The sequence below is a fragment of the Sutcliffiella horikoshii genome (assembly GCF_020524325.1).
Taxonomy (GTDB): domain Bacteria; phylum Bacillota; class Bacilli; order Bacillales; family Bacillaceae_I; genus Sutcliffiella_A; species Sutcliffiella_A horikoshii_D.
The window spans coordinates 1-57,671 of record NZ_JAIVKY010000008.1 but is presented as its reverse complement, the minus strand read 5'-3'; the positions used below and the strand labels follow the sequence as shown (position 1 = coordinate 57,671).

Below are 57,671 nucleotides of genomic sequence, written 5' to 3'. Positions count from 1 at the left end.
AAGCGATGTTAAACACCTTTTCATCTTCCTCAACGAAATGAGAGCCACCAATGATATTCACGTTATATTTTACAGCAAGGTCTGTAAACAGCTGGATGTACTGTTCTGTAAACTCCGTTAAGCGCTGAACTGCTTTGCTAGGTACCTTTTCATGGAGAAAGCTCATCAACTGAGTCGTAAATATCTCTGGGAATACAGCAAAATCAGCACCAGCATCCGAAGCAACATCGGTGTAATACTCGACCTGGGTAGCAAACTCTTCAAAGGAACTGATGGATTTCATCATATATTGAACCACACAGATCCTTACAGGGAAAGAAGTTTTGAAATGACGCTTAGTCTGCGGGATGTACTCCACATTGTTCCATTCCATCAAGGTCGCGTATTTATTGGAGGCTACATCATCTGGAAGGTATCCCGGGTTAATACGCATTAAAGTAAATTCATTTAACAATTGGAAGGAAAGCACTGGATCATAAATTTTATGACGCATTACTTGTCTAACATACTCACGTGGAGTCATTTCTTCCGCATATTTATGGTAGTTAGGAATGCGGCCACCAATGATGATACTTTTCAAATTAAGCCTGCGGGCAAGATCTTTTCTTGCTTCATATAGCCTGTGCCCAACCTTCATACGGCGGTAGCCCGGATGCACCATTACTTCAATTCCATATAAGTTATAACCATCTGGATTGTGGTTGGTAATATACCCTTCATCTGTTATGTCATCCCAAGTATGACGATCATCATATTCATCAAAGTTAATCAACAAACTTGAGCACGAACCGATTATTTCCCCATCATATTCCGCGCAAAGCTGTCCATCTGGGAACATATTTAAATGACTTTCGAGATGTTCAGGCTTCCATGGCTGCATGCCTGGAAAACATAAGTGCTGCAGTGCAATAATATCATCTATGTCTTTCATTTCTATGTTTCTGATAATCATTTTTTTCTCAAATTTAGATAAATCGATTTTTGACAATGCCATCATCTCCTATCCTTATGTACAAACAATTAAAAATGGGCCCTTTCTAATGTAAAACGGAGAATTGCCCAATATTACTTATTCCCCAATTTTATCATAATGAAACACAAAATAATAAAGGACAGGCTCCCTGCCCACAAAAGTGGGTCAAGAGACCTGTCCTACACCATCAAACCTTATACACTCGTGCCTCCCAAGGGCGCAAATCAAATGTATTTTCTTTCTTTTCAGCTGTGTCATAGTTACTAATAAGTAGTTCTGCATTATTTAGGTCAATGGTACTGTCGAACGCATGGTTATTTCCCGAGAAATTTGTCACAACAAGTAAAGTTTCGTCCCCTAGAGTACGGGTGTAGGCAAAGATTTCTTCATGCTCCTCATACAACATCTCGAATGAACCATACACAATTACTTCATATTGCTTACGAAGTTGGATTAATTTACGGTAGTAATGGAAAGTAGAATCTTTATCTGCCAGTGCCTTTTCAGCATTGATTTCCTGATAATTTTCATTCACCTTAATCCACGGAGTCCCTGTGGTAAACCCTGCATTTTCAGAGCTATTCCACTGAACAGGAGTTCTAGCGTTATCACGGCCTTTTGTATAGATAGATTGCATGATTTCCTGTGGATTTTCTCCATTCTCAATTACCCGTTCATTGTACATGTTCAAAGTTTCAATATCTTTGTAATCCTTAATCGAGTCGAACTTGATATTGGTCATCCCAAGCTCTTCCCCTTGGTAAATATACGGCGTCCCTTTCATCATATGCAGACATGTTGCCAACATTTTTGCAGAAGTGACACGGTATTCCTTGTCATCTCCCCATCTAGACACAATACGAGGCTGATCATGGTTGTTCCAATACAAGCTGTTCCATCCACCATCTTCTAGCTCGGACTGCCATTTGCCAAGAGATTTCTTTAAATCTCGCAAGTCTAATGGTTTTAAGTGCCATTTATTTTTTCCTGGCTGCGTATCAAGGTCCATATGTTCAAATTGAAAGACCATGTTTAGTTCCTTCCGCTCTTCTCCTGTATAGAGTTTTCCTTCTTCTGGAGATACTCCTGGCATTTCGCCTACCGTCATGACATTGTATTCTGACAAAACTTTCTCATTCATTTCTTGTAGAAATTCATGAATACGAGGTCCATTCATGAAGTACTGATGACCGGAAACATATTTCTTCCCTTCGACCTTTTCTCCATCTGGCAACCCGTCCACTTTGGATATGAAGTTAATGACATCCATTCTGAATCCGTCAATGCCCTTATCTAACCAGAACTTCATCATGTCATATACTTCTTGTCGCAGCTTAGGGTTCTCCCAATTCAAATCTGGTTGTTTTTTAGAAAATAAATGAAGGAAATACTCATCCGTCTGCTCATCATACTCCCAAACAGATCCGCCAAAAGTAGCCTCCCAGTTGTTTGGCTCAGCCCCATCCTTCCCTGACCTCCAGACATAATAATCACGATATGGGTTATCTTTTGATTTACGAGACTCTTTAAACCATTCATGTTCATCCGAACTATGGTTTACAACAAGGTCCATAATTAATTTGATACCCCTCTTATGCATTTCAGCAAGCATTTCTTCCCAATCTGCCATGGTACCGAACTCATCCATAATGTTGCGATAGTCACTGATGTCATATCCATTATCATCATTTGGAGATTTATAGACAGGAGAAAGCCAGACAACATCCACACCAAGTTCTTTTAAATAATCAAGTTTTTCAATGATTCCTTTAATATCGCCTACTCCATCGCCATTTGAATCATTGAAGCTTCGAGGATAGATTTGATAAACTACTGCTTCTTTCCACCATTTTTTTGTTGTCATGTTAGTTCCTCTCCTAATCGCTTGTTTATAAAAATTATTTTATCTAATCTTGTAAATGAAATCGATTCCATAACCATTGTACAAGATAGACCCCTTAGTTGGAAACCGCTTTCTTTCTGAAAGTCAAAAAAAATTCACATTTGTAGTAAAGGATAATTTTGCATTAATGAAAAGTAACGACTATAATTTTAGGAAAAGTATCTTGAATTCAAAAGAGGAGAGTAACCGTGGATTATTCTAAAAAAATAGAAAACCTATTGCTTGCCTCAGCAATCATTGCCCTTGTTGCTTCACTTGGCAGCTTATATTTTTCAGAAGTATTATTGTATATACCTTGTGAGCTTTGCTGGTATCAGCGGATATTAATGTATCCTTTAGTTATTTTACTCGGGATTGCTGCGGTTAAAAAAGATGCTGGTATTGCTACATACGTCCTTCCTCTTTCAATCATCGGGGGAAGCATTTCCATCTATCATTACATGATTCAAAAAGTAGCGTTTTTGGGCGAGAACTCCGTTTCCTGTGGAGTTGTACCTTGTACTGGTCAGTATATCAATTGGCTAGGCTTTATCACTATTCCATTTTTAGCACTTATCGGTTTTATATCCATTACGGTTATATTGTTTTATGTAAAAAAACTTTCAAAGAAAGCAGGTAACTGACCTTGAAAAAACTCATTATTATAATGGCGGTCATTATGGCCATCTTTATAGCACTTGTCGTTGTCACTAATATTCAACAAAAGCAAAACGTGGAAGGTAATCCTTTTGGTAAAGACAAGCTTCATACAGAAACACAAAAGCAACTGGATGATCCATTGTACCAAAACATTATCACTCCTGATCAATTGAAAGAAGAATTGGATGCAGGGGAAACGAAAACCATTTACTTCTACAGCTCCACTTGCCCAGCATGTAAGCAGACAAGTCCTGTTGTCGTACCAATGGCAGAAGAGATGGGGATAGATATGGAATTATACAATCTACAGGAATTCGAACAAGGCTGGGACGATTACCGCATTAAATCCACTCCAACCTTCATCCATTTCGTAGGTGGGCAAGAAGTAGAACGCTTAGAGAACTATCACCAAGACAGCAGCGTCTACACCGAATGGTTCGAAAAAGTAAAAGAAACTCCTAGCGAATAGTCGCCAGGAGTTTTCTTTTCGTTTCTTTAAATCAAGAAATGATTGGAAGGTCGAATAAATTTACTGAAAATATTCGGTTTGCTTGGTTTTTGTACAAATTGGTCAATTGAAAATGGGAAAGAAAACCCGTATTCTCTTAACATAATGACATTCCTTTTAAATATTTCACGGTGTTTTGTAAGTACGTCCTCTTCTTGGATTGTTTCAATTACCGCAATAATTGCTTGAAGGCATGATATGATATGAAATGCTTCTTTCAATGTTCCATTATAATCGGAAAAAGTATCATGGACTTCTCCAGTGTGAAGGGATAATTGTTGTGCAAGGTTTTCTATCTCTTTATCTGTGAAATAATAAGGAAGAATGTTCGTTAAGAGGTGTTGGACCAGTTCCCCGATATGGTCCTCTTGCTCTGGAGTTGAAGCGTATACTACTTTCACGAATTAAAACCACCCTTGTAACTTCTCTATAACAAAAGAGTAACATAAATGCATCTTTATTTGGGTAGGTAGTTAATGGAATCCATAGACTCATTACGACAACATAATATGATAATCAGAAGAACATTGACAGAGAAATAGTTGAATAAAAGGAGAATATGATGAACGACCAAATGCTAACATTCTACGTAACAAATAATATGTCCCTCCCATTACAAAATTACCTAAAAGATGTGATTGGTGTTCCTAAAGGACATCTACATGAACTAAGGATGTCTAAACAAGTTTTGGTAAATGGTGAGGTTCCTAATTGGACAAAGCCACTTAAGGAAGGCGACAAAGTAATTGTCCCTATTTTACCAGAAGAAATTTCTCCTATTGCAACCGAAATAGATATCGAAATCATTTACGAGACCGAACATCTATTGGTTATTAATAAGGAAGCAGGAATGGCGACACACCCCTCTTCCGATCATGACTTCCGCTCTCTTTCCAACGGAGTGGCACATTATTTTAAACATAACGGAATTACTTCTAAAGTCCGTCATGTTCATCGTTTAGATCAAGACACAAGTGGCGCCATCCTGTTTGCAAAACATGCCATTAGCGGCGCTATTTTAGATAGAATGCTCGATGAACGGAAAGTCAAACGAACATATTTGGCACTTGTTGAAGGAATCCTGAGCACGCAACACGGAACTCTAGATAAACCTATTGGAAAAGACCGCCATCACGCTTCAAGAAGGCGAATCTCTCCTAATGGACAAGAGGCTATTACACATTTTAAAGTTGTTAAGACTTTTCAAAAAGAACAACTAACACTAGTAGAATTAACACTAGATACTGGTAGGACGCATCAGATCAGGGTACATATGAGCAGCATCGGTCATCCTATATATGGTGATAAGCTCTATGGATCGAAAAGAAAACATCATCGCCACAGCCTGCATGCATGGAAGTTAACTGTTCCACACCCGTTTAAAGAAGAAATCGCAACAGTTCATGCTCCTGTTCCAACAAGTTTTGGACCTTCCTTTTTAAAACTAGAAGAGCTGTAGCATCCATGCTACAGCTCTTTTCTAAATACATAACTAGCTTTATCATAACCCATTTTCTTCTCATAAAATCTATGAGCATCTACTCTTAGTAAGCCTGAGGACAACGTTACTTTCTCGCAACCTCTTTCTTTTCCTAATCCTTCTATGTACGCAAGCAATTTCTCCCCGTAGCCTTTTGATCTGACTGTACTTTTAGTCACTAGATCATATACATAAATATGACGCCCATCATAAAAATTAGTTAACATGATTATTCCCGTAACAGCTACTATCTCATCTTCTTCAACATACGCAAGTAATTCGTAGCCTTCTTTGTGCATGGTTTCATATATTTCTAGAAAAGCATCTTCTGTTAGGTGTGGTCTTAATTCCTTTATTACTTGAAAACCTTCTAGTAATTCAACTTTTGTTTGTAAATGCTTTATCAACTTCAACCACTCCCTATGTATAGTTCCATGCATTTATGGTCATTACCTATATCATACTATCTTTGTTCACAAGATTGATCTTTTTGATGAAATTTCTCGTTAGGATACTAGTTATAATAAAACCATTGAGCGAGAGGAGTGTTCTTTTTGAAAAAATTAATTTTACTTATCAGCATGCTTTCATTAATGATGTTGGCAGCTTGCGGATCAACTAATAACAATGAACATACAAATGGAAGCAATGATGAAGTGCCCAGCATGGTGGAAGTAGAGATCAAGCTCCCTGAAGCAGTGGAACCGAATGAAAAGATAAAAATAGAAGCCCTAGTCACGCAAGGTGAAGAAAATGTGGATGATGCCCATGAAGTAAAGTTTGAAGTATGGAAGCAAGGTCAGGAAGCTGATCATGAAATGGTCGAAGCAGCGAATGACGGTTCCGGAATCTATTCCTTCACGAAAACCTTCGAAGAGGAAGGCTTTTACTATGTAGTCGCGCACACAACGGCTAGAGATATGCATGTTATGCCACGTGTAGAACTAACGGTTGGAAACCCAGATCCCGCAGAGAAAGAAGAAGAGCATGAACATGAAGAAGAAGGTCACAATCATGATCATGGAACACATGAACAAACAAATCATGATGATCACCATGGCCATGAGAGCAGCTTGAATATGACATTACAACCGACAAACGCTGTAAAAGCGAATAAAGAAACTACGTTATCCACAGAAATCACGCAAGAAGATGCTGCTTTAACAGGTGCGACTGTTCGTTTCGAAATATGGCATGAAAATTCAGAGAAACATGAATTCGTGGATGCAAAAGAAGTTAGTGATGGTGTCTATGAAGCAATAGCGGCCATGAAAGAAACTGGTCTACATTATGTTCAGATACACGTGGAAAAAGATGAATTACACGAACACCAGCAAGAAGAATTAGAAGTTCAATAGGAAAAAACAGGAAGTGTTAAACATTAGTAATTGGTTAGTCGCCGCTGTTCCTTTCCGCAAATGGCTTCGCTTTCCTAGGGGCGCTGCTGGAGCCTCCTCGGCTACGCCTGTAGGGTCTCCACCTAGCGCTATCTCCCTCAGGAGTCTTCGCCATTTGCTACAATCCACAGCTAGAAATTACGTTAAAGAAATGTTTATTTACTTCAGCAATATGTTTGGGTAGCTTTTTTGACTAAGGTGAATAATATCACCCAGTTGATTGGAGTGGAAGGCGCGCAGACGCCCGCGGGAGGAAGGGACAGGTGAGACCCCACAGGCTGGAAGCCCATGAGGCTCACGGACCGCCCGCAGGCAAGCGAAGCGCCTAGAACGGAGATCAACAGATTCTCCTACTTTCTCATTTAAAAAGGTGCAGAGCGACTACTAAGCTCTGCACCTTTTCTGATATATTAAAAATCAAAATTATCCGGATCTGGACCTACACGTTGGTCTTCGTTCAATGCATGAATCCTCTGCATTTCATCTTCTGACAACTCAAAGTCGAAAATATCCGCATTTTCTTTAATACGGTGCTCTTTCACTGATTTTGGAATGGTTACAACACCATTTTGAAGATCCCAGCGAAGAATCACCTGCGCAACGGACTTATTATGAGCATCCGCGATTTCTTTTAAAACATCATTGTCCAGAAGCTGCCCTTGCATCAGCGGGGACCACGCTTCCATTTGGATGCCATTTTCTTTACAGAAATTTAATAGCTCCACCTGGGAAAGCTTTGGATGGTACTCTACCTGATTAACCATTGGTTTTACCTCCGCCACATCCAGAATATCCTGAAGGTGGTGAATTTGGAAGTTGCTCACCCCAATAGCACGGACTCTTCCGTCCTTATATAGCTTTTCTAGTGCTTTCCATGTCTCTACATACTTTCCTTTTACAGGCCAATGTACGAGATATAAGTCCAAATATTCTAGGCCTAGCTTTTCCATGCTCTCATCAAAAGCTTTTAATGTAGATTCATAACCTTGATCTGCATTCCATACTTTAGTCGTAATGAAAAGCTCTTCACGAGGGACATCGGACTCTCTAATCCCTTTCCCTACACCTTCTTCATTTTTGTAAATGGCTGCTGTATCAATACTTTTATAACCTGCATTGATGGCCATCTTTACAGAAGATTCTACTTCCTGCCCTTCTTCCACTTTAAATACACCAAGACCAAACCACGGCATCTCGACGCCATTATGTAGGGCTGTTGTAGACGCTAAACTTTTCATTTTAATCCACCTTCCTATTTTTAAACATACTTTTATTATGTCCCATTACTCCGATTATGCAAATATTTTGCCTAGGTAATCACCTATGAATTTGTCCTGCAATATAATAGAAAAAAGGAGTTTGGTGATGGAGATGTATGACTATATTATGCTCTTGAATTTATTGGCCATTGTTTCCACGACACTTGTGAGTTATGTGTATGTCTCTCAAATGGTGATGCGTAAAGGGGCATTTTTTTTCCATACCGCAATTAGTCTTTCCTTTATCCTCCTCACATGGTTTGTCACTACGACAATTTGGTACTTTCTTACCCTTAAGGTCGATGGACTCCTTTATATCGGGGGAATGCTTTTTAATATGATGGTAGCGATATTTTGTTCCACTGTATTCCTTGCTTACTTGTTCGTTCAACGGGCCTATTTTATTAAAAAATATAAAAGAAATAAACAGACAGTCCCAAAGGATTAGTGTACTTTTTAGTTGTTTGGTTAAACGGCGCTTGAGCCTCCTCTCAACGCTTCAGGGGTCTCTCAAGCTACCGTTACTGCCCCGCTGGAGTCTACGCCATTTGCTCCAATGCACAGCTAGAAATTGTGTAAAAGTAATGTTATTGGTTTAAAAGTAATTCGTTAGGTAACTTATTTAGCTTTAAGTTGAATAAAGTCACCTTGTTGATTGGAGTAGACGCCCGCGGGAGGAAGGGACAGGTGACCCCGAAAAGCGAAGCCGAAGCCACTGAAAAACTGAAATCTCATGTACTTAAATGATTTCTAGCTGGTGATTGGAGAAAAAGGCGGAGACTCCTGAGGGAGATAGCGCTAGGTGGAGACCCCACAGGCGTAGCCGAGGAGGCTCCAGCAGCGCCCCTAGGAAAGCGAAGCCTTTTTCGGAAATCAACAGCGGTGTCTATACAACATCTTAATTCACAGGCATTTTTAGTGGCGTCGGCGAAGCCTGAGGAGGCTCACGGACCGCCCTCAGGCAAGCGAAGCGCCTAGAACGGAAATCAACCGTTTTATAGACTTTCTTATTCTTATAGAAAATACCCACCACAAAAGTGATGGGTATTTTGTTTTATTCTATTGCATACCGTTTTTGATGGCACTGGCGATTTGGAGAGTCCGTTGTGTCTGATGTTTGACTGCTGCAGCTACGTCCTCTTTCCAATTACCATCCTGATCAGCTGTAACACTTGTACCATATGGATTTCCGCCTGCTTCAAAAATGGAGTTGTCTGTGTACCCAGGTGCTGCAATAATTACTCCCCAATGGTATAAGGTGGTGTAAAGATTCAGGATGGTCTGTTCTTGACCTCCATGAGGGTTGCTTGCAGATGTCATGGCACTTGCGACCTTGTTTGCAAGTTTACCTTCTGCCCACAGTCCACCTGTTGTATCGAGGAATTGTTTCATCTGTGCAGGAGCCGTTCCATATCTTGTTGGAACACTGAATATATAAGCATCCGCCCATGTAAGGTCATCTAAGCTTACTTCAGGAACGTCTTTTGTTTCCTCTAGGTGTTTTTTCCAAGTTGGATTAGAATCAATTGCTTGCTGTGGGGCAAGCTCTGGAACTTTTACCAACTTCACTTCTGCACCATTTGCCTTTGCTTCCTCTTCTGCTGTTTTCGCTAACTTATAGTTCGTACCTGTAGAACTGTAATAGATTATTGCCAATTTTACATTTGTAGCCATTGCCAAACACTCCTTTTACAAGTTTTGAAAGGTTTGCACTATGAGGATACTATTACCTTCTAACTTATCTTGTACCCATATATCTCGAATTAAAACTATCAAATATGTTTTTATATAAAAAATAGACCCCACTCCATTGAGTGAGGCCAGTAAAATATCATCATCCTTCCGGAATAGGATCCGGATGCATATCTTTTGAAGCTAATAGTATTTCCTGCTTTACATCCACCTCTGCCTCTTGAAACTCTATAGCGCCACCGAATAGTAAGAAAACCCCCATCACCACTAAAACCAATTGTTTTTTCATATGGCCCATCTCCTCCTTAAAGAAAAGTTTGTTTCTTAAGTTCCTTGTATCCAAGAGAATAGTAATAACTTGCTTTTTTATATTTATAACTGGCTTCAAAATATTTAGCCAGTCGTTCTGCATAAATGATAAGAGGCTCCTTAAGATCCTTTTGCTGAAAATATGGCAACGCTTGCTCCTGAAATATCTGGTCGAATTTTTCATAGTTGCCTTCAAGAATACTTTCGTGAATCGAAAAATAATAATGGTATTCCATTGCATCTGCTGGATTCGTTAATAGTTCCTGACCAAGTTTCAGCCATTTTCGGCACTCCGTGTAATTTTGAAGTTGATCATACTCAAGCAATATACAATAAATAGATGTCAACTTACTAAGCGGTCTATCTTGCTGTTTTAGAAAATAACTTTTTTCATATTCCTTAATTGCTTCTTCATGATGGCCCTTTATGGAATAAAGTTTCCCCAGGTTGTGATAGATCAGGGACTGAAGATACATATTATTAAGAGATTCTGAGAGTTTTTGGGCGAGTAGGTAACTTTTTTCTGAGCGGTCATATTCTCCTATTCTACGGTAGCAGATGCCTAATAACACTTGGCACTCTGCACTTCTTTTGAAATCATAGATGGATTGGAATTCTTGGAGTGCTTTAGTGGTATAAGTGATGCTCAGTGGTTCCTTCATCGTTTGACTGTAGGTAAGGCCGAAGAGATAGTAAAGGTCGGCCTCTTCTGATTTTTCAAGATTGGAATTCCTTTGCAGTAATTGCTCAGCTATCTTTAAATGTTCAAGCGCCTGAACAAAGTTATTTAATCTATATTCATATATGGAATAGAATTTTTGGAAATAGTAATGCATGTGTATATCAAAAATATCCAGAAATTGTTGCAACTTTTCAATAAGTATTCTGGATTGATCCATGTTCTTTAGGTAAAGGTGGTAACGTAATTCAAACAGTACAAAATACATATATGTCTTCGTATTTATGGATTGGATTTTTTTTGAAAGGCTTTCATACCTGCGCTTAATTTCTTTAGTTTCACTTGTTGTCATCAACTTATACCAGGACATAAGCTCTTGAAAAATCGTATCATCCTGCTGTTCAATCAGACTGACTTCAAGCCGCTCACACAAAAGCCTTAAAACTTCCTCACTAGGCGACGTAAGGTTATTTTCAATTTTTGATAGGTAGGATACTGATATTATTCCTCTTGCAAGGTCATCCTGTTTTAATCCTTTTTGTATGCGAAAAAATTTAATCTTACTTCCAATATCCATTTTTGTTGTCTTAGCGATTGGTTGTTCGAGATTTATCATATGGATCATTCCTTCGCTTGGTTTTCTATTTTAAATATTCAGATTACTATAAGTAAACGACTTCGTCAAAGCGTCTAAACCCTGTCTTCCTATTATAAAAGGATATTATTTTTTTCGTAACCTCTTTTTATAGTTATCTAGGCATATTTCAATAGGAAATTTTTCCTTTATTTGCAGACAAAAGATATGCTATTGCTAGATTTTAACTATTTTTGCCGAACAACCACTACTTTTGTCTACCCTGGAGGAAGTAGCTTATGAATGTGGAAATACATTAATAAAGGGAGGGAGTTTGAATGGAATTAAAGACACATGAAGTTGCAAAAGAACTAGGAATGGCACCAAGAACGGTACGTAAGTGGGTCCAAAAATACGAAATCCCTTGTCGCAAAAATGATTATGGCCATTATGTTTACGATGAAGAGGCATTGGCACGTCTTGAAACCCTTAAAGCAAGCTCAGAGGTAGCAGGTGCAGTGGACGTTACCTTTGACACAGAGATGAAAGAAGTACATTTTGAGAACATGGGTGAAAGAACTGAAGATGGTAGTGCATTGGAACATCGGCTTCAGACATTGACTGAGAGAGTATCCAGAACAGAGCAAATGGTCCAGCAGAAGGCTGATGAGGTGGTATCCTATCAACTGCTGCAGCAAAGAAAAGAAATAGAGGAACTTACAAAGAAAGTGGACAGACTTGAAAAGCTGTTAGACCAAATGCAAACACCAGTCAAAAAAATGGAACCCCCTCTTATCTTTGATCAACCTCCACAACAAAAGCGCCGCAATGTATTTCGTTCTATATTTGGATTATAGATGAAGCTGCCATAATGCTTGAATGGTCAGCTTTCTTTTTTTATTTCATCCAATACATTAGTAAACTCTTTAATAAGCATTACTTGCTCTGTCTCGTTTAATTTCGACTCAACTATTCGCTTAACAGCTAAATAATATTTTTCCATCGGTTGCTTTCTAGTTCTTGGGTGTGTCAGTTCGTCCTTTAATTCCCTTCTTATCGCCTGTTGTAATACTTCCTTTTGATCATAAGCTTCTATGTACTCCAAAGAGCGGTTGTTCCATAGGACTTTGTACAGTTCTAATAATCGGTTCTCTTCTTGCATTGCCTTTCCTCCTTGTTTCTACATTTTTCTTGAATTTTATAGAATTTTCTTTCAATTTATGGTACTTTGAAATTGAATAACAGTACATAATGCATCCAGGTAAGGGGTCTCGTAATGAACTTTTTGAAAGATATATTATTACAACTGTTCTTTTTGGTCGTCCCTCTTTTTCTATACTACACTTTAGTACATAAACGAACCGGTAAGCCTTCGGAGTTTATCCGTCAACTTGCAGCCTTTTTTTATTGTACCATTTCAGCACTTATGTGTTCGACATTTCCTATCCTTATAGCAAATGACACTTCTTTTTACTTAAGTGGCATCCCAGTTATCATGTCCATATTATATGGTGGATACTTGGCTGGAATTTTGACCGTCATTGCATTATTTATCTATCCCTTGATTTTCCCGTCTCCGATTAATTTTTTGCATGCTTATTTTCTTATCCCATTTCTATCTGTCTTGCCATTATTGGTAAAGGCGAAATGGAGGGTGTATCCAAACCCTATTAAATTCTTATTAATATCAACCATTGCCTTGATTGGAGCCATATTTCATTCCATTATTTTTGTAATTTTAGACATAGAAATAATGAGTACAATTAGCACAAGTCTAGTGTTTGTTGGCACAACCCTACTAATATTCTTCTTAGTTGAGTATTTTTGTGGATTAGATCAGTTACAAAATCAATATAAAAAAATGAAAAAACTTTACCATATCAACACTATTGCTGACGAAGTTGCAAGAGAGTTTCAACAACCGATAACCATGGTGAAAGGATTTACACAATTGCTTGGAGCAGAACACAACAGGGCCAACAAGGAATATGTTCCTATCATTTTGACTGAGTTGAATCGCGCTGAAAAGATCATTGATTCCTATATTAAACTATCTAAGACAGAAACCTTCACTTCAAAGGCACTATCTTCGAAAGAATTACTTGACCTGATCTCAGCAGACATTCAAATGTATGCAAACAGTCATCTCATGTATTTTAAGATTAACAGTGACCGTAACTTAAGAATCAATGGAAACTTGAATTTACTTGCAGAAGCTATCTCAACCATAATAAAATTTTGCATTGATTCACATGACGGTTCGATGAAAAGTCTCGAGCTTAATCACTACCTGCAACGAACAGAAGTAATCTTCGAGTTAGTTATGAAAGACGGTAGAGCTGAGAAAGATCCAATAAAAACCTTACTTCAGTTACAAGAAATCCGTACAAATGAAGAACATACTTCGCTCTATTCCGCTTATACGATCTTACTTGCTCATGGGGGAGATCTTCATTATAAGAATCAATTGTTTAAAAAATCCCTTGTTCTCACATTACCTGCACAAGTAAAAAAAAGTAACCTTGTCACCCGAAATGTTATCCGTACAAACTAGAAAAGGAAAACTCGTTAAGCTGAAACGAGTTTTCCTTTTTAACTTATATAATAACCTATTAGAAATCCCATAACAGAGCCGCAGATACTTATACCTAGATAGAATAAGACGTGTTGATACTTTTTATCCATGACTAACTGAATAGCTTCCACGCTAAATGTAGAAAAAGTCGTAAATGCGCCAAAGAAACCCAACCCAAGAGAAACAAACAGAGCATCGTTATAAAAATACTCTTTGTCTATGTTTCCATATAATAATCCTAAGCCAAAGGAACCTAAAATATTTACAACAATCATTGCGACAGGGATGCGCGGGGCAGGAAACTTTTTCATAACAGCTAACCCACACAAATATCTGCACAGGGCACCACACCCTCCACCAACTGCGAGTAAAAAAATCAAGGCAGCCTCACTCATACTAACCTCCCTAACTTTTTAAGCCAGTAGCTAAATGTTTTTTAGAAAATGAATGGCCTATTATAAGTCCCAGGAAAGCAAATAAAAGTCCACCAACTATGGATGAGAATAAATAGATAGTAGTAATTACAAGGGTAGACTGTGTCTGTAAGATGAATACATCAGCGGCCAAAGTAGACATCGTCGTAAAACCTCCACACAATCCAGTGCCAAATCCAACCTTCATATATTCTTTTACTTTTCTACGCATAAGCCATCCAGTAAAAGCCCCCAATACAAAACTTCCAACAAGATTTACAAAAAGTGTCCCGAATGGAAAAGCAATATCACCAGTGGCTAAAGTAATCGCATATCTTAGTAATGTGCCTATTGCCCCTCCAAAAATAACTGCTAAAATATTTTTAATCAAACTATTCTCACCTGCTTAATTCTCCCTCCTCGTAAAGGGAGAGATCGTATGTAAATAAAGCTGTGTCCCACTTATTATAAACAAAAAAGAAGTGGAAGCCTATACAACGGCCACCACTCCTTACTTGAAGCAATTATATTTCCACTTTTTCCTTTTCTGGTTCGAAATAGGCGCTAATAATAATTTCCAATATCTCTTTAGTCATATTCAAATGTGAAATAGGACTATTTTTTAACAGTTTTTGTGTATTGCGATCCGCAAATGAAATACTGCGATCAAGATATGGACCAAAAACATCAATCAAACTATTTAACTGCATCTCCACTGGTGTTAAGGAAAAGCTTGTACCTTTCTCATAGATACCAAGTGAACTGAAATTCAGGTGTTCCTTTATCGTCTCTAGTATTTCCCTGTTAGTCGGGGGTGATGGGTTAGTGACATTGTAGATTGTGTTCTTTTCAGCTTTTTGGGCTGCAATCGTTAAAATATCTGCTACATAATCAACAGGTACCAGATTGGATGTACCGTCTTTGGAACCGACAAGGTGAACCTGTTCCTCATAACTCTTACGTTCCAGTTTACGTTTAAAAACCTCCAGGCCCCTCATAAAACCATATAGAGTAAAGTTGGAGTCCGCTTCCCCAGTCTTAGAATCTCCTACAATAATGGCAGGTCTGAAAATGGAAACGTCCATCTCACCCTTATATTTCATTACTTCATGTTCTGCAAGGGCCTTGCTTTCCTCGTAAGGATTGTTGAAGTCCTGTTGTAGATCATAAAGTTCTTCTTTACCTAGATTGGATATTCCCACTGTATAAGCAGTGCTCACATGGATAAATTTCTTTACTCCAATTGAGGCAGCAACTTCTAAGGCGTTTTTCGTTCCTTGGTAATTCATTTCCATAAGTGTATCCCGTAAATGATGATCGAATTTCACTAATGCTGCAAGATGATAGAAAATATCTATGTTATTGGAAATAGCAGCAAATTGTTCAGGAGAAAAACCGAATTTAGGTTGAATTATATCCCCATTTAGAATAGTAACCCTATCTTGCAGGGAAAGTGGCAAGTCTTCTTTTAATGCCGTCGCTTTTTTCATGTTTCTAGCTAATATATAGACCGTATGCTCTCCTTCCAAGAGGTTGCGGATCAGCCTTCCCCCTAAAAATCCAGTAGCACCAGTTAAAAATATATTCATTGAAGTCCTCCATTGTTGAAGATGAATTTCCAATCAAATCTATTACAATAGTAATATATATTGTACACGAAATCAAAACATGGAAAAATTTGAAGAAGCATATCATTAGTAGAGTTCCGTGAAAGGCTTAGGTTATAATTGGAATAACGACATACTAAAGGAGTCTGTGATGAGAATAAAGTTCTGGGGTTTACTTCTTGTAATCGCTTGCCTTGCCGCGTACTTCTTTATACCCAAAATGTATGCTTCTGTAACACAAAAATCAGTCGGCAGTATGCCTTATGAGCTTGAGGAAAGTGACAATATTTCCTATGCCACTTTTGCAGGCGGCTGCTTCTGGTGTATGGAACCGCCATTTGAAAAACTCCCAGGTGTATACGAGGTTGTTTCAGGCTATACCGGTGGAAACATAGAAAATCCTGCCTACAACGAGGTAACAACTGGAGAGACAGGTCACGTGGAGGCTGTCATTGTAAGTTATAATCCCGATGTCATAAATTATGAAATTTTATTGGACGTTTTCTGGAGACAAGTAGATCCAACTGATGACGAGGGGCAATTTGTTGATAGAGGAACACCTTATCAATCTGGAATCTTCTATCATAGTGAAGATCAAAAGCAACTGGCACAAAAATCAAAAGAAGAACTTAGTTCGTCTGGGCGTTTTGATCAGCCAATCGTGACGGAAATTACAGCAGCAGAAACCTTTTATATTGCAGAAGACTATCATCAGGATTATTACCTGAAAAACCCTGTCCGCTATAACTTTTATCGAGATAACTCTGGGCGTGACGATTTTCTTGATAAAGTTTGGGGAGATGACCGTAATATAACCGCACAAGTAGAGGATGATGGCACAACCCTTCTCCATTTATCCAAAGATGAATTACGCTCCGTTTTAACTGCCGAACAATATTATGTCACGCAGGAAGATGGTACAGAAGAACCTTTTCATAATGAGTATTGGGATTTTGAAGGAGAAGGCATTTATGTGGATTTAATTTCTGGTGAAGCATTATTCAGCTCTACGGACAAATATGATTCTGGAACTGGATGGCCGAGCTTCACCAAGCCTTTAGTTCCAGAAAACATAGTGGAGCTTGAAGACCGAAGTTTATTCTCAGTCCGAACCGAAATTCGTAGCAAATTAGGCAACGCACACCTGGGGCATGTTTTTGATGACGGCCCTGAGCCGACAGGACTAAGATATTGCATGAACTCAGCAGCCCTCCGATTTGTACCAAAAGAACAACTCGAAGCGGAAGGTTATGGAGAGTTTCTGGAGTTGTTTGAATAAGTAATAAACCCACTCTACCTTGTGGTGAGTGGGTTTGTTTTACTTTGCATCTTTCAGTTTTTTAGACTTTTCCGTACATGTTTCCATTGCAGACACCACTGAAGACCGGAAGCCATGCTTTTCCAATGTCGTTACAGCCTCAATCGTAGCACCACCCGGTGTACAGACATTATCCTTTAATTCCCCAGGATGCTTTCCTGTTTCAAGCACCATCTTCGCTGCCCCAAGAACAGCCTGGGCTGCCATTGTATATGCCTGGTCACGTGAAATTCCTTGTTGCACCGCTCCGTCAGCTAAAGCCTCAATGAACATATACACATAGGCTGGAGAAGAACCGCTAACGGCAGGCACTGCATCCATCAACTTTTCAGGTAGCACTTCTGCTCTACCGAAGCTTTCAAAAAGACGGATCACATCTTGTAATTCATCTTCGTTCACTGCCTCATTTGCACAAATCGCACTCATGCCTTCTCCGACTAATGAAGGTGTATTTGGCATCACACGTACTGCTTTTACTTTCCCCCCGAAAGCTGATTCTAAGAATTCCAATGTAATGCCAGCCGCAATGGTAATCACGACAGTATCACTTTTAACTGCATCCACAATTTCTTCAATTACCGCTTTATGAAGATCTGGTTTCACAGCCAAGATTAGCATTTCTGCTTTAGCAGCTACATCCATGTTTTGGATAGTTGTTTCAATACCATACTTATCTGCAATTTTGTCTACCGTTTCTTTTGTTTTCGCACTGGCGAATATCTGGTTTGAAGGTACTAGCTCTGACTTTACAAGTCCACCAATTATTGCCTCAGCCATTTTCCCACTACCGATAAAACCAATTTTCTTGTTTAACATTATGTATCACTTCCTAAACGTTCTGCTTTGAATTATATAAAAACCATATAAAAAAAGCTACCCCAACTCATGGATAGCTTTTAGCTACTACTGAACCCTAAAATGCTCAAACATTGTCCTCATTGCCACCCTATGACTACCGCTGAACCCTAAAACACTCGAACATTGTCCTCATTGCCACCCTATGACTACCGCTGAACCCTAAAACACTCGAACATTGTCCTCATTGCCACCCTATGACTACCGCTGAACCCTAAAACACTCAAACATTGTCCTCATTGCCACCCTATGACTACCGCTGAACCCTAAAACACTCGAACATTGTCCTCATTGCCACCCTATGACTACCGCTAAACCCTAAAACACTCGAACATTGTCCTCATTGCCATCCTATGACTACCGCTGAACCCAAGTAGAATTGGAACTGCTTAAACTTGTTCAAGAGCCACATAAAAAGCCCTGGCAATATGCCAGGACTTTAAATACGTTATGCAGAAAAAACAAAATCAACGTTTTTTTCTACAACCACTTTTTGTATTCGATGCTTTTTCACTTCTTCTATATGAATGACGAAGCTTTCACACTCCACCCTTTCTCCCTTTTTAGGAAGATAGCCGAGCATATCTGAAATCCAACCGCCTAACGTGTTAGCGGTGGATTCTGCTACTTCAAGTTGTAGCAACTCCGTAAATTCCTCTACAGGCAGACGCCCATCCATACGAAATTTTAATTCATCAATTACTTCCACCAGGTTTTCGTTTTCGTCATGCTCATCCCAAATTTCTCCGACAATCTCTTCAATTATATCCTCAATCGAGATTATACCTGCGGTTCCACCATACTCATCTAGCACTATGGCTAAATGATTTTGTGAAGTTTGCAGCTCTTTCAGGAGATTAGATATTTTGGCAGATCCAATTACGAAAAACGGACTGCGTGCAATTTCTCTTAATGAAAAGTTCTGATCTTGCACATATTGGGCAAAGAAATCTCTATGTGAAATAACTCCAGTAATGTTGTCGATGGATCCTTCATATAAGGGTAAACGTGAATATTGTTCTTTTATAAAAATGTCTTTAATCTCTTCAATTGACGTATCCTCTGAGATGGCTACTACATCTGGTCTTGGCGTAAGGATATCTTTCACGACGATATCATCAAACGCTATTGCATTATGCAGCAGTTCTCGTTCTTGTGTGAGAAAAGTCCCTTCTTCTTCTCCGATCTCCACCATTGCAATTACATCTTCTTCTGTAACGGTAGGTTCCTCCTTATCTGCTCCAAGGAGTTTTTTAATACCTACTTTCAGTTGGACGAACAACCATGTAATCGGATAAAAGAGTTTCATGACTGTCATTAAAGAAGCAGATATTAAGAGTAAATATTTTTCTGCATATTGTTTAGCTAAAGATTTCGGCAAAATCTCCCCAAAAACAAGGACTACTATCGTAATAATCGCTGTCGTGATGGCAAGGGTGCTGCCATTACTCCCATATAGCTGAGTGGCAATATTCGTCGCTATTGCTGCCATTGCTATGTTAACGATATTATTACCTATTAGAATTGTAGAAACACTTTGATCAAAGTTTTCTGCCATGTTTAATGAGCGTTTTGCTCTTGCATTGTTGTCTGCCTGATTACGAAGCCGCACTTTGTTCACGCTCGTAATAGCCGTTTCAGATGCCGAAAAATATCCTGATAATATTAACAATGCCCCTAATAAAATTATCGAGTCATAGGGTATACTATCCAAGTTCTCATCACTCTCCTACATATATATATTATAAATATATTTTGAAATGGAGAAATTAGCAATAAAAAAGCAGAAAAACACATAAAAATTTTGTATTTTTCAAATAATTTATTGCTGTTGTGAATGTTGAAAAGTCATGGTATAATTATCTTGAATTCGAGATATTTTAATTTGAGTTAAATTCTTTTCAGGAGTGATACCTATGGAATTATTGGGTTTACACCACGTTTCTTTATTAACAGCTAAAGCAGAAAAAAATTATCTTTTTTTTACAGAGGTTCTTGGTATGAGACTTGTAAAAAAGACCGTAAACCAAGATAACACGTCCTCCTATCATTTATTTTATGGTGATGCAGAGGGAAATCCAGGAACAGAGATTACCTTCTTTGATATTCCTGGCTTAGGCAGAACCCATGAAGGAGTTTCAAGCATTTCTTCTACTTCTTTACGTGTGGCAACCACCGATTCACTGCATTTTTGGCAACAGCGATTCCGGACATTTAACATAAAACAGGAAGAAATAAAAAAGCGGGCAGACAGAGACACATTAGCATTTGAAGACTATGAAGGCACAAAACTGTTATTAGTGGCTGATAACGGAGAAAAAGGTGTTCCAGCCGGGGTTCCTTGGGGAAAAAATGACATCCCAAAAGAGCATGCCATCATTGGACTTGGGCCTGTAACGTTGACCGTTAAATCAGCCCTCCCAACAACAAGCATCTTAACTAATGTGCTTGGGTTTCAGCATAAAGGGTCTTACCCTTCCCTTAAGGGGGATTTCCCTGCCATTGAAGTCTACACAACTGGAGAAGGCGGTGCGGGAGCAGAAGTGCATATTGAAACAAGGCCAGATCTTCCCCCTGAAAAAATAGGTCGAGGCGGCGTCCATCATGTGGCATTTCGGGTTCCAAACAAAGAAGAGTTTCAAAAGTGGGTAAAACGAGTGAGGGAAACACTCCTTCCGAACTCAGGAGAAGTAGAAAGATATTATTTTAAGGCACTCTATTTCAGAGAGCCTAATGGTATTCTTTTTGAATTATCCACAGACACACCTGGATTCAGTGCAGACGAGCCTCTAGAAACAATGGGTGAAAAGCTTGCTCTTCCTCCGTTCTTAGAACCAAAAAGAGAAGAAATTGAGGCAAGCTTACGACCATTAGAAATAAACTAAATTAAAAATGGAGCTGAAATCAACTAATCGATTTCAGCTCTATTTTTTTTGAAAAAGAATTTTTGTAACCGCTGACAAGTTTAAGCCTATACACATATAGTGTTAGCAAAGGGAAAGGAGGGTGTTTTATGGAAAGAATTATTCTGTTTTTCGCTGCCATGCTAGCAGGTTTTGCGCTTCTAAGAGTACCAATGACTGGAACGTTTGCTGCTCTTGAGCCGATCACTAGTATTCTTGGCGTCGTTACCGTTCTAGTATTCTCGCTTGCCTTAATCTATAGAGGGGTCCGAAACCTCATAAATCGCTAATAATTGTGTTATAATTTTAAATAATCAAACAAGTCTCAGAGGCGTGCACACTCTGGGATTTTTTAAATGAGGAGTGATGGAGTGAAAGAACCTGTACTCTCTTATCCTTTAAGTGAATTAATAGAAGAAGTGGCAGCTTTTATCGCAGAACTCAATGGTAAGTCAAGTAGTCATATTGGATATTGCGGCAACCAACAACAGGAAATCTCAAGCTACATACAGAACGAACTTACAGATGTACCATTCGAAAAAGCCTTCGTTTTAGCCTTTATGGAAGAAACTTTAATCGGGGTGATTGGGTTTGATGCTGATTTTGAGAAGAAATCTGCAGAAGTATGGGGACCGTTTGTAGATGCGAATCACCATAATCAAGCAATACTTTTGTTCCAAGATATGTTGCAACTTATCCCTTCAAAGGTGGAAAGACTTAGCATGTTTCCGAACAAAGAGAACGAAATTGCAGTCACAACCGCAACAAATTTTAACTTCTTAAAACAAAGCGAGCAGGCTATTTTGATTATGCGACGTAACGAACTTTTTACCTCACAAATTCCTGAACTCACCTTGCTCACAGAGGAACACAAAAATGAGATGATCCATCTACACAACCTAACCTTCCCTGATACATACTATAATGGAGATCAAATCATTGACCGGATTAATGAGCACCGGAAAGTATTTTTTTATAAGAGAGAAGACAAATTAGCAGGATACATTTATGTAGAGGTGGAACCTGAGTTTTCGGAAGCCCGCATTGAGTTTTTTGCAGTGGATGAGCGCTTTCGAGGACAAAGCATTGGTACAGAACTTTTAAAAGGCGTGGTTTCTTGGATTTTTTCATTCATAGAAATCGACGAAATCAGGCTATGTGTAAATTCAACCAATAAACAAGCAATACATGTATATCAAAAAGCTGGTTTTAGACTTGCTGATGAGCTTTATTTCTATCAGAAAGAGCTGAAGGTCCCAGTATGACCTTCAGCTTCTTTATTCTTGCAGCTTCTCGCGATCCAATGATTGCGGTGGCTGTTCCATCCACCCTCTTCTTATCAGCATTTCCAGTCCATTTTCTCCATATTTTGCTACATCCATCATAGCTTCCAATAATTTATACGACATAGAAAAAACAGACCCTTTTTAGAAGTCTATTTTGATGGTTAAACCAATTTTATTCTATTTCCTGAAGAGTCCTTTGTAAAATATTGGCCATCTAATTCCTCTACTTTATACCCTAATGATGTTAGCCTATCAACTGCAGCCTGCTTCTTTTCTTCATTTGAAAATACCAATGAGAACCATACAAGACCTACGGAATTTTCTTCTGGTGCCGGTGCTCCTACCCCATTCCATGTATTCAGTCCGATATGATGATGGTATCGTTCCGTTGAGATAAACAAAGCTTGCGCTCCATATCGAGTGACAACTTCAAACCCTAGCCCTTTTGTATAAAACTGCTCGGTATCTTTTAGTTCAGAAACGTGAAGGTGTATATGTCCCATCACTGTTTCTTTAGGTAGACCATTCCACTTGGTATCTTGACCCTCTTTTAACACGTCTTCCACATCAAGAGCAATAGATGCCATCTCCACTTCTGATCCGTTCCAATTCCATTCATCTGACGGACGATCCCTGTATATTTCAATCCCGTTTCCGTCCGGATCCGCCAAATATAATGCCTCACTGACAAGATGATCTGAAGCCCCTTGGAGGCGCACACCCTTGGCGATAAAATGATGGATGATGCTACCAAGATCTGCCCGTGAAGGTAAAAGAATCGCAAAATGATAAAGACCGGTGGTGCGTTGCGGCTTTGTTTTAATATTCTTTGGTTGTACGATAGTCAACAACGGAGTATGGCCATTTGCCGTAAATACCGCTTGAGTTTCCGTTTGTTCTAAAAGTTTAAAACCAATTATGGTTGTATAAAATTCAATAGAACGTTGAAGATTTTTTACATTTATCATGACATCCTGCACATAGGTGGTAGGGCTTTGATGGAAGTGTTTCATATATAGGTTCCTCCTTGCTTTCGTTTTTACTTTGAATTTAAATATCTTGAATTAAAGATATTTTATCACATATATACTAAATTAGATACATTTATTTTAGAGAAAAATAGGGTCTGCCCCTAAAAGCGAGACAAACCCTATTTTTTCCTTTATATGAGTTGATTTTCCTCTGTCACTTTGCTCCAAAGGTCCTCTGTTCCAACGGCACGCTTAAGAGTATTAATTGCACCTTGATGCAACCCCTCATGCCAAATAGCAAAGCTCAGCAGCTCCCCAAGCGTAGTAAGCTCATGGTCACCCAATTTGAAAGGTTGTTGTATTCTTTCTTCCAGCTTTCCTGCAAAGTCTTTTTGGATACGGATAGGCTGTTCAACTAAATAGTTCCTAATCTCTTGCAACGTAGGAGCCTCTGTCTCCCATTCATAAGGGCTTGATCCCATGGCAAACAGCTCAAGGTAACTTTTGGGCACATGATGACCTTCACCAATGAACGGATAGAGCAATGTATCTTGTGAAACGAAAATATGTCCCAAATTCCATCTGATTGAATTTTTAACATTTCTCGGCATCTCATCTGCAAGTTTTTCCGTGGTGGCATCAAGAGCCGCAATGGTTCTCTTTCGTACAAACTGCATTTGCTTAAATAGCAATTCTTCCATCTTTTCATCCCCTATGTATTTAAAATTGAATGGAGTTCTCCTTTATACTTCTTCATATTTAAATAAAACCCTTCTTAATTGGTCTCGTTAGGGATTGGAGATTCTTGTTACAAAATGTCGAACGGCATGCATTTTGGATTTTTGGAAAGTATTTTCTTTGTTTTGGAAAATAAATTAGAAGTTACGGCTCGTATTTTTTGTCGAATGGAAAATAAATTAGCCGCTTCGGAAAATAAATACCAATACGCTTTCAATTATGCAGCAAGATTCGTTAATCTATCTAATAAACAAAGAAAAAAGCCGCAGGATCACCTAGATCCCGCAGCTACATATAACATTTTTCCTTCTAAGCACCTTTTTCCTCAGCACTTGCCGACTCATCTTCCCAGCATTCTGTATTCTCTAACCCCTTAATATTACTTGCGTAGAATACAGGATCTTTTCCTTCTTTACGCTGCTTCAGATAATCCTTCAAAACAGCAAGAGCAATTTTCCCGATAAAGGCCAATGCCACAAGGTTGGTGATAGCCATCAAGGCCATGAACAAGTCAGCAAGGTTCCACACCATGCTCAGGCTTGCAACAGAACCAAAGACAGTCATTCCAAGCACCGCAAAGCGGAAAATCATGATGGCTGTTTTGCTTTCTTTAATAAATTCAATATTGGATTCTCCATAATAATAGTTTCCAATAATCGAACTAAAGCAGAATAACAAAATGGCGATAGCGATAAAGATACTTGCCCAAGGCCCAACATGTTCTGCTAACGCCACTTGGGTCAACTGGATTCCTTCCATCTTTTCCCCACCAGGAATCCCTGCAAGCAGGATAATGAAGGCTGTTGCACTACATATTAAAATAGTATCCACAAATACTCCAAGCGTCTGAATGAATCCTTGCTTTGCTGGGTGACTTACATCTGCAGTTGCCGCTGCAACGGGAGCACTACCCATACCTGCTTCATTGGAAAACAGACCTCGTTTTACACCATTCATTATAGCAGCACCGATACCACCAGCAACCGCTTCGTTAAAACCAAAGGCACTTGATACTATCACACCGATCAGTCCAGGAATTTCCCCGATATTGATTGCGATGACATATAGCGCCAGCAGTAAATAAGACACAGCCATTACCGGTACAACGATTTGTGAAACTTTAGCAATTCTTTTTACTCCGCCGAAAATTACCATTGCAACAATTGCTGTGAGAACTAGCCCAAGCACTAAGCGATTCACTCCAAAGGCTTCGTTAAATGCAACGGTAATGGTGTTCGCTTGGACAGATGTAAATGCCAAACCGAAGCAAAAAGTAATCAAGACAGCGAATAAAACACCCATCCACCGTGCTCCCATTGCCTTTTGCATATAGTACGCTGGACCACCTTTAAAGCCGCTTTTATCCTTTACTTTATAAACCTGTGCTAGTGTACTCTCAATAAAACTCAATGACGCACCAAATAGGGCAACTACCCACATCCAAAATACGGCACCAGGCCCTCCAAGCGAAATGGCGATTGCCACACCTGCAAGGTTCCCTGTACCTATTCTAGTTGCTGCACTGATACAGAAGGCGCCAAAAGATGACACTCTCTTTTTTGCTTCATTTGAAGTTGGGCTTTCTTTTAATAAACGAAACATCTCCCCCAACTGTGTAAACTGAACAAATTTTGATTGCAAAGAAAAATAGATTCCAAGGCCAACCAATAACGCAATAAGAACATAGGACCAAAGAATTTCATTACTCCATTCAATAATTGTGTCTATCATGCTGTTCACACCTCTTCTGTAGTAGTTGACACACTTGTAATATTGGTAACGTTTCCAATATTTGTTTCCAATAAAAATATTTAATAGAAAAGCTTTAAAGTTTTCCTATTAAATACTTTTATCACTGATACTGTTGTTATTACAGACCAGTTTGTGAAAATGACAAGTGTTATATAATACTTTTATAACTTTATCACTATACTAAGATAGTTTCAACAATAATTATTGAATTACATACTTTCTCTATTTTCAGAATATAATCTTTTCTATAGAAACCCAATAAATTCTTATTACCTTTCTTTGCAGAAATGGTTTATACTAAGTTTACTAATATGGACCATTAGGAGGCAGCTATATGACAGAAAGTAACGAACCAAAGAAGATCAGTCTGCAAGAAGCGATGAAAAAGCAATTAGAAAATAAAAAGAAGCAGGCAGCAGGCGGTAAAGGAAACTTCAATGGAGCACAAGGAACACAAAAAATGAAAAGCCAACAAACGAAAAAACCAAGCAACACCAGAAGAAAAATGGGCGTCTAAAGAAGATTTCAAGTATTATAAACCTTCCGTTGATTGAAGTGGAAGGCGCGGAGACGCCCGCAGGCAAGCGAAGCGCCTGGAACGGAAATCAACTGGAAAGGCAGTAAGCGGAGTCATTCATCCACTTACTGCCTTTTTTTCATATGGAAGGTTTTTTCCCCGAAGACGGTTAACCTCGTCCCTTGTCTCCCCCGCTTTTTCTCAATCAACCCCATCTTTTCTAGAGTTTCAAGCCTTGACCGCACTTGTTGCTCCGTTAAGAATCTCCCACCACTTCTAGTTACTTCTGAAATTTTCACCCGACTGACCGTTTCCCCACTCCGTTGCATTTTATAGATGATATCTACTAGGTCGCTTAATTCTTCACTCAATTCTTCTTGCATGTACGGAACTTCCGCTGACTCCAGCGTAGCCGCTACTTCTTTCATACTCTTTTTTGCCTGCTGAAAAAACCCTTCATTTGGTATATTTTCTACCTTAATCGTATTCTCTTCACACACAGCGAGCATATAATCGAGGGTATTTTTTAGTTCACGTATATTTCCGTACCAGTCATATTCTTTTAGTCTCTCCAACACTTCAACTTCCAAATTAATCGATGGTTGATTACTTTGTTGAATAAAGTGATGGATGAGGTGTACAATATCTTCCTTTCGTTTGCGAAGAGCAGGAAGCTGCAAGAATAAGACTTTTAAACGATGATATAAGTCTTCCCTAAATTTCCCCTCTTCCATTAAGGAGAGTAAGTCCTTGTTTGTGGCCGCTACCACTCGAACATCTACAGGAATGATTTTGTTTCCACCTATGCGGAGTAGCTCTTTTTCCTGAAGAACACGAAGCAATCTTGCTTGGACCTTCAAGCTGACATCTCCTATTTCATCTAAGAAAATGGTACCGCCATTCGCCTGTTCAAAAAGACCCTTTCTTCCGCCTTTTTTCGCTCCAGAGAATGCACCTTCTTCATATCCAAAAAGTTCACTTTCCACAAGATCTTCTGGAAGAGCACTGAAATTGACAGCGAGAAATGGTCCATTGCTACGGGGAGAGGCATTGTGTATGGAGCTTGCAAACAACTCTTTGCCTGTACCGCTCTCCCCTTGTATGAGGATCGTTAATTCAGTTTTGGCAAGCTTACGAGCTATTTCCTTGGTACTCAATAATTCTGGATGACTACCAACTATATCCTCGAAGTGATACTTTCCATAGAATCCCTTTTTAACTAACTCTCTTTTCAATTGTTTTTCCATCTCGATTGTTTCACTTGCATCTTTAAATGTGACGACCACGGTCCCTTGAGGATCTATCATGAAACGGTGTACCATAAAGTTCATAGAGTTGATGGTAAAGTAACCGTCCGCTTCTTCCTCTCGTTTGTTCATAATGAAATCATACAAATCACGATCAGAAACTACATCACGAACATGTCGATCGACCGCTTTTTTCATTGGAATTCGAAGGAACCGCTCCATTATTTCATTGAAGACGGTAATTCTACCAAGCTGATTAATGGCCAGAATTCCATCATTCACTCCATTAACCACCTTTTTCAGATGATCACTGATTTTATTCGCTTCTTGGTTTGCGTCCCCTAATCTTTTACTTAATCTTGTAATCGTGCTTATGTACTTACTTGATACCTGATCCTGTTTTTCCTCTAAAAGACCCAATCTATTTAATATGGTAATGATAGTAGTTATGTCGATGAGTCTTGGACCTATATTGATTACTTCTGCCACATAAGGTGGAACAAGGTCCAGCTCGCCTGGCGTAATAGCTATCTTTACTTGTTCTTGTTGCTTTTTCCCAGGAAAATATGGGATTAACTGAAGATGGTTGATTCCCAGAATCTCAAAGGAAGAGATTGCTTCCTGGACCGTTTCCGGAAAATCATTCACATAAAGGACTTTCTCGCCTCTTGCCACACTGTATATTTTGTCAATATTAAGAAAATTAACGATTCGTCTCGCTACTAATACGGTACAATTGTCTCCGATATATTCTTTCGCTTCCTCCTCTATTAGATGAGAGGATAGGATAATGAGTTGATTGTGAACCTTTGTTACTTTGTGGGCATCAACAGAATAGCTGCGAATCCGGATAAAGTCGCCGATGATTTCGTTCAATTGGGTATCAAGTGTTCTTCTCGTTTCTTCAGACCCGGCTAATAGAGTCAATTCCTTTGCTTTCATTCCAAACTCACACCTCCGTCTATAGAAAAACACTGTCCTTTTCAGCAACAGTGTTTTTCTACCATTATAGCTTATTCGAATGTTCCTTTTACAAGCAGTTTTTTATTCCACATCATTTTTTGACCAAGTGCAATGACAGCTTCAATTTCATAAGTGGCGTCATTCAAAATAACAAGATCTGCGTCTTTTCCTACTTCAAGTGTCCCTTTGGAAGTTAAGCGTAATACTTTAGCAGGGTTTTCGGTAATAACCTTCAATGCATCCGCGGTCTGTACACCTTCTTCCAAGATGGCATCTTTTACTTCTTTGAATAAGGATGTAACCCTCCCTAATTGCAAACCGATGAATTCGCCATTTTCATCAAATTCCGGCAAGCTTGCCTGGCCATCTGAAGAGAAGGTAATCTGTCCGATTGGTACATCTTTATCGAGCATTTCTTTCAAGCCGACACTGCATTTCGTTTCACCCTGTTCAAGAAACTTAGCAATACTAGAAGTGGTAAAGTCCACATAGCCGCCTTTTTTTGCATGTTCTATTCCTGCTTCAAACAACTCCCTATTACGGTTGATATGGGTAGGTAAAAACTGACGGACGGGAATATCTGTTTTTTCTATAACTTCTTCTAATATTGATAGTTTGCTAACACTGTCTCCAAGATGCATATTCACGATTCCTGCTTTACCAGAAAGCATTCCACCGACCCGAGCAGCAGCCGCGATTTTTGCAATTTCTTCATAATTTGGTTGGGAAGAACGGTGATCGGCAATCGCTATCTCTCCAACTCCAATAATCTCCTCTATTAAAATCAGATCATCTTCAATCATTCCAGTCAGTGTTTTGACAGGAACCTGATAGGAACCTGTGTGCACATAACAACTGATACCTTCTTCTTTTAACGCTTTAGCTTTTGCTACAAGACTTGTCATGGTACGAGTGGTGCCGTCTGTGCCAATGACTCCAACAAGTGTGGTGATTCCACCTTTTATGGCATCCGACAACACAAGCTCAGGGGTGCGGGTCCGATAGCTTCCTTCGCCCCCTCCGCCCATTATGTGGACGTGATTATCAATAAAGCCCGGTACGATAAGTTGACCTGTTACATCAAGCACTTCTATATGTGCTGACTCTTCAAAATGTATGCTATCTTCTATTGCCGCAATTCTTTTATCGACAATTAGTATATCTTTTTTCCCAAGATAATCAGGACTGTAAACGGTCCCGTTTTTTAATAACTTAATCATGTAAGAAGTCTCCTTCAGTTTTTCATCCTATTCCACCCAAAGTGATAATTTAATATTGGTGACGGTTCCTTTTTTATAAGAAGTTATGGCTTTAGGCCCATAATTCACATCACTTTGGAAGTATTTTGAATTATCATCCTTTGCCCATTGTATCGCAAAAACCGATTCAGATGCATCACCTTTTACAGTAGTTACCTGTTCCGTTTCAGAGCTCTTAGCAAAAGAAAGCAGGGATTTGGTAGATTCATACTCTCCACCGAATAGATTTGGACTTTGATATAGAGTATCTACACTTCCATCCCATTCCTTTTTATTTTCAGCAGGGATGACTTCTTTCGTGACCATATGGAAGGTATCTCCTTCTGTCAAGTAATGCAACATCACAGCTTCTACTTCAAATCCTGGCGTTGCACCTTTTTCATTGAAAGTTGCACCACTTGCATCAAGAATCCATACCCCATTCTCGCCTACTACTTCTCCTATATCTCCTTTAATTTCGAGAGCAGTGCCCTCATCCAATCCTACTCCAACTTCATGACCAGTATCGCGCATGGCGACAAGCAAACGGCCGAGCCTTCCACGCATATCAAAGTGCGTGTCGGTTAGAATGTTTTCAACAAGTCCAAGCCCTGCTATCTGAAAATTATTGTCTTTAAGAGTTGGATCAAGAAAGCCTGTCAGTGGTACATCAGCGATGTTTTTCACTTCTGTATCATTTATGACTAACGCTTCATAACTCCTCCCCACACCAAACATCGGGTTACTCATTACATGTGCACCTGCACTTGTACCTGCTATCACTCCGCCATTATCGTGAACGTACTGGATTGCTTCCAAAAGAGGAGTCGGTGTTCCATCATCTTCAAGCAAAGACCTTGCATGCTTCATTTGGTCTCCCCCTTGAAGCATTACTGCATGACTGCTTTTCACAAGATTAACGAAATACTCGTCATAAGCCACAAAGTCGAAAGTGTCTATGGCAAGTGGTATATAAACCGGTTCAAAGCCTTTATCCCTAAACTCGGTTTCTAGGGCTTCATAAGGTCCATCATCAAGGTGGTAATGGTCATACGCAATATCTACAGAATCTCTAGAACTATTAAAAATGGCGATTCTCGGGCGCTTGACACCGGATGCTTTCCGAATGGCGTTAAAGTATGCATCCGTATCCCCTGTCGCACCTCCAGCAGGAAGCAAGGTCCCGACACCGTCCCCAATAGCTTCCAGAGGTACAGGCATAGTTTTGATATTGATCATTTTAAGAGATTTACTAGATCCAAGTACTTCTTCTTCACTCACCGCTGTCACATAAGCATAATATAGCTCATTGCCGAGTTTATTGCCCTCTATCGTTTTTTGATTTGGAGCAAAGGACACCGGCTCATTTCCAATCTCATTTAGCGAGAGTAACTTCCCTCTATTCTCTCGTTGCAATTCTTTGAGGAATTCTACATCCCCACTACTAATAAGAGGATCCACGAGTTTGGTTAGTCCTTTTGAAGAATAGGATAAGAAATAGTGCGTGACTTTTTCATGATTTACTTGTTCAAAAGTAACTGAGTAATCTTCAATTTTATTTCCATCACCAATCAAGTCTACTGAAGTAGGGTAAGGCTTGACGCTAATGGTTCTGTCCGCACCTGTCATTCCCAATACTCCATCCTCTCCAAGTGTTGCTGCATAGGCATAATACTTGCCAATATCCAAAGAATTTCCAGTCATTACATCCAACTGACCGGAACGGAAAGTATTCCCTCCTCCGTCTGCATAACTCAGGTTTGTAATCTTAAAAAATTTATCTTTATTCGCTCCTTCAGTTTGTGAAGTTAAATGTTGCTCTATTTCTTCAGGAGTCAAGTTCATTACGTAATTCCAGACTTCATAAAAACTCTCCTTGGAATAGAACATCAAATATGCTTTAACCTCATCCATCACATCCGCTTTTTGAAACCCAAGCTTGTAATCTTCTATATTCAGGCCATTCCCTGTTTGAATCAGTGTGACATCTTTCAAGTCGTAGTTTGGATGTTCAACAAAAAGCTTGTAGGTATCTTTTTTACCTTTTGGCGTAAAAACATCAATTTGCACCACTTTCTTAGTTGGCGAAAATTCTACCTTCACTTTCTTCCGATGGTTTACTTTCACCCCGTCTACTGACAGCTTAGCATTAACAGCTACAGGAGTGATCGTTAATAACAGTTTGTCTTCCTTCGTTTTCACAATATAATCTTTAACCTCTGCACTAAACTCACCTTCAAGTTGCCCGTTATGCACGAGTACATCCTTCAAGTCTGTTTGATGGACATGGGAAGGCTTAGCATAACCGCTTGTTGCAGGAAATAATAAAGCACCACATAGCAAAACAGCAAGCATCTTCGTTAAACGTTTCCACTGCTTTTTGAGCATGAGGATACCTCCATTGTATTATTTTCCAAAGAATATAAGTGACAAGCGACTTGATGCCCATCCGAGTGTTGCATTAACTCAGGGCGTTCGGTATGGCAATGCGCCATCACTTTAGGACATCTTCCTACAAATGCACAACCTTTTGGTGGATCGACAGGAGAAGGTACGTCGCCTTGAAGTATGATTCTTTCCTTCCGCTCTCTCGGGTTCGAAATCGGAATGGCATCAATCAATGATTCCGTATAGGGATGAAGTCTTTTTTCAAAAATCTTGTCAGCTTCTCCAATCTCTACAATCCTGCCTAAATACATCACCGCAACCCGATTACATAAATGCTGAACAACACTTAAATCATGAGAGATAAATAAATAGGTCAGCCCAAACCCTTCCTGCAAATCCTTTAATAGATTCAAAATTTGTGCCTGGATGGAAACATCAAGAGCCGCGACCGGTTCATCGGCAATTATCAATTTCGGTTTTAAGATAAGTGCCCGGGCAATTCCTATACGTTGCCTTTGTCCTCCAGAAAATTCATGCGCATATCGATGAAGGTAGTTTTTATTCAAACCACATACCTCCATAATATCTTCCATCAACTTACGTCTTTTGCTTCTCTCCACACCATGAGCTTTTAAGGGCTCAGCCAAAATTTGCTCCACTGTCAGGCGAGGGTTAAGAGATGCATAAGGATCCTGAAAGACCAGTTGCATGTCTTTTCTCCTTCTTCGCATCTCCTTCACCGACAGCTCCTGCAAACTCTCCCCTTCGAATAGAACCTTCCCCTCTGTCGTTTTAAGCAGCTGGGCAACTCCTCTGCCTGTTGTAGATTTTCCACAACCGGACTCTCCCACCAATCCAAGCGTCTCTCCTTCATTTATCGTAAAAGAAACACTGTCAACTGCTTTGACATGAGAAACAACCTTTTGTCTTATGCCTTTTTTAATTGGAAAATAAATCTTAAGGTCTTTCACTTCTAATAGTGGATTACTCATACAGTCACACTCCTATCTGCATGAAGCCAGCACCTGCAGGAATGACCTTTTTTAACTTCAAGTAGCTCCGGGTCCTCTTCCCTGCACAACGGTATCGTCTTACTGCAGCGATCAGCAAAACGGCATCCCTGTGTAATCGTTCCAGCCAACGGAACCTGTCCCGGAATGGAACGCAGTCGGTCCCGTTTTTCCCCAAGCTTTGGAATCGATTCTAGCAGTCCAATCGTATAAGGATGCTTAGGGTTATTGAACAGTGTATCGACATCCGTCTCCTCCACGATTTCTCCTGCATACATGACAATAACCCTGTCACACATTTCTGCAATCACTCCAAGGTCATGGGTGATCAGCATGATAGCTGTGTCGGTTTTCTTTTTTAAATCTTTCATCAGATGTAGAATTTGCGCCTGGATGGTTACGTCCAATGCTGTTGTCGGTTCGTCTGCAATCAATAGCTTAGGTTGACAAGCAAGCCCCATTGCTATCATCACACGCTGACGCATACCACCTGAGAGCTCAAACGGATAAGCTTCATATATTTGTTCTGCACGAGGAATACCAACAAGTTTCAACATGTCTATCGAACGCTCTCGTGCCGCTTTTTTTGTTATGTCATTATGTAAAAGCAACACTTCGTCCAATTGCTTTCCAATGGTAAATACAGGGTTAAGGGAAGTCATTGGCTCTTGAAAAATCATAGAGATCTCGTTACCTCTAATTTTCCTCATATCCCTTTCTTTCTTTTGCAACAGATTTTCTCCTTGATAATGGATGGAACCACCAGTTATTTTCCCTGGAGGCGATGGCAAGAGCCTCATGATAGATAGGGACGTAACACTTTTCCCACACCCAGATTCCCCGACAATACCAAGCGTTTCTCCCTTGTGTACGTCAAAAGATATCCCGTTTACCACCTTTAACTGCTTTCCATCACTCTTGAAGCTAACCTCTAAATCCTTAATTTCTAGCACTTTTTCCATCTATGTTGCCACCTCCTACTCTTTTAACTTCGGATCAAGCGCATCCCGCAATCCATCTCCCAAAATATTAAAACTCAGAACAGTAATAACAATCGCAAGCCCAGGGAAGAACGTTGGATGAAACACATTTCCACTGTTGTCTTTTGCCGCACTTAACATAGAGCCCCACTCAGGAGCGGTAATGTCCCCACCTAATCCAAGGAAGCTGAGGGCTGCTCCAATCAAAATAGCCACCCCAATCCGCATCGTCAAATAAACGATCACCACTGACAATGTACCCGGGAAAATATGTCTCATGATGATGACGCTATCCTTCACACCGATTGATTGTGCTGCTTCCACATAGGTCATCTCTTTTAAGGCAAGCGTACTTCCCCGAACGATCCTGATAAAAATAGGAATGGTAAATACCGCGACTGCAAAAATGATATTCGTGAGTCCTGCACCAAGGAAAGCGATTACCGCTATAGCTAGTAATATCCCAGGGAATGCTAGTAAAATATCAGTGAAGCGGGTTATTAAACTATCAATTCTTCCTCCATAATACCCAGCTATCAATCCAAACGCTGTTCCAATGACGGCCCCAATAGCAACCGAGACGAAGCCGATGATCAGCGTTTCTCTTGTCCCCATAACCACTCTGCTGAAGATATCCCTGTTCTGATGATCCGTCCCAAATATATGAGTGGAGGACGGTGGTTGATGTTTATATATATCTACTAAACTCACATCTATTATTTCAGGTACGATAGAAACCAACTTAGGGGTAATTTCTTGGACACCTACTGGTAGATGGACAACTGTTGACACTGTACCCGCTACAACTTGAACCAGCGCGTCCCCTTGCCCTTTAAGCGTGACAAGTCCTTCTTGGGAAACTGTTGCCAACTCTTCATCCAGTGATAGAAATTCAACTCCCCCATCACTTTCCTCCGAACTTCCCGCTGACACAAAACCGCTGCCTTTATTTTTCCCTTCCTTATCTTCTTGTCCATCAATCAGGAAGGCTTCTAATTCTTCTAATCCGCTGATAGAGCTACCATCGGAAAGAACAGCCTTAAGTTGGACGATATATCTGTCTCCACTTTGCATGGTTTCATTAGGCTGTTCTGCCTCTATTCGTATAATGCTCGGCTCCATCGCTTCTGTATCGCTTGATACATTTACCCCTACGAGCGACCGGACTCCCTCACTTTCAATGAATGCGTTGGTGACACCGGAAGTATTTGCTGTAATGGTTACGCCATCTTCCATTCTTCGGATGGAGGCTATTCTTCTATCTTCACTTTCAACCTTCACATTCATTAATTCGGAGCCTGTAATTTTGCTTCCATCACTCAACACTCCGGTTAATTCTATACGCTCGCTTGTTAAATTTTCGGAATCAATCCCTTTGTCTTCATATTGCAAGGTAACAGGGCGATACGGATCAAACGGGGCAATCCAAGAACCAAAAACGCCGACAAGCACAATAAAGGCTACAATGATAAATGCGACAAAAGCAAACCGCTGTTTGATGAACTTATGAAGAAACACCTTGAAAGGAGAATACGAGGTGTGCATTTTTTTGCTCATAAATTTGCGTCTCCTTTACTATTAATCGTATCTAATCTGAGGGTTTAAAAACCCGTAACTTATATCTACCAATAGATTGACTATTAGAAACTGGAACGAAAACAATAAAATCAGCGCCTGGATGACCGGGTAGTCCCTGGCCAGAATAGAATCAACAAGATACGAACCTAGCCCAGGCCAAGCAAATACTTGTTCCACCACTACCGCTCCCCCAATGAGAAATCCAAACTGAAGACCAGTCATGGTCACAACCGGAATAAGTGCGTTTCTTAGCACATGACTCCACACAACAACCGATTCTTTCTGCCCTTTTGCTCTGGCAGTCCTTACATAGTCCTCTCGCATTACTTCTAGTACACTGGACCTCGTAAATCTTACAATGGTAGCGGCTACCCCAAACCCCAGCGTGATGGATGGAAGGAATATGTGAGCGAAGGTTCCGCTACCACTTGTCGGAAACCACCCCAGCTGCACCGCGAAAATTTGCATGACCATCAGGCCGAACCAAAACTCTGGAACGCTTAGCGCTGTAATCGCAGATACCATTCCAAGTCGGTCCCACACCGTATTTCTTTTTGTAGCGGAAATGATCCCTACAAAAATACCAATAAGAATTGCCCAGAACATCGCCAGCATCGTTAATGTAAATGTAAAACCAAAACGCCTCATGATTTCAGAAGAGACTTCTGTTTTCGTCCGATAAGAGGAACCGAAATCCCCTTTTATCAACATGTTGTACATATAGTTTCCGTACTGAACTATAAGCGGTTGATCAAATCCTTCCTTCGCTCTCAATGTCTGGTATGTTTCCTGATCCAGCTCCGCTCCGTACATGATGCGGATCGGATCTCCCGGAGTTAAGTGAACAAATAAGAAAGCAATAATAGTAATGATAAGTAAAATAGGAATCATGCCAATAATTCTTCTAACTGCAAATTGAATCATGCGGTTCACCTCTTCTTATAAAGAGTAGACTCATAGGTTTTTCACTTCCTATGAGTCCATTTTCTATTATTGTTTTTCTACTAAATTAAGATGTACTCCCCCTGAAGGAAGAACATAGATACCATTGACATCTTTCCCCTTTGCAATGATGGTGTCTGGAATATGCAAGAATACCCACGGAGCATCTTCATAAATTTTCATTTGGATATCTCCATAGATGGATAGTGCTTTGTCCTCGTCAGGGGTACGAAGCGCATCGTCAAACAGACCATCTAACTCCTCATTAATATAGAAACCGGAATTATTGAAGTTAGGTGGAATACGATCTGAAGCAAAGTTAGGTCGTAAGCCATAATCCGCCTCCCCTGTTCCCGGTGACCAGCGGCCAATCCATAGATCCGTTTTTTCCCCTGCATCTAACATTTCAAAGAGCGTTCCACTTTCAAACGCCTGTACTTCCACGTCAATGCCAATCTCTTTCAATTGAATAGCCACATACTCCGCTACAGAAACAAATTCCGTAGTATTTCTCGTCCACAAAGTTGCTTTGAATCCTTCTTCCATTCCTGCTTCTTTTAGTAATTCTTTTGCACGTTCCTTGTCATGTTCATACACACTTTGCCCTGCATAGCCATAAACAGCTGGCGCGATGGCGGAATCAGCCACTTGTGCATATCCATCTGCAATTTGTGCAATAAGTCCATCTTTATCGACCGCATGGTTCATTGCTTGACGAACTTTTAGATCTTGGTATTTCTCTTCTTTAAAATTCATTCCGATATAGAAAACGTTTGTAGATGATCCTACATATAAATCAACGTTTTCTTCCTGCTCAAGCTCTTTTGCATTAAGCGTAGGAATTGGGAAAATCACATCCACCTCTCCTGTTTTCAGCTTATTGACACGGGTGCTCGCCTCTACAATCGGCAAGAAGGTGATGCTGTCCACCTTCGGCTTTTCTTGTGCATTCCAATAGTTTTCATTCTTTGTAACAACAATTTGCTCGCTGTCCTTCCACTCTTGGAATTTAAACGGTCCAGTTCCGACCGGATTACGATCTAGGTTATAGTCAAGATCTTCTTTCTTCTTTTTCAGCTCTTCCGGTGATTTGAAAGATGCGGATGAATGCGCCATATAAGAAGCCATTGCAGAGTTAGGCTCTTCCGACTTGATTGTGATGCTGTAATCATCATTTACTGTTACTTCACTTATAAATGAGAAGAACGATGCACGTGCCAAGCCATTTTCAGCATCACGAACAAAGTCTAGATTCTCTTTTGCTACTTCAGCATTGAAATCTGTTCCATCATGGAACTTTACTCCCTGTTGAAGGGTGAAAGTGATTTCCGTTGCGTCCTCATTAAAGTTGTATTCAGTTGCTAGTACAGGTACGAGATTCATCTTTTCGTCGAATCGCAAGAAACCTTCAAACATGGTACTCTGAACCGTTGCAGAGTTTCCATCTGTGGAATTGAACGGGTCGAGGGATGTTGGCTCCGCTTCTATACCGACTGTTAACTCCCCGTTAGCTTCCACTGTTTCTTCTGTATTGCTTTCATTAGTGTTTTGATCTGGTTGATTATTGGTACTGCTGTTGCTTGTTGTGTTCGAACTACACGCTGCAAGAAATAATAGACAGATAATCAATAAATACTGCATCATCCATTTTGCTTTACTCTTTTTTCGTAATTGCCTTTGCATACGGTTGATTCTCCCCTTTTTGAATATGTTTTTATTCTCGATAGAGGTAGATGCAAGAAACGTGCCAAAAATGAAATATTCTAAAAATTTATGTTTTAAGGTGTAGTTTGGTGGTTGTTTTGGTGGAGAGAATTTTATTGGTTGTTTTAATTGGGTTTTTTATGGGTGTTTTTAGGTCTATTGGTGATTTTCGGTGTTATTTGGGTATCCCATTCACCCCCTATGGTAACCGGATTAACGATTGCGGGTTCATACAATCCCTATGACTCGCGAATTTTCACTACAACCACATTTCGCGTTCCATTCAACCTCAATGACACATGAATTTTCACTACAACCATATTTCGCGTTCCATTCAACGCCTATGAAACGCAAATTTCATCTACAACTACCATTTTGCGTTTCATTACTTTCAATCAAACCCTTATTTCAACTTTAAAAAAATAAAACAGAAACACAAAAAACCACCCCCAACTACCGCTGAGAGTGGCCTTTCCAAAAAATATTAATAATTCGTCTTCAACTGTGAAAAATCAACTGCTCCGTCTTCCACCAAGTGGCAGGCAGACTGTTGGTTAACGCCTGGAATACCATGTAACTTTGGCTCTTCGGTTCTGCATCGATCAAATGCATAAGGACAGCGCGTATGGAAACGACAGCCAGCAGGAGGATTGATTGGAGAAGGCACATCACCTTTTAAGATAATACGCTCTTTCTTTTTACTAAGATCTGTACTTGGAATTGCAGATAATAACGCTTTAGTATAAGGATGTTGCGGGTTAGCAAAAAGAGCATCCTTATCAGCAATCTCTACAATTTTACCTAAATACATAACAATGATTCTATCAGATATATGACGTACAACCCCAAGGTCGTGGGAGATAAAAAGATACGTCAGATTATATTCACGTTGTAATCTTTTAAGCAAATTCAATACCTGTGCTTGAATCGAAACGTCCAATGCTGAAACGGCTTCATCACAAACAATCAGCTTCGGATCAACCGATAATGCTCGGGCAATACCGATACGCTGACGTTGTCCACCACTGAACTCATGAGGGTGACGGTCAACCTGATGAGCACCGATTCCAACCGTTTCAAGCAGTTCCACAATCTTTTTACGACGATCTTTACGAGGGACAACATTTTGGATTTCTAATGCTTCCTCTAAAATCTGGCTCACTGTTTGACGAGGGTTCAAGGATGCATATGGATCTTGGAAAATGATTTGCAAATCTTTACGCTTCTTTCTCATCTGAGACTTGCTCAGACCAAGTAAATCCTCACCTTGGAAGCTTACTTCTCCAGAATATGGATTATCAAGACGCAGGATCGCTCGGCCAGTTGTGGATTTACCACAACCGGATTCTCCAACGATACTGACCGTTTCCCCTTCCTTCACAGAAAAACTGATGTCATCTACTGCTTTGACATGGTTAACCGTTCTTCCGAAGATTCCACCTTTAATAGGAAAGTATTGTTTAAGGTTTTTTACTTCTAATAATGTTTGATTACTCATGGCTAGCAGCAACCTCCTCATCTTCCCACTTATCTGTATAGATCCAGCAGCGAACCTGATCGCCATCTTCTGTTTCCTTCAAGTCCGGCAAACTGCTACGGCAAATGTCCTTCGCGTGCGGACAACGAGGTGCAAAACGGCAGCCCTGTGGCAGGTTGAAAGGACTTGGCACTGATCCATCAATAACAGATAGATCTCCTTCCACATCCTGATCATGCTTTGGTACAGAGTTTAATAGACCAACCGTGTACGGGTGTTTAGGACTGGAGAAGATGGTTTGAACATCTGCATATTCTACCACTTTTCCGCAATACATTACCGCGACTTTATCGCACATTTCAGCTACTACACCGAGATCATGGGTAATCAACATAAGTGATGTCCCGAGTTCCTCTTGTAATTTTTTCATTAAATCCAGAATCTGCGCTTGAATGGTTACATCCAATGCAGTAGTTGGCTCATCTGCAATCAACAACTCCGGATTACAAGCTAGTGCAATCGCAATCATCACACGTTGACGCATTCCGCCTGAAAGCTCGAATGGATATTGTTTTGCACGTTTTTCTGGAGATGGGATACCAACTAAACGAAGCATATCCACCGCTTTTACCCAAGCAGCTTTGCGTCCTAGCTTTTGGTGAATACGAACAGATTCTGCAATCTGCTCTCCACAGGTCAATGTAGGATTTAAAGATGTCATCGGTTCTTGGAATATCATCGATACGTTGTTTCCACGAATCTGCATCATTTGTTTTTTTGTTTTATCTAAAAGGTTCTCACCTTTGAAAATAACTTCTCCGCCTACTACTCTACCAACAGGTTCCTGAAGCAAACGTAAAATAGATAGGGAGGTAATACTTTTACCGGATCCAGACTCCCCTACAATACCAAGCGTCTTCCCTTTTTCAATGGAAAAGTCCACACCGTCCACGGCCTTTACTTCTCCTTCATCTGTAAAGAAGGAAGTGCGTAACCCTTTTACTTCTAATATTTTATCGTTCTTTGCAGCTGTCATTTTCTTCACCGTCCTTTTAGTTAAGATCTATTCGTTTGTTAATTAAACGGTATGTGATATCCACTAGGAAGTTTACAAATACGAACAAAATCGTACAGACAAGAATTGTTCCCTGAACCATTGGGAAATCACGCATTGTAATGGAACTGATAATTAGACGTCCCAGTCCATTTATAGCGAAAACTGTTTCTGTAATTACCGCTCCTCCAAGCAATCCACCAAATTGCAGACCTACAACTGTTACAACCGGTATTAACGCATTGCGCAGGGCGTGTTTATAAATGACTAATCTATCACTGACACCTTTTGCATAAGCCGTACGAATATAATCCTGATCAATAACATCCAACATACTTGAACGAGTCATACGAGCAATAATTGCTGCTCCACCAGTTCCAAGTGTGATAACCGGCAAAATCACCTGCTTCCAATCATTCCCCCATCCTGCAACAGGAAGTACCCCTAAGTTAACAGAGAAGAAATAAATGAGCATGATTCCGAGCCAGAAGTTAGGCATGGAGATCCCAAACAACGCGACAATCATTAAGGAAGTATCTGCAAAAGAATATTTTCTTGTTGCGGATACAATACCAGCTATCAACCCTAGAACAACAGATAATAACGTTCCCCAAATCGCTAACTCCACTGTAATCCAGAACCTGCTTGTAAAAATCTCTGAAGTAACATCACGGTTCGTACGGATGGAAGTTCCTAAATCTCCTTGAATCGCATTTCCGATATAACTGAAATACTGAACATATAACGGTTCATTTAATCCCAATTTCTCACGCATCGCTTCAATCTGTTCAGGGTTAGCCTGTTCACCAGCCATAATCTGCGCTGCATCCCCAGGAATCAAGTGCATCATCATAAATACTGCCAACGTCACACCAAACATAACCGGTATCGTTTGGAAAAGTCTTCGAATGATATATATAAACATGTTAGTTCACCTTCTTCTCCATTATTTTTTCGCTTTCGGATCTAACGCATCTCGAAGTCCGTCACCCATCAAGTTGAATCCGATAACCACCAACAAGATGACAAGGCCAGGAAACAGAGTAATATGAGGAGCCTGTGCAATATAAGAACGCCCTTGACTCAACATCGCACCCCACTCTGGAGTAGGTGGTCTTGTTCCCATTCCTAAGAAGGACAAGGCACTTGCTGTAATAATGGCAGAAGCAATATATAGCGTTGCTTGTACAATAATTGGTGACATAATATTCGGTAAAATGTGTTTAAAAATTATTCTGAAATCTTTTGCTCCCATTGCCTTAATTGCATCAATGTATTCTAATTTCCCTACACTTAGAGTAGAACCGCGGACAATCCTTGCAAAAGACGGTACTGCATAAAAAGCAACAGCAATAATTACGTTTTGCGTGCTTGCTCCTAGAACACTTACGATAGCTAAAGCAAGAAGGATCCCAGGGAAAGCCAATAATACATCACATATTCTCATAATTAAGGAATCAACCCATCTACCGTAATAACCTGATACGATTCCAAGAGAAACCCCGACAATCGCACCTAAAATAGTAGAAACAAACCCAATACCCAATGAAATTCTTGCTCCAAAGAGCAAACGACTGAATATATCTCGCCCTAAATCATCAGTGCCCAAGTAATTTTCAGCAGATGGCGGTTTCAGCTTATTCATTACATTCGTTGTATTAGGATCATGGGTTGCAAGTAACGGGGCAAAAATCCCCATCAAAATAACAAATATAATAATAAAGGCGCCAGCCATGGCAGCTTTATTTTTTGCCAGTTTTTTATAGAATGTTTTCCAACGAACCGATTTAGCATTTTCTATACTAACTGGAACTCCTGTTGTCGTTTGTGGTTGTGGTTGATCCATACGCTCTTCTCATCCCTTCATCTCATTAACTTTGTAACAAACTTAATATTTCTAAATATTCAACATAACTAGATTCTATAATAGCTATTAATTCGTAATATTACAATAGTTTTAAAGAGTCTTAGCATACTTAATTTTGTGCTTAATATATTTCTAGTTTCGAATTATCTTTCATTATATGCATGAAAAAATTAACAAAAACGTAATATTCATTCGTTTTTTCTCAGAAATTATTACAAAAATAATAAAAATGTTAAAATTTCTTGTAAAACAACTCTTGTGAATTTTCAGTTTTTGAATTATGATAATATTCAATCGTGGCTTATCCATTGATTACAATCTTGTAACACAAACCAAATCTTCAGGGGGGTAATTTTTACATGAAAGCAAAAAAGAATGTGTTTTTCTTGCTTCTGCTTTCACTTATGCTAGTTCTTTCAGCATGTAGTGGCGGTAACAGCAGCACACCAACAAACGGAAATACTAATACCGGATCAGGCGACGGTGAAGAAGCTGCAGGACAAGAAGGCGGAGAATTAGTATACGTTGTAGCATCTGATGCTCCTACTCTTGACCCGCACGGAATGAACGATACTGCAACAACTAACGTAACAACTCAATTATTCGACCGTTTAACTGCATATGAAGCAGACGGAACTGTCATTCCTTCTCTAGCTACATCTTGGGAAGCAATCGATGACACTACTTGGGAATTCAAACTTCGTGATGACGTTAAATTCCATGACGGAACTGACTTCACTGCAGATGCTGTAAAAATGACGATCGAGCGTATTATCGATCCTGAATTTGCATCTCCACGTGCAGTTGTACTTAACATGATTAAAGAAGTAAAAGTAGTTGATGACTACACTGTTCAATTTGTTACAGAAAAACCTTTCGCTCCACTACCAGCTCACTTAGCACATAACGCTGGATCTATCATTGCTCCTTCTGCTTTGGAAGAAGAAAAAAATGGTGGTAAGAAAGTCGACGAAAACCCAGTAGGTACTGGTCCATTTGTATTTGGATCTTGGAACCGCGGTGCTGAAATCGTATTAAACAAAAACGAAAACTACTGGAATGGAGCTCCTGCTCTTGATTCCGTTAAATTCGTAGTAAATGCTGAACAAGCTACTCGTGTAGCACAACTTGAAACTGGTGAAGCTCACGTTATCCAAGTTGGTGCTTCTGACGTTGCTCGTGTAGAAGGTATGGAAAGTGCTGGAATCGAATTAACTCGTGTTCGCGGTACTCGTATGGACTACTTAGGATTCAACATGGAAAAAGAACCTTTCAACATTAAAGAAGTTCGTCAAGCAATCTCTATGGCTATCAACAAAAACGATATCGTTGACGGTATCCTTGACGGTCAAGGTGTACCTGCCGTAGGACCTCTTGCTCCTACAGTAGTTGGTAACTATCAAGATCTTGAGCCACTTGGTTATGATGTAGAAGCTGCTAAAGCTTTACTAGCTGAAGCTGGATTTGAAGATGGATTTGAAACAACTTTATTTGTAAACGAAGGATCTAAAGAGCGTGCGGACATCGCATTACTTGCTCAAGATCAGTTAAGCCAAATCGGAATCAAAGTTAACATTGAAACAATCGAATGGGGTGCTTTCCTAGAGAAAACTGGCGCTGGTGAGCATGAACTATTCATCTTAGGTTGGACTACTGTAACAGCTGACGCTGACTACGGTTTATACGCTTTATTCCACTCTTCTGCTTTCGGTGCACCTGGTAACCGTTCATTCTACGCAAACGACCGCGTGGATGAGTTACTTGACCTAGCTCGTTCTGAGACTGATCAAGCTAAGCGTGACGAAGCATACAAAGAGATCTCTGAGATCCTTGTAGACGAAGCTCCAATGGTTTACTTGCAACACCCTGACTTCATCTATGGAACAAACGGTGCTAACGGTCTATTCGTAGACTTCAGTGGTACTCCTTACTTCCACGGTGTGTCCCTTAAGTAATTAATAAAAACCCTCGACTAGCGATAGTCGGGGGTTTTTCTATGTAAAGTAGTATATTAAAATTTGTAAGTTTTATAGCTGTGGATTGGAGCAAAAGGCGAAGACTCCTGAGGGAGATAGCGCTAGGTGGAGACCCCGCAGGCAAAGCCGAGGAGGCCTCTCGTCAGCCCCTAGGAAAGCGAAGCCATTTGCGGAAATCCACAGCGGCGTTTAACACAATAAAAAAGAAACTAGCTGCTTTCACTAGTTTCCACAGGTAACTTAATAGAAAAAATACTTCCTTTTCCAACCTCACTTGTTACATCAATTTTTCCTTGCAACAACTCAATAATCTGAAAAGAAATAGTCAACCCAATTCCGGTCCCCTTATCCTTTGTCGAATAAAAGGGTGTTCCTAACCTTTCAACCTGCTGTGGCGTCATCCCCACACCATCATCCATGATTTTTATTACAACCATCCCTCTGAAACTAGAAGCCTTAACTGTCACCGTACCATCCTTATCAATAGCTTCAATAGCATTCTTGATCAAGTTAATCAACACCTGTTTCAGTTCATCCTTATTTGCCTTAATGTACAATCCCTCTTCTATCTCATGACTAATCGTCGTGTTATTAAAAGTCGTATAAGTGGACATGAGCTGGACGACGTGTACCAACTCCTTAGATACATTGACCCTGTCCATCCCCTGCTTATTGGGCTTGGCCAATGATAGATAGTCCTGAATAATGGATTGTGCCCTGTCTAGTTCCTCAATAGAGATGTCAATATATCTCTTTTGGGAACTATTTAAATTACCATCTTGACTCATCAACTGAAGAAATCCCCTGGTGGATGTCATAGGATTCCTGACCTCATGCGCCACTGATGCAGCAAGCTCACTTACCACTTTAAGCTTCTCTGAACGTTGTAGTTCATGTTGCAATTGCATTTGCATATTCAAATTTTCAATAATCATAATAGCTGTTACTAAAGAGACCCAAGTAATAAAAGAAACGAATACATTTAGAAAAACTTCTTTCTCTTCATTCAGGTAAAATAACCTGATTGCTCTGGTTGCTGTAATGACTAAAAATAAGAAGGAAATGCTTGAAATCTTCTTTTTTAAGCTTAAACTTATATATCTATTTCGCAATGCTATCAATAGTCCTGCTAGAATTAAGTAATTTATTACCATGACAAAAATATGGTTGTCACCGATTATATATAAATAATAAAGCATGGACACCACTACTGCAGCCCCTGTTAACAAACCACCATATAAAAATGATAAAATGACAGGTATCAATTTTTGGTCATAATAAGACCCCTCGGTTACTTCAATTGGAAAAGTCATCGTACAAATGACCATAAAAATCATAATAATTAAAAACCGAAAATTCACTTTTCCTGTTATTCCTATAGCACCCTTATTTAAAAACTGATAATAAACCAAAATGGGAAACAAAATAATTAATACATGATATAGAACATGTCCTAGATTTTCAACCATATCAACGCCCCTACCAACATTAGCTCTCATTTTTCATTGTTCATTGTTAATACTTCGCTTTCCGGACCATTTATTCCTCCTTTTGTCCCACAAGAAAAACCAGCCTCAAGGCTGGTTTTAATCAAGCAAACTTTTTATTTTGTTCTTTCTTAAAGAACTCTTTCATTGCATGGAAGACATCCGGTTTTTGCTTCAAAATGTAATGCCTGAACTTCTCATCATTGACATTCTTATATGCCGACATCAGTGTAGAATGCCTATTATACTGATTTACTTCCCCATATCCGAACATATTGGAAACCTTCATAAGTTCTGCCACCAATTTTACGCAACGCTGGTTGTCAGAAGTCAAGTTATCTCCATCGGAAAAGTGGAACGGATAAATATTGAAACGAGTAGGATTGTATTTCGTATCGATAAGCTCCAGTGCTTTCCGATAAGCGGAAGAACAGATCGTACCTCCACTTTCACCCTTTGAAAAGAAATCCTCTTCACTTACAACCTTCGCCTCTGTATGATGAGCAATAAACTCAATATCCACTGTCTCATATTTCGTTCGAAGGAATCGTGTCATCCAAAAGAAAAAGCTTCGTGCCATATATTTTTCCCACATGCCCATAGAGCCGCTCGTATCCATCATCATCAGAACAACCGCTTTTGAATCTGGCTTCACCACTTCGTTCCAGGTTTTAAACTTCAGGTCCTCCTGATAGATTGGATGGAAACTGGCCGTACCTGTCATCGCATTCCGTTTATAGGCGGACATCATCGTTCGTTTTTTATCTATATTCCCCATAAGACCAGTGCGTCTAATATCGTTAAATTCATAGTGCTCGATGATATTTTCATCACGCTCTTTTTGCTGCAGGTTTGGAAGCTCCAGTTGGTTGAAAAGTGCCGCTTCAAGATCCATTAAGGACACTTCAGCCTCATAATAGTCCTCTCCGGCCTGATCTCCCGCTCCTTGCCCCTTACCTGGACCCTTCTGCTGACCCGACCCGTCCCTGGCTACAACATCCCCGACCTGACTGTCTCCATCTCCTTGGCCAACATGCTTGTTCTTGTCATAATTATAACGAATTCTGTACTCATCTAAAGACCTGATTGGGATCTTAACGACCTCTCTGCCATTGGACATTACAATGTTCTCTTCAGTAATAAGATCTGGTAAGTTACTTTTGATAGCCTCCTGGACCTTTTCCTGATGGCGTTTTTGGTCGTCGTGGCCTTTTCGATGGAGGGACCAATCCTCTTTGGACACTATAAAATTCGCATCATCTGACATTGTCATCGATATCCCTCCCTATTTAATTCATTTTACGTTTCTAGGAACCTTTTCATCACTATTTTCATAAAATATCTTGGTGAAATTTAATGAATCCAACCTTTGAGAAAATAAGGGTTGGTTACTCTATCCTATGCACATATCTCAAATAATTGACAGATTATTTAGATAATTGGGCGCGCAATCCTTTAAATAAGACAAGCGAGTAACGATTCGTTAGTAATAATAATTTTATGCGGCAAGAGGGTCGTACTATACGATGAATATCTTTATATACAACAAAAAAACCTCCCAAAATTGCTGGAAGGTGTGATTATTCTTTTTCATTTTCCTGGTTGTTTTTATGCTGCTTAGGACTGCGCTCTCTGTCGGTTTTATTTTCCTTCAGTTGCTCCATTTCCTTAGCCAGCTTTTCCATCTCTTTTTCATTAGGGGCCATTGTATTTTCATATGTTTTTTCTTTACTCATTGTAATCACCTCTTATTATTAATTTCCCCTTATTTTGTATTTACAAACCTATACATAGTAAAAAGCAGCGGGAATGAGCACCGCTGCTAAGCTGTTACCTATTTAATAGACTTCCTACATATCTTAATAAATCGTTTGCTGAGGTGGAGTTATATCCATGCTCATCAATCAAGCGGGCAACCACTTCATTTATTTTCTTCAGCTGTGTTTCATCCGGAGTCTTGGAAGAGGTCGTGATCTTCACCACATCCTTCAGATCAGCAAACAGCTTCTTCTGAATTGCTTCTCTTAAGCGCTCATGGGAGTTGTAGTCAAATCTCTTCCCTTTACGCGCATAAGCAGAAATTCTAATGAGGATCTCTTCACGGAATGCCTTTTTCGCATTTTCAGAGATCCCGATTTGCTCCTCAATGGAACGCATCAATTTCTCATCTGCACTCATTTCTTCTCCAGTGAGAGGGTCCCTTAGTTTCGCTTTATTACAATACGCCTCGACGTTATCCAGATAGTTATCCATTAATGTCTTCGCAGACTCTTCATACGAATACACAAATGCTTTCTGAACTTCCTTCTTGGCAATATTATCATATTCTTTTCTCGCGACAGAAATGAAGTTTAAGAATCTCTCTCTATCTTCATTAGAGATGGATGCATGCTGATCCAGCCCTTCTTTTAGAGAACGCAGAACATCAAGCGCATTAATGGACGGAATTTCTTTTCGAATAATGGTGGATGAGATTCTGTTGATCACATAACGTGGATCAATCCCGCTCATTCCCTCATCAGCATACTCTTTCTTAAGCTCCTGAACATCTACAGAGTTGAAACCTTCCACAGACTCTCCATCATACAGGCGCATTTTCTTCACAAGGTCAATATCGCCACGTTTAGCCTCTTTAAGTCTCGTAAGAATCGTGAACATCGCAGCCACTCTAAGCGTGTGCGGCGCAATATGGACATTTGCCACATCACTCTCATTGATCATCTTTTCATAAATTCTCTCTTCTTCAGAAAGTCTTAAGTTATATGGAACCGGCATCACGATAATACGCGAATGCAAGGCTTCATTCTTTTTATTGGAGATAAAAGAACGATACTCGGTTTCATTCGTGTGAGCAACTATGAGTTCATCCGCACTTATGAGGGCAAATCTTCCAGCTTTGAAATTTCCTTCCTGCGTTAGGGACAATAAATGCCATAAGAACTTCTCATCACATTTCAGCATCTCCTGGAACTCCATCATCCCGCGGTTCGCCTTGTTCAGCTCTCCGTCAAAACGATATGCACGAGGATCGGACTCTGAACCAAACTCCGCTATCGTCGAGAAGTCGATACTTCCAGTCAAATCGGCAATATCCTGTGATTTTGGATCGGACGGACTGAATGTACCAATTCCGACACGCTGATTCTCAGACAAGAAGATACGCTCCACCAATACATCCTCAATTCTGCCCCCATATTCTTTTTCAAGCCTCATCATATTTAACGGCGACAAGTTTCCTTCTATTCTCACGCCATACTCGTTGTGAAAATCATCTCTTAAATGGTGTGGAATTAAATGAAGCGGGTCTTCGTGCATCGGACATCCCTTAATGGCATATACCGCTCCTCTATTCGTATGAGTGTACTGCTCAAGTCCACGTTTAAGGATGGTGACCAACGTGGATTTCCCTCCACTAACTGGCCCCATTAATAACAAAATCCTCTTCCTTACATCTAATCTTTTCGCAGCCGGATGGAAATACTCCTCCACCAACCGCTCCAACGCTTCTTCTAAACCAAAAAGCGCATTGCTAAAGAAGTTATACTTTCGCTGGCCATTGACCTCTTCTACCCCAGCATCTTTAATCATATTGTAAACCCGTGAATGTGCGGATTGAGCTACCCATGGTTCTGCTTTCAAAATTTCCAAGTACTGCCCGAAGGTTCCTTCCCACTTCAGCCTCTGTTCTTCTTCCCGATACTTTTCAATTTTACGTAAAATATCCATAAGGACCTCCCCTTTTATTACAGCTTCAAGAGTCGTGATTGCGTGATTAATATACTCTATGCGCCGTGGGAGTGAAACATGCTTTTTTTAAAAGTTTGTACGTACATAAATGAATGTAATACTTCCTCCCCTATGGCTGAAGTGCAAGGTGTGAGACTCCGGAGGGAGGTAGCGGTAGGTAGAGACCCGCAGGGCGCAGTCCGAGAAAGCTCCAGCAGCGACCTAGGAAAGCGAAGCCATTTGCGGAAATCAACAGCGTTGTGTAAATGACAAATAAAATCAAAGACTTTCTCAGTGGCCTAATGCGTTGTTGAGAAAGCGAACACCTGGAATATAAGGCAGCAGGGAGTTGAAAATAACACTGTCAAAAATTATCCACAGATTTCATTCACATAACTTGTCCATTGGGCTATAATATAGATAGTATGCTTACATGAACTAAACCTACATAAGGAGGAACCAAATATGGGTACATCTGGATTCTTAATCTTAGGCGTATGTCTTGCATTCCTAACAGCAATCTTCACTGCTGGCTATAACGAACGCCCTGGTACACGTAAAAAGTAAATTGCCTAAATAAAGAAGCCCTCCACCTTTCAACTTTTGCTTGAAAGGTGGAGGGCTTCTCTTTATTCTTCCGGAAACTCTATAGAAAGATTAGGATAATCCTGCTGACGTAAAGCTTCATATATTAAAATAGCTGCAGTATTAGACAAATTCAACGACCTTACATTCTTTGTCATCGGCAAACGCAAACATTGATCCAAATTACTCTGAATCAAATCTTTTGGTAAACCAGTCGTCTCTCTTCCAAATACAAAGAAATAGTCCTTATCCAATTTGCTGTAATCAAATGAAGTATGCGGCTTCATCCCAAACTTCGTAATATAGAAGAATTCCGCTTCTTTATTTTTTTCAAACAACTCATCCAACGAATCATAATAAACCACATTCACAAATTCCCAATAATCAAGCCCGGCACGCTTCAACATCTTATCATCAGTTGAAAAGCCAAGCGGTCTGATCAAATGCAATGTTGTGTTCGTAGCTGCACAAGTTCTAGCAATATTTCCTGTATTAGCTGGAATCTCTGGCTGATATAATACCACATGTAATCCCACAATCGTCACCTCATATTTCATTCACTTTCATCCTATACAACAATACCTTTTTATCGCCTTGGAATCAAGTATCTACTAACGGTCTAAGACGTGGAAAAATTTATATTTTATATTCGGCGTGTAAGCAGTGGAATCTTCATATTTCCAATACCTCATCCGCGAGTTATATGTGTTGGCATTCACTAATGGCTCCCCATTCTCATCTTTCGCAACAACGATTGTATTATGATCAAAGCGACCATCCCCCTCGAAGTCATAACAAATCACATCACCCGGCATAAGTTGCGACACGTTGCTTACTTCTTTCGCTTTTAAACCTTGCTTGGCGCTCGGCAAATACCACCTCAAGGCATGAGCCACTGCCCACGTATAACTCCAATCATTATTCCGCATCCACCATCCGCCAGATTTCTTCGGATACCCGACCATCGGCGCACCACCAGCAAACAAACACTGCGAAATATAATTAGTACAATTCACCTCAAACTTCTTAAACTGCGGATTATAACTGTTCCAATACTGTTCTGCATACCTGACCGCTTCCACCCGGCTATATTTGAATCGCAATGACTGCTGTTCTTCGTCCTCCTCTAGTGGCGGAATGAAACGAGGTGAAGTCCGGTCCCCCTCATCCTGAATAGAGAAATCTTGTATGAGTTCACCGTCAATCCATTCTGAATAACGCTGATCTGCCTCCTCCTCAAGATACAGTTTTTCTTTTTGCTTTATCAGATATCGAATGTGTACCTCGTAAAAAACAGTGGCCTCACGCTGCTGTTCATCCTGATGAATAGAATGAATCCTCGCCGTCGCACTGCACTTAACTATCTCCGCACCCCTTCGCTTATGTGCTTCTTGCTTTTGTTTAATCGTAGCATCGTTCATAATTGCCCTACTCGTTTGCTTACTTTGGTATACATAAGTATCGAGGCGGTTCTGAATATGTTTTTTGAGCTTATCTCTCATGGGCTTGCCCCTCTCTCTGGGTAATGTTCCTAGTAGATATGTTTATGTGAGGGGCTTGGGAAATGTGTGAGAGATTTTGGATTTGTTTTTTGGAAGTGGTTTTGGGTAATTTGGGTTTGGATTTGATCTTTGTTGAAAGGTTTTGGGTAACTGGGGGTGGATTTTGTTAGAAGCTCTTGGGTAACTTTGATTTGCACTATGAAGGCATTTGTCTCGTACGAGGACAATCTTTCCTACTTTCTGCTGGCGGAGGGAGTCATTCCTCTCGTACGAGGACAATCTTTCCTGCTTTCCGCTGGCGGAGGGAGTCATTCCTCTCGTACGAGGACAATCTTTCCTGCTTTCTGCTGGAGGAGGGAGTCGTTCCTCTTGTACGAGGACAATCTTTCCTGCTTTCTGCTGGCGGAGGGAGTTGTTCCTCTTGTACGAGGACAATCTTTCCTGCTTTCCGCTGGCAGAGGGAGTCATCTAGCATAAAATTAATAAGCTTTTTAATCAGTTCTTATAATCTTTGCGGTTCCTTCACATAATTAGCCGATTTTCCATATCCAATTAATGAAAAGTTAATTTGCAAAACCCTTTGAATTACTTTCTTAGATACCGTTTCCCCAATCCAATCATGAATAATCTTTGTAGTGATTTTCATTTGTGGAAACAAACTACGACACTCATTTATAGTCCTTAACATAGCCATGTCCAGAGCTTCCTTACTTCCACACCTTTCACATTCAATCATTCTATAATGATACCGCACCCCCATCCCCCCACACCCAACACAAACAATCCCCTTCCACAACTCCTCATACCTATACTCTGGCAGCCGCTCATAACGCGACTTCTCCATATGCAACTCGCACAACTTCTCGGCCAAACGAGAGTGTCGAGCATGTAACCTTCCTGAACTAGCAGATTGCTGCAATAACTTTTTAGAAAATCGATTCAACTGGGAACAAAACACTATTGGTAATTTAGGTGGGCAATTAAAAAGGGTAAACTCGGGGTTAATAAATATGAGGGAAGATTCTATAGGGAGTTGATATCCGAGGCTTCTGAGGAGTTGTCTTAACGCAGCTTCACACCGCTGCATCTGTAATAGGGGATCTTTTATTTCTTTACTGCCAGAGTACCACCTGTCCTTTTCAAGTAAGAAGTCCCCTTCAAAATTCTTTACTTCAAACAAGTACACCCTATCCAAGCCAATCACAAGTGAATCGATTTGAAAAACACTGCCTGCATGCTCGAGCAAGAGATCATTCACCACAATCCACTCTCCATCCACACTAGAAAACCACTTATCGAAAAGAACCTCTCCCCGATAACCTTTTTGCAAGCTCCAAAAGCGACTATCATCCAATAACCCGCCACGCGCCTTCAGCATCCTTAATAACTTAAGCTCACCTGGTTCCTTACGCTCCTTCAACATAAAACTCATCCACAACTCTCCCATCACAATAGATTTAAAAGCAGGCAAACCTAATTACCTACTTTCAATCCAAAACCATATACTCGCTCGTCCCACCATGAACCTGTAGAAACATATCGCTAATTGCAGCAAGCATTTCCTGACATTCATCACTTTCCATCGAAGGCTTGAAATACACAACATGCAAAGCAGTAGTGCTCTCTTCTGAGATGGCTGTCCTACGACTATCTACAAAAGGACTCCCGAACGGACCTTCACCATCACTAGCGTGAAGCATCTTAGATAATTTAATTTCCCGTCCATTTAACCCTTCATAGCTTGCCGTCTCATCCCCCACAGCAATCGTTACATCTCCGATAATTTTATCAGCATCATAGATTCCAAAGGGGATTTCATATTTCAACGAAAAAAAGTTATTCAAATCCACAGCGGAATTGAATGGCTCAAGAAATTGCCCTTTTTTAATCCTACGGTACAAAGCCTCGACAGATGGACGATACCTAGATGGGTCTGTCCCCGTTTTCTTAAATACAGAACGCCACTCAGCAACCCCAGATATATCTTTCATTTCCTTATCTTCTAAATCCAAGTGAAGTGATTCTTGGAAAAGGCGAATTCTTCCTTTTAACATCTGTGGGGATGAACCAACTGTAATATCTTTATAAAAGATGATACCGAACTTGCCAGCTACATTTTCAGCAACCATTACTTTCATCTATCCCACCCTTTCTTTTCATTATTATGGTAATTGTATCATATAACTTGTCCATACTTCGCTTCAAGAGATTCGATATGGATATAATTAGATATATCAAACAAAATGACCTTTTCTAAAAATATGTTAAAATATAGGTTGGCTAAAAAACAATAAAGGAGGTGTTCACATTGAATGAGGAAAACATCAAACTTAAAGAAGAAATAATCGCCTATAGCAAGCAGATAGGCATTGATAAGATTGGATTTGCAAGCGCTGGAGTGTTCACCGGTCTAAAAGAAAGACTAATCACTCAACAGGAGCTTAACTATCAATCTGGGTTCGAGGAACCTGATATTGAAAAACGTACTACCCCTGAGCTCTTAGTGCCTAAAGCTAAAAGCATCATCGCCATTGCTCTTGCATATCCCTCCAAAATGAAAGACGCACCAAGAAGCACTCGTGAAGATAGACGGGGGATATTTTGCCGTGCATCCTGGGGAATCGATTATCATGATATTTTACGAGAGAAACTCAGTTTGTTGGAAGCATTTATAAAAGAAAAACGTCCAGATGCTCTAATGAAATCTATGGTTGATACCGGTGAACTAAGTGACAGAGCAGTTGCTGAACGTGCGGGTATCGGTTGGAGCGGCAAGAACTGTGCTATTATAACGCCTGAATTTGGTTCCTATGTGTATTTAGGTGAAATGATTACTACCTTACCTTTTGAACCAGATACGCCTCTTGAAGACAACTGTGGGAGCTGTAATAAATGTGTGGAAGTATGTCCTACTGGGGCACTTGTTCAAGGTGGACAACTCGATTCTAATAAATGCATCGCGTTCCTAACTCAAACAAAAGGCTTCCTTGCAGAAGAATACCGCACCAAATTAGGGAACAGGCTTTATGGTTGTGATACATGCCAGACAGTGTGCCCTGAAAATAAAGGTATAGACTTTCATCTCCATCCTGAAATGGAGGCTGATCCTGAAATCGTAAAACCGAAGCTAAAGCCCCTCTTGACCATCACCAACAGAGAATTCAAAGAGAACTTTGGTAAAATCTCCGGATCATGGCGTGGAAAAAAACCGATACAACGAAATGCCATTATTGCACTGGCTCATTACAAAGATATCACGTCTATTCCTGACCTCCTTAACCTGTTAAAAAATGATCCTCGTCCTGTAATTAGAGGAACAGCTGCCTGGGCAGTAGGAAAAATAGGGGATAAAGAAGCGTTAGAATCTCTCCAAAATTATAAAGCAACAGAAAAAGATCCTGAAGTGTTAAAAGAACTTGAAAAAGGAATTAGCATGCTAATGGAATAGAATTAATCCCCCTTTAAAAAGGCACAGTGCACAAAGATGTTCTGTGCCTTTTGTTTATTAAATACAACAGCTGACTTACAACAACACAAAAAAGACCCTAACCAAAGGTTAGAGTCTTGAGAAGTTATGTATGGAGCGGGTGATGGGAATCGAACCCACGACATCAGCTTGGAAGGCTGAGGTTTTACCATTAAACTACACCCGCGATTGGTACCGGTGGCCGGGGTCGAACCGGCACTCCAGAGGAACACGATTTTGAGTCGTGCGCGTCTGCCAATTCCGCCACACCGGCATACTCAATCATAATTATTCAAATGGTGCCGAGGACCGGAATCGAACCGGTACGGTAGTCACCTACCGCAGGATTTTAAGTCCTGTGCGTCTGCCAGTTCCGCCACCCCGGCTTGTCTCGTATATATGAATAACTATTTTAATAAAATTGGAGGTGGCAACCGGATTTGAACCGGTGATAAAGGTTTTGCAGACCTTGGCCTTACCACTTGGCTATGCCACCTGAAATATTTGGAGCGGAAGACGGGATTCGAACCCGCGACCCCCACCTTGGCAAGGTGGTGTTCTACCACTGAACTACTTCCGCAAAATGGCTGGGCTAGCTGGATTCGAACCAACGCATGTCGCAGTCAAAGTGCGATGCCTTACCGCTTGGCTATAGCCCAATAAAACTGGAAATAAAAACGACTCAAGTAAAAGTCGATAAGAGAGTAAATTATGGGGCGACTGATGGGAATCGAACCCACGAATGCCTGAACCACAATCAGGTGCGTTAACCACTTCGCCACAATCGCCATAATTTTATAATTGGCAGGGGCAGTAGGAATCGAACCCACACCGGAGGTTTTGGAGACCTCTGTTCTACCGTTAAACTATGCCCCTACAATACAAATTGTTACTATTTTTTGAAAAGAAATGGTGGAGGGGGGCAGATTCGAACTGCCGAACCCGAAGGAGCGGATTTACAGTCCGCCGCGTTTAGCCACTTCGCTACCCCTCCATATTTCTGGTGCCGGCGATAGGAGTCGAACCCACGACCTACTGATTACAAGTCAGTTGCTCTACCAACTGAGCTACACCGGCATTATATGGTGATTCTTTCACATTTGTGAAAAAATCATGGTGGCTCGGGACGGAATCGAACCGCCGACACATGGATTTTCAGTCCATTGCTCTACCAACTGAGCTACCGAGCCTAATTCTATTTTCAAAGAAAATGGCGGTCCCGACCGGGATCGAACCGGCGATCTCCTGCGTGACAGGCAGGCATGTTAACCGCTACACCACGGGACCATTTGGTTGCGGGGACAGGATTTGAACCTGCGACCTTCGGGTTATGAGCCCGACGAGCTACCGAACTGCTCCACCCCGCGATAGTATTAATTGTATGTTATAGATGGTGGAGGATGACGGGATCGAACCGCCGACCCTCTGCTTGTAAGGCAGATGCTCTCCCAGCTGAGCTAATCCTCCTATGTATCGACATTTACAATAAATGTCTCAAAAGAACTTTGGTGACCCGTACGGGATTCGAACCCGTGTTACCGCCGTGAAAGGGCGGTGTCTTAACCGCTTGACCAACGGGCCAAAGATAATGGCGGAGAGCAAGGGATTTGAACCCTTGAGACGGCGTTGACCGTCTACACGATTTCCAATCGTGCTCCTTCGGCCACTCGGACAGCTCTCCATATAATTGGCTCCACCAGTAGGATTCGAACCTACGACCCTTCGGTTAACAGCCGAATGCTCTACCGCTGAGCTATGGTGGATTAATACCAGCCTGGCAACGTCCTACTCTCACAGGGGGAGATCCCCCAACTACCATCGGCGCTGAAGAGCTTAACTTCCGTGTTCGGTATGGGAACGGGTGTGACCTCTTCGCCATCATTACCAGACAAATATTATTATAATATATTATTGAAGAAAATCAAGATGTTTTTTTATCTTTTTTTATTCCTTCAAAACTAGATAATGTTTTCATATCAAGATATTCATATCGTTCACTTATTTCGATACTTATTTGGGTTAAGTCCTCGATCGATTAGTATTCGTCAGCTCCACATGTCGCCATGCTTCCACCTCGAACCTATCTACCTGATCATCTTTCAGGGATCTTACTTACCGAAGTAAAAGGAAATC

General features: G+C 40.3%; 52 protein-coding genes, 17 tRNA genes and 2 rRNA genes (1 of these 71 running past the window's edge). 14 read left to right on the top strand and 57 right to left on the bottom strand.

Translation table 11 applies throughout. The annotated features are described in order from the left end of the window. Together LC091_RS12995 and LC091_RS12990 are read right to left on the bottom strand one after the other, a co-directional pair. On the bottom strand, positions 1 to 994 hold the 5' portion of the coding sequence (locus LC091_RS12995) for a bifunctional GNAT family N-acetyltransferase/carbon-nitrogen hydrolase family protein (protein ID WP_226682739.1). The gene continues 548 nt to the left of window position 1, outside the view; 994 of the gene's 1,542 nt are visible here — the first part of the coding sequence; its start codon is at positions 992 to 994; the stop codon falls past the left edge of the window. Between the two features lie 166 nt (positions 995 to 1,160). Then, a complete protein-coding gene (locus LC091_RS12990; protein WP_226682467.1) occupies positions 1,161 to 2,837 on the bottom strand; it encodes a glycoside hydrolase family 13 protein in 1,677 nt (558 codons plus the stop codon). 227 nt (positions 2,838 to 3,064) lie between these two features. On the opposite strand from LC091_RS12990, the gene LC091_RS12985 reads away from it, so the two are divergent. Together LC091_RS12985 and LC091_RS12980 are read left to right on the top strand one after the other, a co-directional pair. After that, positions 3,065 to 3,499 (top strand): disulfide oxidoreductase, encoded by a 435-nt coding sequence (locus LC091_RS12985; RefSeq protein WP_226682466.1) that lies wholly within the window; start codon positions 3,065 to 3,067, stop codon positions 3,497 to 3,499. 2 nt (positions 3,500 to 3,501) lie between these two features. After that, complete coding sequence (locus tag LC091_RS12980) at positions 3,502 to 3,984, top strand: thioredoxin family protein (protein WP_226682465.1); 483 nt, start codon at positions 3,502 to 3,504, stop codon at positions 3,982 to 3,984. A gap of 26 nt (positions 3,985 to 4,010) precedes the next feature. On the opposite strand, the gene LC091_RS12975 is transcribed toward LC091_RS12980, so the two are convergent. Continuing rightward, positions 4,011 to 4,424: a DUF5365 family protein gene (locus tag LC091_RS12975; protein ID WP_226682464.1), complete on the bottom strand. Its 414-nt coding sequence runs from the start codon at positions 4,422 to 4,424 to the stop codon at positions 4,011 to 4,013. Between the two features lie 158 nt (positions 4,425 to 4,582). Here LC091_RS12975 and LC091_RS12970 point away from each other — a divergent pair, with 158 nt between their 5' ends. Continuing rightward, positions 4,583 to 5,482, top strand: coding sequence for an RluA family pseudouridine synthase (locus LC091_RS12970; RefSeq protein ID WP_226682463.1), 900 nt, complete (start codon positions 4,583 to 4,585; stop codon positions 5,480 to 5,482). Positions 5,483 to 5,490: 8 nt separating this feature from the next. Here LC091_RS12970 and LC091_RS12965 read toward each other — a convergent pair whose 3' ends face one another. After that, positions 5,491 to 5,943, bottom strand: coding sequence for a GNAT family N-acetyltransferase (locus tag LC091_RS12965; RefSeq protein ID WP_226682462.1), 453 nt, complete (start codon positions 5,941 to 5,943; stop codon positions 5,491 to 5,493). Positions 5,944 to 6,057: 114 nt separating this feature from the next. Here LC091_RS12965 and LC091_RS12960 point away from each other — a divergent pair, with 114 nt between their 5' ends. After that, the gene (locus tag LC091_RS12960) at positions 6,058 to 6,861 is read left to right on the top strand and encodes a FixH family protein (protein WP_226682461.1); all 804 of its coding nucleotides are present in this window, start codon (positions 6,058 to 6,060) and stop codon (positions 6,859 to 6,861) included. A gap of 449 nt (positions 6,862 to 7,310) precedes the next feature. Here LC091_RS12960 and LC091_RS12955 read toward each other — a convergent pair whose 3' ends face one another. After that, the gene (locus tag LC091_RS12955) at positions 7,311 to 8,138 is read right to left on the bottom strand and encodes an aldo/keto reductase (protein ID WP_226682460.1); all 828 of its coding nucleotides are present in this window, start codon (positions 8,136 to 8,138) and stop codon (positions 7,311 to 7,313) included. Between the two features lie 124 nt (positions 8,139 to 8,262). On the opposite strand from LC091_RS12955, the gene LC091_RS12950 reads away from it, so the two are divergent. Next, positions 8,263 to 8,607 (top strand): hypothetical protein, encoded by a 345-nt coding sequence (locus tag LC091_RS12950; RefSeq protein ID WP_226682459.1) that lies wholly within the window; start codon positions 8,263 to 8,265, stop codon positions 8,605 to 8,607. 611 nt (positions 8,608 to 9,218) lie between these two features. On the opposite strand, the gene wrbA is transcribed toward LC091_RS12950, so the two are convergent. From wrbA to LC091_RS12935, 3 genes are all read right to left on the bottom strand, one after another. Continuing rightward, the gene (wrbA, locus tag LC091_RS12945) at positions 9,219 to 9,833 is read right to left on the bottom strand and encodes an NAD(P)H:quinone oxidoreductase (protein WP_226682458.1); all 615 of its coding nucleotides are present in this window, start codon (positions 9,831 to 9,833) and stop codon (positions 9,219 to 9,221) included. Between the two features lie 160 nt (positions 9,834 to 9,993). Beyond that, positions 9,994 to 10,140 (bottom strand): hypothetical protein, encoded by a 147-nt coding sequence (locus tag LC091_RS12940; protein WP_226682457.1) that lies wholly within the window; start codon positions 10,138 to 10,140, stop codon positions 9,994 to 9,996. A gap of 16 nt (positions 10,141 to 10,156) precedes the next feature. Then, entirely contained in the window at positions 10,157 to 11,455 is a 1,299-nt protein-coding gene (locus tag LC091_RS12935; RefSeq protein ID WP_226682456.1) for a helix-turn-helix domain-containing protein, read from the bottom strand. A gap of 296 nt (positions 11,456 to 11,751) precedes the next feature. Between LC091_RS12935 and LC091_RS12930 the strand changes: the two genes are divergently transcribed. Continuing rightward, the gene (locus LC091_RS12930; RefSeq protein ID WP_226682455.1) at positions 11,752 to 12,270 is read left to right on the top strand and encodes a MerR family transcriptional regulator; all 519 of its coding nucleotides are present in this window, start codon (positions 11,752 to 11,754) and stop codon (positions 12,268 to 12,270) included. Positions 12,271 to 12,296: 26 nt separating this feature from the next. Here LC091_RS12930 and LC091_RS12925 read toward each other — a convergent pair whose 3' ends face one another. Continuing rightward, positions 12,297 to 12,575 carry a hypothetical protein gene (locus tag LC091_RS12925; protein WP_226682454.1) on the bottom strand — a complete coding sequence of 93 codons (279 nt, stop codon included), beginning with the start codon at positions 12,573 to 12,575 and terminating at the stop codon, positions 12,297 to 12,299. Positions 12,576 to 12,689: 114 nt separating this feature from the next. Here LC091_RS12925 and LC091_RS12920 point away from each other — a divergent pair, with 114 nt between their 5' ends. Further along, positions 12,690 to 13,967 (top strand): histidine kinase dimerization/phospho-acceptor domain-containing protein, encoded by a 1,278-nt coding sequence (locus LC091_RS12920; RefSeq protein ID WP_226682453.1) that lies wholly within the window; start codon positions 12,690 to 12,692, stop codon positions 13,965 to 13,967. 38 nt (positions 13,968 to 14,005) lie between these two features. Here the strand turns inward: LC091_RS12920 and crcB are convergent, their stop codons facing one another. The 3 genes from crcB to LC091_RS12905 form a co-directional block, all read right to left on the bottom strand. After that, positions 14,006 to 14,383: a fluoride efflux transporter CrcB gene (crcB, locus tag LC091_RS12915; protein WP_226682452.1), complete on the bottom strand. Its 378-nt coding sequence runs from the start codon at positions 14,381 to 14,383 to the stop codon at positions 14,006 to 14,008. A gap of 10 nt (positions 14,384 to 14,393) precedes the next feature. Then, positions 14,394 to 14,792 (bottom strand): fluoride efflux transporter FluC, encoded by a 399-nt coding sequence (locus LC091_RS12910; protein ID WP_226682451.1) that lies wholly within the window; start codon positions 14,790 to 14,792, stop codon positions 14,394 to 14,396. Positions 14,793 to 14,925: 133 nt separating this feature from the next. Further along, positions 14,926 to 15,990: an SDR family oxidoreductase gene (locus LC091_RS12905; RefSeq protein ID WP_226682450.1), complete on the bottom strand. Its 1,065-nt coding sequence runs from the start codon at positions 15,988 to 15,990 to the stop codon at positions 14,926 to 14,928. A gap of 169 nt (positions 15,991 to 16,159) precedes the next feature. Between LC091_RS12905 and msrA the strand changes: the two genes are divergently transcribed. Then, positions 16,160 to 17,287 (top strand): peptide-methionine (S)-S-oxide reductase MsrA, encoded by a 1,128-nt coding sequence (msrA, locus tag LC091_RS12900; protein WP_226682449.1) that lies wholly within the window; start codon positions 16,160 to 16,162, stop codon positions 17,285 to 17,287. A 39-nt stretch (positions 17,288 to 17,326) separates the two neighbouring features. Here the strand turns inward: msrA and proC are convergent, their stop codons facing one another. Further along, complete coding sequence (gene proC / locus LC091_RS12895; RefSeq protein ID WP_226682448.1) at positions 17,327 to 18,142, bottom strand: pyrroline-5-carboxylate reductase; 816 nt, start codon at positions 18,140 to 18,142, stop codon at positions 17,327 to 17,329. Positions 18,143 to 18,629: 487 nt separating this feature from the next. Continuing rightward, entirely contained in the window at positions 18,630 to 19,895 is a 1,266-nt protein-coding gene (locus LC091_RS12890) for a hemolysin family protein (RefSeq protein WP_226682447.1), read from the bottom strand. A gap of 202 nt (positions 19,896 to 20,097) precedes the next feature. Here LC091_RS12890 and LC091_RS12885 point away from each other — a divergent pair, with 202 nt between their 5' ends. The 3 genes from LC091_RS12885 to LC091_RS20530 all read left to right on the top strand — a co-directional run bounded on the left by LC091_RS12885 (position 20,098) and on the right by LC091_RS20530 (position 22,349). Further along, complete coding sequence (locus tag LC091_RS12885; protein WP_226682446.1) at positions 20,098 to 21,066, top strand: ring-cleaving dioxygenase; 969 nt, start codon at positions 20,098 to 20,100, stop codon at positions 21,064 to 21,066. A 128-nt stretch (positions 21,067 to 21,194) separates the two neighbouring features. Next, positions 21,195 to 21,374: a hypothetical protein gene (locus tag LC091_RS12880; protein ID WP_088017442.1), complete on the top strand. Its 180-nt coding sequence runs from the start codon at positions 21,195 to 21,197 to the stop codon at positions 21,372 to 21,374. A gap of 81 nt (positions 21,375 to 21,455) precedes the next feature. Further along, on the top strand, positions 21,456 to 22,349 hold the full coding sequence (locus tag LC091_RS20530; protein WP_226682445.1) for a GNAT family N-acetyltransferase: 894 nt from the start codon (positions 21,456 to 21,458) through the stop codon (positions 22,347 to 22,349). 12 nt (positions 22,350 to 22,361) lie between these two features. Here LC091_RS20530 and LC091_RS12870 read toward each other — a convergent pair whose 3' ends face one another. The 4 genes from LC091_RS12870 to LC091_RS12855 form a co-directional block, all read right to left on the bottom strand. Continuing rightward, a complete protein-coding gene (locus LC091_RS12870) occupies positions 22,362 to 22,493 on the bottom strand; it encodes a DUF3231 family protein (protein ID WP_226682444.1) in 132 nt (43 codons plus the stop codon). Between the two features lie 38 nt (positions 22,494 to 22,531). Beyond that, positions 22,532 to 23,383: a VOC family protein gene (locus tag LC091_RS12865; RefSeq protein WP_226682443.1), complete on the bottom strand. Its 852-nt coding sequence runs from the start codon at positions 23,381 to 23,383 to the stop codon at positions 22,532 to 22,534. A 149-nt stretch (positions 23,384 to 23,532) separates the two neighbouring features. Beyond that, a complete protein-coding gene (locus LC091_RS12860) occupies positions 23,533 to 24,042 on the bottom strand; it encodes a DinB family protein (protein ID WP_226682442.1) in 510 nt (169 codons plus the stop codon). Positions 24,043 to 24,388: 346 nt separating this feature from the next. After that, positions 24,389 to 25,810 (bottom strand): alanine/glycine:cation symporter family protein, encoded by a 1,422-nt coding sequence (locus LC091_RS12855; protein WP_226682441.1) that lies wholly within the window; start codon positions 25,808 to 25,810, stop codon positions 24,389 to 24,391. 355 nt (positions 25,811 to 26,165) lie between these two features. Here LC091_RS12855 and LC091_RS12850 point away from each other — a divergent pair, with 355 nt between their 5' ends. After that, complete coding sequence (locus LC091_RS12850; protein WP_010198405.1) at positions 26,166 to 26,348, top strand: hypothetical protein; 183 nt, start codon at positions 26,166 to 26,168, stop codon at positions 26,346 to 26,348. Positions 26,349 to 26,473: 125 nt separating this feature from the next. On the opposite strand, the gene LC091_RS12845 is transcribed toward LC091_RS12850, so the two are convergent. The 12 genes from LC091_RS12845 to LC091_RS12790 form a co-directional block, all read right to left on the bottom strand. Next, positions 26,474 to 28,537 (bottom strand): sigma-54 interaction domain-containing protein, encoded by a 2,064-nt coding sequence (locus LC091_RS12845; protein ID WP_226682440.1) that lies wholly within the window; start codon positions 28,535 to 28,537, stop codon positions 26,474 to 26,476. A gap of 71 nt (positions 28,538 to 28,608) precedes the next feature. Continuing rightward, positions 28,609 to 29,778: a beta-aspartyl-peptidase gene (gene iadA, locus LC091_RS12840; RefSeq protein ID WP_226682439.1), complete on the bottom strand. Its 1,170-nt coding sequence runs from the start codon at positions 29,776 to 29,778 to the stop codon at positions 28,609 to 28,611. A gap of 27 nt (positions 29,779 to 29,805) precedes the next feature. Continuing rightward, complete coding sequence (locus LC091_RS12835) at positions 29,806 to 32,184, bottom strand: cyanophycinase (protein WP_226682438.1); 2,379 nt, start codon at positions 32,182 to 32,184, stop codon at positions 29,806 to 29,808. Beyond that, positions 32,157 to 33,176 (bottom strand): ABC transporter ATP-binding protein, encoded by a 1,020-nt coding sequence (locus LC091_RS12830; protein ID WP_226682437.1) that lies wholly within the window; start codon positions 33,174 to 33,176, stop codon positions 32,157 to 32,159. The genes LC091_RS12835 and LC091_RS12830 overlap by 28 nt, the downstream gene beginning before the upstream one ends. Then, entirely contained in the window at positions 33,173 to 34,156 is a 984-nt protein-coding gene (locus LC091_RS12825; RefSeq protein ID WP_226682436.1) for an ABC transporter ATP-binding protein, read from the bottom strand. The genes LC091_RS12830 and LC091_RS12825 overlap by 4 nt, the downstream gene beginning before the upstream one ends. A 15-nt stretch (positions 34,157 to 34,171) precedes the next feature. After that, complete coding sequence (locus LC091_RS12820; RefSeq protein ID WP_226682435.1) at positions 34,172 to 35,731, bottom strand: ABC transporter permease subunit; 1,560 nt, start codon at positions 35,729 to 35,731, stop codon at positions 34,172 to 34,174. A gap of 21 nt (positions 35,732 to 35,752) precedes the next feature. Next, on the bottom strand, positions 35,753 to 36,676 hold the full coding sequence (gene nikB, locus LC091_RS12815) for a nickel ABC transporter permease (protein ID WP_226682434.1): 924 nt from the start codon (positions 36,674 to 36,676) through the stop codon (positions 35,753 to 35,755). Positions 36,677 to 36,742: 66 nt separating this feature from the next. Continuing rightward, positions 36,743 to 38,377, bottom strand: coding sequence for a glutathione ABC transporter substrate-binding protein (locus LC091_RS12810; protein WP_226682433.1), 1,635 nt, complete (start codon positions 38,375 to 38,377; stop codon positions 36,743 to 36,745). 505 nt (positions 38,378 to 38,882) lie between these two features. Then, positions 38,883 to 39,896, bottom strand: coding sequence for an ABC transporter ATP-binding protein (locus LC091_RS12805; RefSeq protein WP_226682432.1), 1,014 nt, complete (start codon positions 39,894 to 39,896; stop codon positions 38,883 to 38,885). Beyond that, the gene (locus LC091_RS12800) at positions 39,889 to 40,911 is read right to left on the bottom strand and encodes an ABC transporter ATP-binding protein (protein ID WP_226682431.1); all 1,023 of its coding nucleotides are present in this window, start codon (positions 40,909 to 40,911) and stop codon (positions 39,889 to 39,891) included. The genes LC091_RS12805 and LC091_RS12800 overlap by 8 nt, the downstream gene beginning before the upstream one ends. 16 nt (positions 40,912 to 40,927) lie before the next feature. Beyond that, positions 40,928 to 41,854 carry an ABC transporter permease gene (locus LC091_RS12795; protein ID WP_226682430.1) on the bottom strand — a complete coding sequence of 309 codons (927 nt, stop codon included), beginning with the start codon at positions 41,852 to 41,854 and terminating at the stop codon, positions 40,928 to 40,930. Between the two features lie 21 nt (positions 41,855 to 41,875). Continuing rightward, positions 41,876 to 42,775: an ABC transporter permease gene (locus LC091_RS12790; protein ID WP_226682429.1), complete on the bottom strand. Its 900-nt coding sequence runs from the start codon at positions 42,773 to 42,775 to the stop codon at positions 41,876 to 41,878. 380 nt (positions 42,776 to 43,155) lie between these two features. On the opposite strand from LC091_RS12790, the gene LC091_RS12785 reads away from it, so the two are divergent. Beyond that, a complete protein-coding gene (locus LC091_RS12785) occupies positions 43,156 to 44,751 on the top strand; it encodes a glutathione ABC transporter substrate-binding protein (protein ID WP_226682428.1) in 1,596 nt (531 codons plus the stop codon). A 230-nt stretch (positions 44,752 to 44,981) separates the two neighbouring features. Here the strand turns inward: LC091_RS12785 and LC091_RS12780 are convergent, their stop codons facing one another. The 8 genes from LC091_RS12780 to LC091_RS12745 form a co-directional block, all read right to left on the bottom strand. After that, positions 44,982 to 46,271, bottom strand: coding sequence for an ATP-binding protein (locus tag LC091_RS12780; protein WP_226682427.1), 1,290 nt, complete (start codon positions 46,269 to 46,271; stop codon positions 44,982 to 44,984). A gap of 91 nt (positions 46,272 to 46,362) precedes the next feature. Further along, a complete protein-coding gene (gene yhbH, locus LC091_RS12775) occupies positions 46,363 to 47,532 on the bottom strand; it encodes a sporulation protein YhbH (protein WP_226682426.1) in 1,170 nt (389 codons plus the stop codon). A 307-nt stretch (positions 47,533 to 47,839) separates the two neighbouring features. Beyond that, positions 47,840 to 47,995 carry a hypothetical protein gene (locus LC091_RS12770; RefSeq protein ID WP_168862864.1) on the bottom strand — a complete coding sequence of 52 codons (156 nt, stop codon included), beginning with the start codon at positions 47,993 to 47,995 and terminating at the stop codon, positions 47,840 to 47,842. Positions 47,996 to 48,089: 94 nt separating this feature from the next. Further along, positions 48,090 to 49,985: a PrkA family serine protein kinase gene (locus LC091_RS12765; RefSeq protein ID WP_226682425.1), complete on the bottom strand. Its 1,896-nt coding sequence runs from the start codon at positions 49,983 to 49,985 to the stop codon at positions 48,090 to 48,092. Between the two features lie 629 nt (positions 49,986 to 50,614). Next, positions 50,615 to 51,115, bottom strand: coding sequence for a tRNA (uridine(34)/cytosine(34)/5-carboxymethylaminomethyluridine(34)-2'-O)-methyltransferase TrmL (trmL, locus tag LC091_RS12760; RefSeq protein ID WP_168862866.1), 501 nt, complete (start codon positions 51,113 to 51,115; stop codon positions 50,615 to 50,617). A gap of 66 nt (positions 51,116 to 51,181) precedes the next feature. Next, positions 51,182 to 52,072: an amidase domain-containing protein gene (locus LC091_RS12755; RefSeq protein ID WP_226682424.1), complete on the bottom strand. Its 891-nt coding sequence runs from the start codon at positions 52,070 to 52,072 to the stop codon at positions 51,182 to 51,184. Between the two features lie 502 nt (positions 52,073 to 52,574). Then, a complete protein-coding gene (locus LC091_RS12750; RefSeq protein WP_226682423.1) occupies positions 52,575 to 53,504 on the bottom strand; it encodes a nuclease-related domain-containing protein in 930 nt (309 codons plus the stop codon). 55 nt (positions 53,505 to 53,559) lie between these two features. Continuing rightward, positions 53,560 to 54,210 carry a B3/B4 domain-containing protein gene (locus LC091_RS12745; RefSeq protein ID WP_226682422.1) on the bottom strand — a complete coding sequence of 217 codons (651 nt, stop codon included), beginning with the start codon at positions 54,208 to 54,210 and terminating at the stop codon, positions 53,560 to 53,562. A gap of 170 nt (positions 54,211 to 54,380) precedes the next feature. Between LC091_RS12745 and queG the strand changes: the two genes are divergently transcribed. Further along, positions 54,381 to 55,520: a tRNA epoxyqueuosine(34) reductase QueG gene (gene queG, locus LC091_RS12740; RefSeq protein WP_226682421.1), complete on the top strand. Its 1,140-nt coding sequence runs from the start codon at positions 54,381 to 54,383 to the stop codon at positions 55,518 to 55,520. 131 nt (positions 55,521 to 55,651) lie between these two features. Here queG and LC091_RS12735 read toward each other — a convergent pair. From LC091_RS12735 to LC091_RS12645, 19 genes are all read right to left on the bottom strand, one after another. Next, a tRNA-Gly gene (locus LC091_RS12735) sits at positions 55,652 to 55,725 on the bottom strand. Positions 55,726 to 55,728: 3 nt separating this feature from the next. Continuing rightward, positions 55,729 to 55,812, bottom strand: a tRNA-Leu gene (locus LC091_RS12730). Positions 55,813 to 55,835: 23 nt separating this feature from the next. Next, positions 55,836 to 55,924 (bottom strand) — tRNA-Leu (locus LC091_RS12725). A 36-nt stretch (positions 55,925 to 55,960) separates the two neighbouring features. Beyond that, a tRNA-Cys gene (locus LC091_RS12720) sits at positions 55,961 to 56,034 on the bottom strand. Between the two features lie 9 nt (positions 56,035 to 56,043). Then, a tRNA-Gly gene (locus LC091_RS12715) sits at positions 56,044 to 56,118 on the bottom strand. 4 nt (positions 56,119 to 56,122) lie between these two features. Beyond that, positions 56,123 to 56,197, bottom strand: a tRNA-Gln gene (locus LC091_RS12710). A 53-nt stretch (positions 56,198 to 56,250) separates the two neighbouring features. After that, positions 56,251 to 56,326, bottom strand: a tRNA-His gene (locus LC091_RS12705). A 14-nt stretch (positions 56,327 to 56,340) separates the two neighbouring features. Continuing rightward, positions 56,341 to 56,414 (bottom strand) — tRNA-Trp (locus LC091_RS12700). A gap of 34 nt (positions 56,415 to 56,448) precedes the next feature. Continuing rightward, positions 56,449 to 56,532, bottom strand: a tRNA-Tyr gene (locus tag LC091_RS12695). Between the two features lie 7 nt (positions 56,533 to 56,539). Next, positions 56,540 to 56,615 (bottom strand) — tRNA-Thr (locus tag LC091_RS12690). Between the two features lie 37 nt (positions 56,616 to 56,652). Beyond that, positions 56,653 to 56,728, bottom strand: a tRNA-Phe gene (locus tag LC091_RS12685). Between the two features lie 21 nt (positions 56,729 to 56,749). After that, positions 56,750 to 56,825: transfer RNA gene (locus LC091_RS12680), tRNA-Asp, on the bottom strand. Positions 56,826 to 56,828: 3 nt separating this feature from the next. Next, positions 56,829 to 56,905, bottom strand: a tRNA-Met gene (locus tag LC091_RS12675). Between the two features lie 24 nt (positions 56,906 to 56,929). Continuing rightward, positions 56,930 to 57,005 (bottom strand) — tRNA-Val (locus LC091_RS12670). Positions 57,006 to 57,044: 39 nt separating this feature from the next. After that, positions 57,045 to 57,119 (bottom strand) — tRNA-Glu (locus tag LC091_RS12665). 8 nt (positions 57,120 to 57,127) lie between these two features. After that, positions 57,128 to 57,219, bottom strand: a tRNA-Ser gene (locus tag LC091_RS12660). Positions 57,220 to 57,226: 7 nt separating this feature from the next. Further along, positions 57,227 to 57,301: transfer RNA gene (locus tag LC091_RS12655), tRNA-Asn, on the bottom strand. 9 nt (positions 57,302 to 57,310) lie between these two features. Continuing rightward, positions 57,311 to 57,427 (bottom strand): 5S ribosomal RNA (rrf, locus tag LC091_RS12650). 126 nt (positions 57,428 to 57,553) lie between these two features. Next, positions 57,554 to 57,671: ribosomal RNA gene (locus LC091_RS12645) — 23S ribosomal RNA — on the bottom strand; the annotation flags it as partial.

Excerpts from the sequence above, each read along its gene's own strand:
- LC091_RS12755 (WP_226682424.1), bottom strand. The coding sequence starts at position 52,072 with ATGAGAGATAAGCTCAAAAAACATATTCAGAACCGCCTCGATACTTAT.
- LC091_RS12845 (WP_226682440.1), bottom strand. The coding sequence starts at position 28,537 with ATGAAAGCAAAGGAATTGACTCTATTAGCCGGGTCTGAAGAAACGAGA.
- LC091_RS12795 (WP_226682430.1), bottom strand. The coding sequence starts at position 41,854 with ATGTTTATATATATCATTCGAAGACTTTTCCAAACGATACCGGTTATG.
- LC091_RS12770 (WP_168862864.1), bottom strand. The coding sequence starts at position 47,995 with ATGAGTAAAGAAAAAACATATGAAAATACAATGGCCCCTAATGAAAAA.
- LC091_RS12955 (WP_226682460.1), bottom strand. The coding sequence starts at position 8,138 with ATGAAAAGTTTAGCGTCTACAACAGCCCTACATAATGGCGTCGAGATG.
- wrbA (WP_226682458.1), bottom strand. The coding sequence starts at position 9,833 with ATGGCTACAAATGTAAAATTGGCAATAATCTATTACAGTTCTACAGGT.
- LC091_RS12990 (WP_226682467.1), bottom strand. The coding sequence starts at position 2,837 with ATGACAACAAAAAAATGGTGGAAAGAAGCAGTAGTTTATCAAATCTAT.
- yhbH (WP_226682426.1), bottom strand. The coding sequence starts at position 47,532 with ATGACAATGTCAGATGATGCGAATTTTATAGTGTCCAAAGAGGATTGG.
- LC091_RS12870 (WP_226682444.1), bottom strand. The coding sequence starts at position 22,493 with ATGTCGTATAAATTATTGGAAGCTATGATGGATGTAGCAAAATATGGA.
- LC091_RS12785 (WP_226682428.1), top strand. The coding sequence starts at position 43,156 with ATGAAAGCAAAAAAGAATGTGTTTTTCTTGCTTCTGCTTTCACTTATG.
- LC091_RS12970 (WP_226682463.1), top strand. The coding sequence starts at position 4,583 with ATGATGAACGACCAAATGCTAACATTCTACGTAACAAATAATATGTCC.
- LC091_RS12860 (WP_226682442.1), bottom strand. The coding sequence starts at position 24,042 with ATGGAAGAATTGCTATTTAAGCAAATGCAGTTTGTACGAAAGAGAACC.
- LC091_RS12810 (WP_226682433.1), bottom strand. The coding sequence starts at position 38,377 with ATGCAAAGGCAATTACGAAAAAAGAGTAAAGCAAAATGGATGATGCAG.
- LC091_RS12880 (WP_088017442.1), top strand. The coding sequence starts at position 21,195 with ATGGAAAGAATTATTCTGTTTTTCGCTGCCATGCTAGCAGGTTTTGCG.
- LC091_RS12855 (WP_226682441.1), bottom strand. The coding sequence starts at position 25,810 with ATGATAGACACAATTATTGAATGGAGTAATGAAATTCTTTGGTCCTAT.
- crcB (WP_226682452.1), bottom strand. The coding sequence starts at position 14,383 with ATGAGTGAGGCTGCCTTGATTTTTTTACTCGCAGTTGGTGGAGGGTGT.
- LC091_RS12850 (WP_010198405.1), top strand. The coding sequence starts at position 26,166 with ATGACAGAAAGTAACGAACCAAAGAAGATCAGTCTGCAAGAAGCGATG.
- LC091_RS12800 (WP_226682431.1), bottom strand. The coding sequence starts at position 40,911 with ATGACAGCTGCAAAGAACGATAAAATATTAGAAGTAAAAGGGTTACGC.
- LC091_RS12790 (WP_226682429.1), bottom strand. The coding sequence starts at position 42,775 with ATGGATCAACCACAACCACAAACGACAACAGGAGTTCCAGTTAGTATA.
- LC091_RS12965 (WP_226682462.1), bottom strand. The coding sequence starts at position 5,943 with ATGCATGGAACTATACATAGGGAGTGGTTGAAGTTGATAAAGCATTTA.
- LC091_RS12825 (WP_226682436.1), bottom strand. The coding sequence starts at position 34,156 with ATGGAAAAAGTGCTAGAAATTAAGGATTTAGAGGTTAGCTTCAAGAGT.
- LC091_RS12765 (WP_226682425.1), bottom strand. The coding sequence starts at position 49,985 with ATGGATATTTTACGTAAAATTGAAAAGTATCGGGAAGAAGAACAGAGG.
- LC091_RS12805 (WP_226682432.1), bottom strand. The coding sequence starts at position 39,896 with ATGAGTAATCAAACATTATTAGAAGTAAAAAACCTTAAACAATACTTT.
- iadA (WP_226682439.1), bottom strand. The coding sequence starts at position 29,778 with ATGATTAAGTTATTAAAAAACGGGACCGTTTACAGTCCTGATTATCTT.
- LC091_RS12820 (WP_226682435.1), bottom strand. The coding sequence starts at position 35,731 with ATGAGCAAAAAAATGCACACCTCGTATTCTCCTTTCAAGGTGTTTCTT.
- LC091_RS12830 (WP_226682437.1), bottom strand. The coding sequence starts at position 33,176 with ATGAGTAATCCACTATTAGAAGTGAAAGACCTTAAGATTTATTTTCCA.
- LC091_RS12920 (WP_226682453.1), top strand. The coding sequence starts at position 12,690 with ATGAACTTTTTGAAAGATATATTATTACAACTGTTCTTTTTGGTCGTC.
- LC091_RS12750 (WP_226682423.1), bottom strand. The coding sequence starts at position 53,504 with ATGAGTTTTATGTTGAAGGAGCGTAAGGAACCAGGTGAGCTTAAGTTA.
- LC091_RS12885 (WP_226682446.1), top strand. The coding sequence starts at position 20,098 with ATGGAATTATTGGGTTTACACCACGTTTCTTTATTAACAGCTAAAGCA.
- LC091_RS12835 (WP_226682438.1), bottom strand. The coding sequence starts at position 32,184 with ATGCTCAAAAAGCAGTGGAAACGTTTAACGAAGATGCTTGCTGTTTTG.
- LC091_RS12925 (WP_226682454.1), bottom strand. The coding sequence starts at position 12,575 with ATGCAAGAAGAGAACCGATTATTAGAACTGTACAAAGTCCTATGGAAC.
- LC091_RS12935 (WP_226682456.1), bottom strand. The coding sequence starts at position 11,455 with ATGATAAATCTCGAACAACCAATCGCTAAGACAACAAAAATGGATATT.
- nikB (WP_226682434.1), bottom strand. The coding sequence starts at position 36,676 with ATGATTCAATTTGCAGTTAGAAGAATTATTGGCATGATTCCTATTTTA.
- LC091_RS12780 (WP_226682427.1), bottom strand. The coding sequence starts at position 46,271 with ATGAGAGCTAATGTTGGTAGGGGCGTTGATATGGTTGAAAATCTAGGA.
- LC091_RS12905 (WP_226682450.1), bottom strand. The coding sequence starts at position 15,990 with ATGAATATATTTTTAACTGGTGCTACTGGATTTTTAGGGGGAAGGCTG.
- LC091_RS12745 (WP_226682422.1), bottom strand. The coding sequence starts at position 54,210 with ATGAAAGTAATGGTTGCTGAAAATGTAGCTGGCAAGTTCGGTATCATC.
- msrA (WP_226682449.1), top strand. The coding sequence starts at position 16,160 with ATGAGAATAAAGTTCTGGGGTTTACTTCTTGTAATCGCTTGCCTTGCC.
- LC091_RS12865 (WP_226682443.1), bottom strand. The coding sequence starts at position 23,383 with ATGAAACACTTCCATCAAAGCCCTACCACCTATGTGCAGGATGTCATG.
- proC (WP_226682448.1), bottom strand. The coding sequence starts at position 18,142 with ATGTTAAACAAGAAAATTGGTTTTATCGGTAGTGGGAAAATGGCTGAG.
- LC091_RS12930 (WP_226682455.1), top strand. The coding sequence starts at position 11,752 with ATGGAATTAAAGACACATGAAGTTGCAAAAGAACTAGGAATGGCACCA.
- LC091_RS12940 (WP_226682457.1), bottom strand. The coding sequence starts at position 10,140 with ATGAAAAAACAATTGGTTTTAGTGGTGATGGGGGTTTTCTTACTATTC.